We start from the raw sequence: 57,491 nt of genomic DNA on the forward strand, positions 1-57,491 counted from the left end.
AGGTCCTCGCCACCGGCGTGCCCAGTTTCTTCCCGACCTTCGAGGAGCTGTCCCGCGCCTACCCGGCCTTGCTCCCCCAGGACGGTCTGCACGCCTGGGCCTTCCTGCCGCTGATCGCCTCCGGGCACCCGGTGGGTTCGTGCGTGTTCGCCTTCGACAGTCCCCGCTCGTTCCCCGCCCGGCAGCGGGTCGTCTTCACCGCACTCGCCGGTCTGATCGCGCAGGCGATGGAAAGGGCCCGCCTGTACGACACCAGCATGGAGCTCGCGCAGACCCTGCAGGCGGCCCTGCTTCCCGACTCGCTGCCCGACCTGCCCGGACTGGACGCGGCCGCCCGCTATCTGCCCAGCGTCCGCGGCATGGACATAGGCGGCGACTTCTACGACCTGGTCCGGGTGGACGACACCACCGCGGCCGCCGTCATCGGTGACGTCCAGGGCCACAACGCCACGGCCGCCGCACTCGTGGGCCGCATCCGCCCCGCCATCCGTTCCCAGGCCCTCGCCGGGGCCACCCCGGCCCACGCCCTCACGCAGGCCAACCGCCTGCTGGTCGACATGGACCCGGGCCGGTTCGTCAGCTGCCTGTACGCCCACCTCGACCTCGCACGCCACCGGGCCGTCCTGGCCACCGCCGGGCATCCCCCGCCGGTCGTGCGTCATCCGGACGGACACGCCGAGGTCCTCGCTCTGCCGCCCGGACTGCTGCTCGGCATCGACCCCGACGCGGACTTTCCCTCCACCGAGATCCCGCTGCCACCCGGCACCGTCCTCGCCCTGTACACCGACGGACTCGTCGAGACCGCCGGAGTCGACCTGGACGACGCCATGAGCGGGCTCGCCGCTCAACTCGCCCAGGCCGCCCGGCCCCAGCCCATGGACCGACTCGCCACAGCCCTGATCGACCACGCGCGACAGACCGCCACGCGGACGGACGACATCGCCCTGCTGCTCATCGGGCTCGGCACCGCCGCATAGGACACCCGCGGATCCGGCCACCGCCGGCCGGCGGGGTGCTGAAGCCGGCGCGTGCGGAAGGCACGCAGCCCCGCCGCCCGCGTCCTTCTCCTCCGCCGTGGCCACGCGGGGCCGCACGTCCGGCATGCCTTGACAGCGCAAGAACATGAAGCCAGCATGGAAACTATGGAAACTGAATCAGTTTCGCAATTCTCCAATGAGCGTGGACAGCGTGCTGATGTGATCGTGGAGGCGGCCGGCCGGCTCTTCCTCGCAGCGGGTTTCGCCCGGGTGAGCATGGATGATCTCGCCCGCGAGCTCGGGATGAGCAAGAAGACGATCTACCGTCACTTCCCGGACAAACGCAGTCTGCTGACCGCGGTGCTGGACCGGCAGTTCGCGGCGGTGGAGGCCACGCTGGTGGCCGCTGCCGAGGAGGCGGAGGGCCAGCCGTTCGATGTGCGGGTACAGCGCTTCCTGCTCGCGGCGGGCAGTGAGCTCGGACGCATCGGCGCGGCCCAACTCGCCTCGGGCAGAGGTGATGTGATGCTCCGCCAGTACGTCGAGCAGCGTGTGGACGCCGTGGTCTACGCGCGGCTCGACGAACTGTTCCGGGAAGGTCACCGGCAGGGACTGCTGCCGGCACCACCCGAGTTGCTCAGCGAGATCACCCGCGGCGCGGTGGAGCGGCTGCTCACCTCGGAGCTGCCGCGTGAACTCGACTGGACCGCGGCCGATCTGCTGCGGGCGACCGTCGACACCGTGCTCCACGGGGCGATATGCCCGGCGCACCCCGACGGCGAACTACGCGAGGCGGTCATTCCGACAGTCCGCGATGACGAGCAGGAGGTGACCTCATGACCGGGGCGACCGGCAGGGTGGCATTGGTGACAGGGGCCGGCAGTGGGATCGGCGCGGCCACCGCGGGCCTTCTGGCCGCGCGAGGGATGCGCGTGGTGGTCAACTACCTCCGCAACACCACGGCGGCCGAGGAGGTCGTGGCCGGTATCGAGGCCGCGGGCGGCCAGGCCATGGCCGTGCAGGCCGACGTGCGCGAGGTGGCGGCGGTCGAGAGCATGGTCGAGCAGGTCCGGGCGGCATGGGGCGGCGTCGACGTGCTCGTGCACAACGCGCTGATCCCGTATGCGGTCAAGTCGTTCCAGGAGATGACGTGGGACGAACTGGGCGACAAGCTCGACGGGGAGATGCGGGCGGCGTTCGCGGTCACGAAAGCGGTCCTGCCCGCCATGGCCGAACAGAGCTGGGGACGCATCGTCTACATCAGTACCGGCCTCAGCCGACGGCCGCGCGAGAACATGATCGCCCTGGGCACGGCCAAGGCGGCACTGGAGCAGTTCGCCCGCTACCTCGCCCAGGAACTGGGCCCGAAGGGCATCACGGTCAACATCGTCGCGGCAGGCCCGGTGGAGGACACCCGCATGGCCCGTATGACGGATGTGTTCGACGACGCGCACAAGCAGCGGCAGATCGCCGCCACTCCCCTGGGCCGCCTGGCCCACCCGGACGACGTCGCCCACGCGATCGCCTTCTACGCCACCGAGGACAACTCCTTCATGACCGGCACCACGGCCGCGGTCAACGGCGGCATGGCCATGTACTGACGGCCGTCCGTCCTTCGCGCACGAGGCCGTGTCGTCCCCGTCCTTCGCGCACGAGGCCGTACCGTCCGGATCCGTCATCCGGCCGTACCGCTTCCAGCACACCGTCACTCCAGCGCCATGGGCCACAGCGCCCTCCGCCTGCGGCACGCGCGGGCACAGGTGGCTACACGATCAAGGAAAGGCGTTCATGCACACGATCGATCTCGCCTACGTCGGGCGGGGCCTGCACGAGGAACTGGCCGCCTACATCGCCGACCAGCAGGACTTCTACGCCGACGAGGGCGTCCACGTCGCACTGCGCGACGGCTGCACCTGGGACGACGAGCGGCTGCGCCGCGGCGCCACCATCGGACTCGGCCGGGCGCTGCTGTCCCGCCTGACCGACGGCACCCCCTGGGTCGCGCTCAACGTCAACACCACCCGCCCGCTGTTCTGGTTCCTCGCCCGCCCCGGCCTGACCTCCCTGGCCGACCTGGCCGGCCGCAGGCTGGCGGTCCACGCCCCGCACACCGCACCCGGCTGCTTCACCCGGATCGTGCTGCGCCGGGCCGGTCTCGACCCGGACCGCGACATCCACACGGTCGTCCGGTCGCCCGGGGACTACGGCATGGACCTGCGCCTGCTGCACGAGGGAAAGATCGACGCCGCCCTGGTCGGCAGCACCATGGCTCCGGAGGCCGTGGCCGCCGAACACGGCTGGAACGTACTGGCGTGGGTCGGCGACCACTTCCGGATCCCCACCGTGGGCCTGGCCGTCGATCCCACCTACACGGACCCGGACGACCCCGCGGTCCAGGCCGTCCTACGGGCCCACCGGCGCGCCCTGCAAGTGATCCGCAACGACCCCGACACCACGGTGCGGCACATGCAGACGTTCCTCGGCGGACACACCGCGGACGAGGTCCGGGCCCACTACGACACGTTCATCGCCCCGCATTTCACCACCGACGGACAGGCCGACCTCACCGTCGGCGACGCCGCGATCACCGCGGTCGCGGCCGAACTCGGCGTCCCCGCCTCCGTCACCGCGGCCGAGTTCTACCGCACGGCGGCCACCACGCCGTAGGGGCTGTCCGTTCGAGAACGTGCTCGGCCGGAACCGCGTCCGAGGTCACACGGGCATCCCGAACCGGCGGACGCCGGCAGCGGCCACTTCTCCTTCGCCGGGCCCGCGGCCGACGGCTGGACCCTCCGGGGCCGACGATCCGGGCGTGAACGGTGGTGCCGTCGACGACAACGGCCCCTCCGGACGAACCTCTTCGGTTCATCCGGAGGGGCCGGCGGCTGACGGCCCTGACTCCCGAGACTCGGCAGGAATCTGCCGGGGCCCGCGACTCACGGCGCGTCAGGCGGTCACGTCGTGCCCTTCGCCCCACGGATTCCCATGGGCCGCGCCAACTCCGCGCCTGGCGACCGGAGTCCGGTGCCGCCGATCAGGCCTGACCCGACGCCGCCGGGGCCCGACAGGCCGGAAAGGGACCACAGGCTCGGCCCTCCGGCGTCGCGGTATCCGCCGGTGCCGCCGGCCGCGACCGGCCGGTCGTCACGGTCCGTGGGCTGGAACCCGACCGTGTAGGTCCGCGTGAACGAACCGTTGGCGGAGGTCACCTTGATGGTGCGGGTGGTGAACCGGTGCCCGGTCGAGGAGAGGACCGAACTGCCGTCGGTGACCTTCACCCGTGCGCCGGACCGGGCCGGTACGGCGGAGACGGCCGGGATCCTCTTGCCCTTCGGCCAGTCGACGACGTACGTCGACACGTTCGGATCGAACCCGTCGATCGCGACACCTCCGACAGTGATGGCCTTGGCGTCGGCGACACTGGCCTTGGTGGCGTCCGAGAAGTTCTTCACCGTGACCGAACCGTCGGCGTTGACGACCACGTGCGCCGTCATCGCCGCCGCCAGGTTGATCCGCTCCCAGCTCGCTCCGCCGTCCGCGGTGAGGTCGAGCGGGTAGCCGGAGTCCGTCGCGGTCTGCTCCAGGATCTGCGTGCGCTGCTCGGTGGTGAGGTCCGGGAAGGCCGTGATGAGCAGGGCTGCCGCGTCGCACGGCGTCTTGAGAACCTGCCCGGCCTTCGCCACCTGGGAGAACCCGTAGGTCAGGCGCTGCGTGTACAGGTCGACGTGCTGCGACGTGCTCAGCCCCCCGTAGGAGTCGCCCCCGCAGGCCGCGAGCGTGTCGCCGTACCCCTCCTTCTCGCACTGCGCGAGCAGCACGTTCTCCATCTCGGTGTGGGCCTGCATCAGCAGCTTCTCGAAGTCGGGGTCCGCCCACCGGTGCGCGACGGTGGCCTGTCCGGTGATGCGGCCGCCCATGACGTCGATCGGGTAGTGGAACCCGAGGACGATGCGGTTGTTCCCGTACTCCGAGGTGCGCGCGAGGATCGACGGTGCCAGCTCCGGCAGGAGCGTGGCGAGGACGGTCCCGGCCTCGTAGCCGCCGTAGGTGTGACCGCTCGGGTACGAGCCGCTGGTGGTGAGGCTGCCGTAGGAGCCGTCCTGCGACTCGTAGATGTCGCCGCCGTCACCGACGAACCCGAGCCGCACGAACGGGCGCAGGTAGCCGTAGTGGTTCTTCGCCGCGTCGACCTCGTCGAGGCCCTTCGTGACGCGGGAGAACAGGGCGCTGGTCTTCGGCAGTTGGCCGCCGTTCAGGGCGTCCGTGTAGATCCGGCCGAGCCGCGACCCGAGGCCGTCGGCCATCGTGACGGTGGCACTGTTCGTCGCGTCGACCTCTGCCCGGTCCACCTCCTTCTGCGTCGCCGCGTTGTTGATGCTCACGGCGATCTTGTCGTTCTGAGCGGTGAGCGGGGAGCCGTGGACCACCTCGGTGTTGGCTCCGAGGACGTCGGAGTGGAGGTCGTGGACACCGTCGAGCAGATCGTTGAAGTAGTCGGTCCCGTCGCCGGTGCCCGGCCACTTGTCCGACGCGTAGGTCGCGTTCAGCGTGTCGTCCGGGAAGGGGGACGGCACGTACGTCGGGTCGGAGGCGTCCGCCACGGCGGCCGCCGCGGTGGTCGCGGTGGAGTCGTCCGAGGATCCGGCCAGGGTGACCGCGGTAACGGTGGCCGTGTGCGCCTTCGCCTTGCTCGCGGTCGTGAGCAGCGTCGTGCCCGTGGTGGCGGGAACGTGCGCGATGGTTCCGTCGTCGAGGGCCACGGTGTAGCCGATGATCGGGAATCCGCCGTCGCCGGCCGCCCGCCAGGTCACGCGGACCTGCTCGCCGTCGGTGATCACTCCCGTCACGCCCGGCGTCTGCGGCTTGCCGCCCCCGGTCACCACGGGTGCTGTGGCGGCGCTCGGGTGCGAGGCGCCGAACTTGTTCACCGCCTGGACGCGCGCCGTGTACGACCTTCCGGCCCGCAGCCAGGTGAACGTCGTGCTCCGGCTGTTCGGATCGTCGATCTCGACCTGGTGGCCGTCACTGAGGGTGATCTTGTAACCGGTGACCGGTGAACCGCCGGTGTCCTCGGGGGCGGACCAGGCGACGGTCACACTCGTGCCGGACGAGGTGGCCGACACGGTGTCAGGCGCGGCCGGCGCCGTCCTGGGCTTCGTGGTGAGTGCGGACTGCGCATGACGAAGGGCGTCGTAGCGGGCGGTGAGGGACGCGTCCGTCGACGTGTCGTTCGCGAGCGCGGTCTTCGCCGCCGCGAGCGAGTCGGTGAACGCCTTCCACGACGCGTCCGTGTAGCGGGTGTTGTCGAGGGCCGAGGCGGTCGCGACCAGGTCCTCCAGCCGCAGCCTCGGGAGCGGGATCAGCTGGCCCGCGGCGAGGGTGAGACTGCGGGTCTGGGTGTCGACTTCGAGCTGGGTCGCGCCGTCGGCGTCGACGAGGGCGTGTGCGGACGCGAGTTCGCGCCGGTACACACCGAAGTCGATCGTGTCGTAGCGCGCCGCGTCGGCGGAGAGCCCCTCGTACTGCTCGATCGCCTTCCGCAGGGCGGCCTTGTCGGTGACGGCCGGCGTGTCGACGTGGGTGAAGGTGATCCGGCCCAGGTTCGCCACGTACGGGTGCGAGGAGTCCGGGTTCGTCGTCAGCCGCAGGTGGACGGCGTGCGTGCCGGTGATCGCCTTGGGCAGCGTCAGGCTCGTCGTGCCTCCGGACGACCACGCGGCTCCCGTGACCGGAAAGGGCACCGTCGCGTACGGCGTGCCGGGGTTGGCCGCGTCGAAGGAGTCCAGGTAGAGCTGGACGGCGGAACCGGTGCCACAGCGAGCGGAGTTGTTGACGTAGGTGATCGTGACGGTGCTCTTGGAAGAGCTGCCGAAGTCGATGTCCCCGTAGTCGAGCCAGGCTCCGTCGTAGGTGCCGCCGAGGTCGGTGGTGGAGCCCGCGCCGGTCCAGCCGACCGGCTCGCTCTTGAGGCCGCCGCCGCTGTTCGAGCGGAACGCGGTGGCGTCGAAGCCGACGGGGACGTTGGTGTCCTGCGTCAGGGTCAGCGAGTAGACGTTGCCCACGTAGGGCTGGGACGCGGACTGCGTGCTGGAGACGAAGTCGGCGTACACGTCCTGGACGCCGGTGAAGACGCTCGGGTCCAGGTGCACGCTCGTGGTGGCGATGGTTCCCCAGCCCGATCCGCTGTAGTCGAGGGGGATGTCCACCGTCTTCGGGCCGTCCTTCGAACCGAGGTGCAGTTCGATGTGCGAGTCCGAGGCCGCCCGCGACTGGGGCTTGTCATAGCGGACGGTGACGGTGTCGGCGCCGTCGCGGAGGTTCGTGTCCTTCCATTCGGCCCACGCGCCGTTCGTCACGTTCTCGAAGATGCCGTTCGAGAGGTTGAGCGGGGCCGAACCGCCGCCGGTCGTGGTGCTGTTCACCGCGGTCAGCGTGGCGAGCGTGGTCGAGGGGGACGAAGACACCTCGTACGGCGAGAACTGGTACCAGTCGAAGTTCGACACCCACTGCTGGCCGGACGGGGCGTGGAACACGAACGTCGCGCTCTTCGCGCCCAGCAGGGCGTCCGGGTCGGTGACGGCCGCCTGCACCGTGTTGTAGGACTGCCAGCCGCCGGTTCCGGGAAGCGAGACGGTGGCGACGACCGGACCGTCGGCGGCGCCGGCGTGGATGTCGACGCTGCTCGGCTTCGCGTTCGTCGCCTGCGAGTTGGCGTAGCGGACCGAGACGCTCCGCGGGGCGACCCCGCCGAAGTCCAGCTTGGCGTACCGCTCCCACGCTCCCTCGGTGACGCCGCCGAGGTCGCCGTCCGAGTAGTACGCCTCCCTCACGAGGCTGGGACCCTCCATCTGGTCGGGGGCCTCGGCCTGCAGGACGGCGTAGCCGCCCTCGTCGATGGTGAGCGCGTCGACGGCGGTCTGCAGCGCGTCGTGCGCGGCCATGATCGTGCCCGTCGCGGAGGTGGTGTCCGCGAGGACGGTCCGCGCGCGTTCGAGCGCCGACCGGAACAGACTCCAGGAACCTTCGGAGTAGTTGCCGCTGCGCACCAGGGACGCCTGGTCGACGAGTGCGCCGAGGGCCTTGCGCTGCACCGCCGCGGCCGAGATGACGAGCGGGTCGGTCGCGGATATCCCGGTGCCGCTCACGGTCGAGGCCCGAACGCCGTGGGCGAAGGCCGCGTCGCGGAACGTGATGCCGAAGCGTGCGTCGACCTTCGTGGTGCCGGTGAGCGACAGCGTCGCCGTGCGCGAGTCGCTGACGCGGAGGTCCGCCGTGACACCGCCCGGCAGGCCGGTCACGCTCGCCGCCCCGGTCCTGGTGAGGCTGGTTCCCTTGCGGGCGGCGAAGGACGCCGGTCCGGACAGGGTGAGCTTCACACTGCCGTCGACGGTGCCGTCCGCGGTGGTGTTCACGGTGCCCGGGTGGACGGAGACGACGGTGTCGCCCTTGCCCGTTCCCGGGCCGCCGTCACCCGCGCTGCCCTTGTCGGTGTTCAGCGAGTACGCGGGCTTCGTGTGGGCGCCCCACTGGGAGGGCTTGGAACCCATGGTGAAGTCCAGGGTGCCGCCGGAGATGATCTGCGAGTAGTCGAGCCATGTGTTGTCGAAACGCTTGCCGTTGAGGGACGCGCTCTGCACGTAGTAGTTGCTCGGCGAGACGCCGTCGGCCTTCACCGTGAACCGGGAGCCGTTGGCGTAGCTGATCGTCGTGGAGTCGAAGAACGGGCTGCCGATCTGGAACTGGCTGGAACCGGCCGTCACCGGGAACAGGCCCAGGGCGGCGCCGACGAACATGGTCGACATGGTGCCGGCGTCGTTGTCCATGGTCGGCAGGAAGCCGTTCGGGGAGAGCTTGTAGACCTGGGTCTTGACCGGCGGGGTGAACTGGCCGCCTGAGCTGGGGGCTTCGTTGGTGGAGCCCGTCGCGATGTAGCGGTTCCAGGTCGTGCCGGTGTAGATGGCGCGCACCCACTTCTGCGTCAGGCTCGGCTCGCCGACGTAGTTGAAGAGGTACGGGGCCTGCAGGTCGATCTCGTTCGCGTTGGAGTGCAGCATGGTCGAGCCGTCGTCGACGCTGGAGTCCTCGCCGAACATGTGCTTGACCGCGGCCTTGCCGGCCTCGTCTCCGCCCATGGCCTGGATGAGGCCGCCCATGTCGTAGGCGTCGTACCAGTGGTACTGCCAGAGCGTGCCCTGGTAGAGGCCGGCCGCCTCGAACTTCTCGTGGTCCGCGCTCTGCCAGTCGCCGCCGGACGCGCGCGGGGTGAGCAGACCGACCTTGGTGCCGTCGGACGCGGTCCAGGCGTCGGACTTCACGAGGTTGTCGATCGCCATGGTCGACTGGGTACGCAGCTTCTTCGCGTCCGCGTCCTTGCCGAGCGCGTCGGCGATGACGGACAGCGCCCACTGGTCGTAGCCGCGCTGGACGGTCGTACCGGGGTCCCCGGTGACGTAGCCCTGTCGCAGCTGCGCCCCCGTGTAGTACCCGGAGTACGAGAGCAGTGCCGGGTACGCCTCGTCGAGCCGGTCGAAGTTCTTGAAGCCCTTCGACAGCGCGTCGGCGACCAGCACGGCCGAACGCTCCCAGCGCACGGTCGGAACGGAGTGGGTGAGGCTGCCGAGGCTCTTGCCCGAGGCGCGCGCGTCGGCGAAGAGTTCGATGAGCGACTGCACCATGTCCCGGTAGGTGGCCGGGTCGATGTACGCCTCGACGGAGTACTTGCGGAAGTCGTCCCAGGTGGACCAACCGTCGTAGTACGTGAAGCCGTTCGTCTTGTGCACCGCTCCGTCGACACCGCGGTACGTTCCGCTGGTGCTGGTGGCGTTCACCGGCAGCGCGTACATGCGGTACAGGTGCGTGTAGAACTCCTTGGTCAGCGTCGACCCGGGGTCGGACTGCGCGGAGGCGCGCACGTCGACGGCTCCGAGCGCGCGGTTCCAGTCCGCCTTCGACTGCGCGCGCGCCTGGTCGAAGGTGAGGTGGCCCACCTCGTTGCGCTGGTCGGTCGCGGCCTGTTCGGCGCTGATCGGCGACAGCGTGACGCGCAGTTCGATGTCCTGCCCCGCGGACTTGTCGAACCCGAGGACGGCGCCGGTGTCGGCGCCGTCCTGCGTGGTCGCGTCGCTCAGCTTGCCGTCGCTGCCCCAACTCTTCAGGGAGGTCACGGGTACGTTCGTGGTGGCGTCGTAATACAGCTGGTACGAGGCGCCGTTGAACGATCCCGCGATGAGCCCGGTGATCGAGGTGGTCCCGTCAGGGAGCGTCGTCGCCTTCATGGTCGAGCGGGTGCGGCTCGTGAAGTTGTTCGCCAGGTCGAGGACCAGCTCGGGGTCCGACCCTGAGGGGAAGCTGTATCGTTCGAGCGCCGTGCGCGTCGTCGCGGTCATCTCGGCCTTGATGCTGCCGGAGTCCTGCGTCACCGACGACGCGGTGCCGGAGACGGACCCGAGCCCCACCTGGTAGTAGCCGGGCGTCGCGGTCTCGTCGTCGTGGCTGTACGTGTGCGCGTACGTGCTCGGGGCGGGGCGCTTGTCGTACCGCACGGACGTCGGGACGACCAGCAGGTCGCCGCCGCCTCCCGAGCCGCCGACACCGTCGAGGTTCGTCGCGGTGAACCCGGCGATCCGGTTCTCGTTGTAGTCGTACCCGGTGTGGTTGCGGTTCGGCGTGGTCATCGGGTTGACCTTGGCCAGGCTGTGGGGCGCCTGTGCGCCCGGCAGGTCGTTGCCGTCGTCGCCGGCCGTCGACACGAAGGGGTCGACGAGTTTCGTGTAGTCCGTGCCGCCGGAATTCCCTGCGGACGTGATCGCGGCGGGCAGTGCCGCAGCCGCGCCGCCACCCGCCAGCGCGGCGACGCCGAGCGCCCCGCTGAGCAGCGCGGCGACCGCCGCGCGCAGTGGCCGTCGATGCCGGCCGGGTCTCGGAAGGACGGTGCGGGGCAAGGGGGGTTGGGATCTGATGGGCACGTAACCTCTCCAGCGTCGTCATACGCACGCACGGCTCGGGCTCACCAGAGGACAACGTTGTCAGCCCGGGACACCGGGTGCGCAACCCAGGGTGAGACGGAAGTGGACACAAAGGATTGCATCCTCACACCGGATTGCGCCCCACCGCGTTCACGACCGTCCGCCATGACACACGGAGAAGGCGTACAACGGGGGAACAATATTCGTACAGCATGCGCGTGACGGACGCCGCGAAGACGACGCGCGGGGAAAGCAGTCATGGAGCCGCAAGGATGAAGCACCGTCAGCCGACGCTTCTCCTCCGCGTCGTACGTCCGCGCACCTCGGCGCGGACAGGTCTGACGCCGGGAACCGGTCGGCCTGGTAGGGGTGTCGTCAAACGACGGGCGACCGGCGCCCGTAGGCCGCGATGGTGGCATGTTCCTGAGCGGTATGGCCGGTGGACCCCTCTGCACACACGTTTCCGCGGCTGGTGCTTCAACCGCCTCAAGGAATGGCGCGGCTTCGCTACCGGGTACGACAAGACGGCCGAGTCCTGTCAAGCAGCCCTGACCTCGCATCACTCCTGATGTGGGCGTGACACTTTGACGACAACTCCTGGGACCGCACGGGCACGGCCGCGAGTTCGGAAGAGCACCGGACCTGTCCGATCGCCCGAAAGTCGGGCCTCAGGTGCGGGGTTGACCTGCTTCAGTACGCGGGTTCACTGTCCAGGACGGCCTCGACAGTCAGCGCGCCTTCGATGGTCGCGTTCAGCCAACCTGGAGAGTCGAGGCCCTGAGGCCAGCCGGCCCTCATGCATGCATCGATCTCTGCCAGTCGTTCCAGTCACCTCGGGAAGCTCCTCCGTGAACTCCCGGGATGCTCTCTGCCGGACCGAAGCTCCCGTCCGCCGCCTCCAAGTAGAGGACCATGCGCACCGGCAGCACCTAAGAGACTGACCCCAGAGGGATGTCCAGCCGGTCGGCCACGGTCGTGAGGGCTGCTCCCAGGGGGACCGCGACCCGGGTGAGGGCGTGTTGGTCGCCCCGGGTCGGGTCCCGGTTGACGATGAGCACCGGCTTCCCCGCCTGGGCCGCCTCGCGGACGAATCGGAACCCGGACATCACCGTCAGCGACGAGCCCAGTACCAGAAGTGACGTCGACTCGCGGACGAGCCGGCGGCAGTGCTCGACCCGCGATGGCGGAACGGTCTCACCGAAGAACACCACGTCCGGCTTGAGGATGCCGCCGCAGACCGCGCAGGGCACCACCTGGAAGTCTCCGACCTGTTCGTCGGCGAGGTCCGCGTCACCGTCCGGGTTGATCGCGGCGGCCACCGGCGCGAAGCCTGGATTGGCGCTCTCCAGCCGCAGGGCGAGTTCACGACGCGAACTCGAGGCGCGGCAGGAGAGGCAGACCACTTGGTCCAGGCTTCCGTGGAGTTCCACGACGCCCTCGCTGCCGGCGAACTGGTGCAGTCCGTCGACGTTCTGAGTGATCACTCCCGAGAGCAGGCCGTGCCTCCCGAACGCGGCTACGGCTCGGTGTCCGTCGTTGGGGCGGGCACGGCCGAAGGTCCGCCAGCCGAGGTGACTGCGTGCCCAGTACCGCCGCCGCGCCTGGGCACTCGCGGTGAAGTCCTGGTAGGTCATCGGGGTGTGCCGACTCAGGCTGCCGTTCTCGCCCCGGTAGTCGGGGATGCCCGACTCCGTGGAGATGCCGGCCCCGCTGAGCACCAGCACACCCCCCGTGGACAGCATGTCCGTGATCGGCTCCAGATCCGTGGTGCCGGGCGGCAGGTCCTGGGCAGGGGTCCAGCTCAGAGTGGGGCGCATGCGCATGCTGCAAGGGTACGGCCCGATGAAACGGCGCACGGGCCGGCACGATCGCCTCCGCCTGCGGAGCTCCTTGCGGGTGCCGGCCCGTCATTGCGTGCCGCCGGGTCCTCGGTCACTTCGGGAGCCTCTCCCGGCGGGAACGGTGTCAGTCGGACGCGACCCTGTCGGGGTCGTCGGCCGGGGTGCCGACGCGCAGCCACCGGTACCCGTAGGCCGGCAGCTCGACGCGGAGCAGGCCGTCGTCGGGCACCGTGAGCCCGGCATGTCCTTCGTCGAGCAGATCCGTCAGCCTTCCGCCGGGTCCGGCCTCGGGCAGTCGCAGCCGTGCGGTGACCGGCCGGTCCGCGAAGTTGTGGACGGCCAGGACCTTCCCGTCGGTGGTGCAGCCGATGTGTGCCAGCACGGCACGCTCCCCCGCCTCGACCACGCGGTACTCGCCCCAGGCCAGCTCCGGCGCCTCTCGGTAGCGCTCGACGAACAGCCGGATGCGGCTCAGCAGCGAGCCGGGGTCGCGGCTCTGCTCGTACACGTTGACCTTCTGGGGTGCGAACGCACCGTCCGCCAGCGGGTTGGGGAAGGTTCCCGGTTCGGCGGTGGAGAAGCCGGCCCCCGCCTCCGGCGTCCACTGCATGGGGGTGCGTACGGCCTGACGGCCCTCGGCGGCCAGGTTCTCTCCCATGCCGATCTCCTCACCGTAGAAGAGGACGGGGGTGCCGGGCAGGGTGAAGAGCAGGCTGTAGGCGAGTTCGACGCGGCGTCGGTCGCCGTCGACCATGGGGGGCAGCCTGCGGCGCAGCCCTCGGTCGTACAGCTGCATGTCCTTGTCCGGGCCGAAGACCGCGAAGACCTCGGCGCGTTCGTCGTCGCTCAGTTTGTCGAGGGTGAGCTCGTCGTGGTTGCGTACGAACGTCGCCCAGTGGGCGTCGCGTGGGGCGGCCGGTCGGTCCCTCAGCGCGGCGGCCAGCGGCCCCGCGTCCTCGCGCGCCATCGACAGGTACATCTGCTGCATGCCGATGAAGTCGAAGCACATGGTGAGTTCGTCGCCACGGTCCGAGTCGGGGTCTCCGAAGAACCGGGCGAGGCCGTCGTAGGGCAGGTTGACCTCACCGAGCAGCATCGACTCGCCGTTGCGGCGGCCGAGGAAGGCGCGGAGGTCGGCGAGGTACTCGTGCGGGTTCGGCAGTGCTCCGGCGTCGTTCTGCCCGGCCGTCTCCAGCAGGAAGGGCACGGCGTCGACGCGGAAACCGGACAGCCCGAGCCGCGTCCAGAAGCCCATGACGCGGGCTATCTCGTCACGCACTTCGGGGTTGGCGACGTTGAGGTCGGGCTGCTGCTTGTAGAAGCGGTGCAGGTAGTACTGCCCGCTGCCCTCGTCGTACTCCCACAGACTGTCCTCCGCGTCGGGGAAGACCACCCCCTCGGGGCCGTCCTCGGGGGGTTCGTCCTGCCAGACGTACCAGTCACGGTGGGCGGAGTCCCGGCCGGAGCGGGCGTCCTGGAACCACGGGTGGTCCTCGGAGGTGTGGTTGACGACGAGGTCGGCGATCACGCGAATGCCGCGGTCCTTGGCGGTGCGGACGAACTCGGTGAAGTCACCCAGGGTTCCCAGGCGGGGGTCGACGCCGTAGAAGTCCGTGATGTCGTATCCGTCGTCGCGTTCCCGTGTCGGGTAGAAGGGCATCAGCCACACACAGGTCACGCCGAGGCGCACCAGATGGTCGATCCGCTGCGTGAGGCCCGCGAAGTCGCCGATCCCGTCGCCGTTGCCGTCCTGGTACGTCTCGACGTCCAGGCAGTACACCACCGCGTTCTTCCACCACAGGTCGGACGTGCGGGTCAGACGCATCGGTACTCCTTCGCCGTGGCGGGAAGCGGGCGGGTGACGTCGAGCCGTGGCAGTACCTCGGTCCCGAACGCCTCGATGAACGGGCCTTGTTCACGGCCAACGTGGTGCAGCATCACCGCGTCGAAGCCGAGCGCCGCGTACTCCTGGAGCCAGGCGGTGTGCCGGCCGAGGTCGGACGAGACGTTGACCGTCCCGGCCACGTGCTCGGGGGTGACGTGCTCGCTGACGAGGTCGAACAGTTCCGCGGAGTCCAGGTCCCAACTGGCCGGGGGCGAGTGCACGTTGGTGCGCCACTGGTCGTGCGCCAGCGCCAGGGCCTCGCTCTCGTCGGGTGCCCAGCTCAGGTGGACCTGGAGGTGCAGGGGGCCCTGGCCGCCCGCGTCCCGGTACGCGTCGGCGATCTCGCGCAGCCGTTCACGCGGGGCGTTGACCGTGATGAGGCCGTCCGCCCACTCGGCGCACCAGGCGGCCGTGGCCGTGCTGCACGCGGCTCCGATGAGGGGCGGCGCGGCGGCCGGCAGCGTCCACAGCCTGGCCCGGTCCACGGTCACCAGTCCGTCGTGGCTGACCTCCTCCCCTTGCAGCAGCGCACGGATGACGTCGACGCACTCCCGCAGCCGCGCGTTGCGCAGGTCCTTGCGGGGCCAACGTGCCCCGGTGATGTGCTCGTTGGACGCCTCGCCGCTGCCGAGCGCGACCCAGAACCTGCCGGGGTACATGGACGCGAGGCTGGCGATCGCCTGGGCGATGATCGCGGGATGGTAGCGCTGGCCTGGTGCGTTCACCACGCCGAACGGCATCTGGTCGGTGGCCTGGAGCGCGGCGCCGAGCCACGACCAGGCGAATCCGGACTCCCCCTGGCGGACGCTCCACGGGGAGAAGTGGTCCGAGCACATGGCGGCGGCGAATCCCGCGCGTTCCGCCTGCACCACGGCGTCGCGCAGATCGGCGGGCGGGATCTGCTCGTGCGAGGCATGTAATCCGTAGACAGTCATGCCGGGGCGGGTACCCTCCCGGCCGCTCCTGAACGGAGACCTTGCCGGAAGAATCCCGAAACCCGTTGCACTCCGGCGGAGTTGACGCGATGACGGGCGCCCCGGGCTGGGAAGTACAAGGCAGCGGCGGTCGATCTCGGATGATCCGCGCGGCGCTGCGGCCGCATGCCGGCGGCCGCGGTGTGGTGGCTGCTCCAAGACCGAGGCCGGTGGGGGCAGGCCGGCGCTCACGGTCGGGCCGACGTCGCCGGGTGGTCGAGAGAGCCGTCTCCCGGCTGGCAGTCTGCCGACGTCCTCAGCGTCGCTGCGGACGCAGGGCCGCCAACTCGCTCGCCGAGCCCTATGGACGCATGTGAAGTCCTCCGAGCGTGGGAGGACTTGATCACACCGCGACACCGAACGAGAAACGGGCCGACGCGTCAGCAGTCCGCTTCGCCGGGAGCGCTCGCCCCCCGCTGAGCGGTCTGTGCGACTCGGGAGAGCAGGGAGCGCAACTGCTCCGCGTCCTGGTCGTCGAGGTCGGTGAGGAGGCGTGCCTCGGCGGCGAGACCGCGCGACCCCACCGAGATCGCCGACATCGTCTCGTTCCTGGTCAGTCCGGCCAGCAGTTGCGTCAACGGCTCCATCCCGTTCGCCGACGGCGGCGAACGCGGCACGCTGCCCGCCTGAGGAGACTCGCCGGCCACAGCTCAAGGCCGCCGCTGCGCCACTGCCTCGGTGAAGCCGCCGGCCCGGGTGCTCGGTTCCGTCGCGCAGGCGGGTCCACCGGTCCGCTGCCACCGAGGCCACCCGTCTCCAGGTGGCCGTCGTGCAGGCGGACCCGCCCTGGTCCCGCTCGGGTGGCCGCGGACCTCACGCGCAGGGGTTCGTGTCCTGCCGGACAGAGGTCGAAGGTCCCCGTTCGTCGAGACGGCAACCGGCCGGTGACCGACATCGGCCCGCCCCGGACAGCGGTTCCGGGGCAGGCCGTGGCATCGCGGCCGGTGTCCGCCACCCGACAGCGGCGCGGCCCTCTCGGGGGGATCAGGCCTCGGTGCCGTCCTCCGGAGCCAGCAGGACGGCGGTGCGGCTCGCGTGCGCGACGGCATCGCTGATCCGGGGGTTGAACAACGCCTCGACGGATCCACGGTGATGGGGGCTCACCACGATGAGGTCGGCCTCGAACTCCGCCGCCGCCTCGGAGATGGCCGTGGCGATCTGGGTGGTCAGTCCGTGGAAGAGGGTCGCGTCGGCCTTGACGCCCTTGTCGCGGAGGGCGGCCAGGGCCTCGTCGACGACGGCCTTCGCCTGGGCGTCGTCCTCGAGCGGGACGACGGCTGCGAGGGTCGCGGAGGAGGCGACGACGTGCACGACCCGGACCTGGGCGTCCGTCAGCCGGGCCAGGTCCCCGGCCAGGCGTACTGCGGAGAGCCGGGTGGGGCTGGGATCGACGGCGACCAGGATGCGCTGGAACATGGAATCTTCTTCTTTCCCGTTCTGGAAGATACGGAGGATCTTCGCGGTACTCAGTGACGCCGGAGGACCGGTGCCACAGGGATCAACGTCCGGCGCGGCGCCGGCCTTCCCGATTTCGTCCCTTGATCGTCCCGTGTTGTGATCATCCGACGGGCGCCAGAGGCTGCGGTGCTGTCCCGCACGGTGAGGCCTCGGGCCGATCACTGACCGAACGCCTGCACCGGCACGGAGCGTGTCACGACGTGACGGACCGTACCGGTCCGGGATCGGGAATCGGGGGTCGGGGGCCAGGCATCGGGCATCAGGCGTCGGAGGCGTCGGTCGGGCCGATCACGCCGAGGTCCCGTCAACCGGCGACAGAACTCGAGCCAGCCAGTCGTTGCGTGTCCGGCGGGCGCCGGCCGAGACGCGAGCCTGCGGGTAGAGCGCGTCGAATCCGTGGAACCCTCCCGCCCAGATGTGCAGTTCCGCCTGGCCGCCGGCCGCCCAGATCCGGGTGGCGTAGGCGACGTCCTCGTCGCGGAAGACTTCGGCCGAGCCGGCGTCGATATACGTGGTCGGCAGCCCCGAGAGGTCCTCGGCCACCGCGGGTGAGACATGACCGGGCACCTGGTCGTCGCGGAGGCCGCCGAGAACCGAGCGCCAGCCGAACTCGTTCATCTCACGGGTCCAGACACCGGGACCGCCGGAGTACTGCCGACTCGACGTGGTGACGTTGCGATGGTCGAGCATGGGACAGACAAGCAGCTGCGCCGCGACCCGCGGGGTACCCCGGTCGCGTGCCATCAGTGTCACTCCCGCGGCGAGGCCACCTCCCGCACTGACTCCCGCCACGACGATTCGGGCGGGATCGACGCCCAGTTCGTCGGCGTGCTCCTCGACCCAGAGGAGACTCCGGTAACAGTCGTCGACCGCTGTCGTGCCGCCTGCCTCCGGCGCCAACCGGTAGCCCACAGAGATGATCACGGCACCGAACAGGTCGAGCCACTCCAGCGGTATGTCGATCTGGGAGAGGCGATCCCCCATGACCATCCCGCCGCCGTACATCCACAGGACGCACGGCGCCCCGGTGACGCGGGTGGCACCGGACGGACTGAAGACCGACAGGGGAATCCGCGCACCGCCCTCACCGGACACGGTGACCTCGCGATGGTCGGCCTGGTGGCCTTCGAGAAGGGACTCGACCGGCGCCGACGGGAACCGGCGCAGTTGGGCGAGCACTTCGGGGTCGAGCCGCGTCATGAGCGGCATGTCGGCGAGCAGAACGCGCAGTTCGGGGTCCACGTCGGGTCGTACGGTCGTCACGGGGGGCTGCCTTTCGTCGGGTTGTGCCGGAGGTTCGGGAGCAACGGGCAGGGGCGTCGTACCGGGGCGGGTGCGGGCCGGCCCGGGGGTCGAACGGCGGGCTCTCAGAAGGCGGCCTTGCCACGGACCGGTACGTAGTCGGTGTACTCGGGCTCCTTGGCCAGCATCCCGTCGATCCGCTTCACGATGGCCTGCGCGGCGTCGCCGGCGAAGATCCGGTGGTGGTCCTCCTCGCTGGTCCAGCCCTCGGTGACATGAACGACGTCGGGGTCGGACGCCGAACGGCAGACGAGATAGACGACGCAGTACTCGCTCGCGCCTGGGTTGCCGTCACTCAGGCCGGTCAGCAGGAGGTCCGTCAGCTGCGCACCCGTTCCGGGCTTTGCGGTCAGGGTGGCGTTGAATCCGTAGGGGGCGGTCATGACTGCCTTCTTCCGTGGGCGAGGGTCGGCGGACTGTTGTCCCGGGTGGGCGGGATTCCACCTTCGTCGGGATTCCAGTGATTCCATTCAAGCCGTCTGACCTGGGAAAAGGTAGAACGATGCTGCCCGCTGCTTGCACGATCCTCTCTCGTACGGGAAGAACGAGAGCAGCGTGTGCTGCAATGAGGGCATGTACCTCGAAGAGCTCCGAACCCTGCTGGACCGGCATGTGCGGCCCGACTGGACCACGGCCATCGACGGTGTGCTCATCTCGAAGGTCGAGCGGTCCGACCCGCCGGCACCCTCGATGTCCGGCACGGTGCTGGCGGTCATCGCCCAGGGCGCCAAACGCCTCGCACTGGGCGACCGGATGTTCGAGTACCGGGCCGGGCAGTACCTCGTCGCGTCGGTCGACCTTCCCGTGACCGGCCAGTTCGTCGGAGCCTGCCCGGAACGTCCGGCGCTGGGTTTCGGTCTGACGCTGGAACCGTCCGCCGTCGCCGAACTGCTGCTGCAGGCAGGGTCAGCGGACGCTCCCCGCAGCGGGGGGAGCGCCCTGCCGGGCATCGCCGTCAGCGATGCTCCGGACCGGCTGCTCGACGCCGTGGTCCGGCTGCTGCGGCTGCTCGACGAGCCGCGCGACCGGACGGTGCTCGCTCCGATGGTCAAACGCGAGATCCTGTGGCGGCTGATCACCGGTGAGCAGGGCGGCATCGTGCGCCAGCTCGGCCTCGCCGACAGCAGCCTCAGCCACGTCGCACGGGCCGTGCGCTGGATCCGCGAGCACTACGCGCAGCCGTTCCGGGTCGAGGACGTGGCGCAGCTGTCGGGCATGAGTGTCTCCGCCTTCTACCGCAACTTCCAGGCGGTGACCGCGATGAGCCCCATCCGGTTCCAGAAGCAGATCCGGCTCCAGGAGGCCCGGCTGCTGCTCGCCGTCCATCCCCATGACGTCACCGGGGTCGGCCATCGCGTCGGGTACGACAGCCCGTCACAGTTCAGCCGGGAATACCGCCGCCATTTCGGCGCGCCTCCCAGCCAGGACGCCGCCCGCCTGCGTCACACCGCGGGGGCCACCGCGGGTGTTCTTCCCTGACTGCCGCCGCGGCCCCGTCTCGTCACGGTTCCCCGCGGCGGCCACCGCCCGGATGACTACGCTGTCCCCCTGACGATCGGAGGGTCCGCCCTCGGCTACCAGGTCACCGGCAGGGCGCGCGGGCCGTAGACGATGGCGTCCTGGTTGTAGGCGAGCCGGTCCGGCGGTGTCGCCAGGCGCAGTCCGGGGAGGCGTCGCAGCAGGGTGGCGAGGATGATCTGGAGCTCGACCCTGGCCAGGGTCTGTCCCAGGCACTGGTGGATTCCGTAGCCGAAGGCCACATGGCGCCGCGCGTCCCGGGTGACGTCGAGTCCGGAGGGGCAGGCGCCGCCCTCCGTCGCGAACAGCGCCGGGTCACGGTTGGCGGTGGACAGCATGCAGATCACGCCGTCGCCCGCCGGGACGGTGACCCCGCCGACCTCGACGGAGCGCGTCGCCGCACGCCCCAGACCGAGATGGATGATGGTGAGGTGGCGCAGGAGTTCCTCGACGGCTCCGCGGATGAGGTCCGGATCGTCGCGCAGGAGTGCCGTCTGACCGGGGTCGCGCAGCAGCGCGAGCACGCTGATGGCCGCCATGTTCGCGGTGCTCTCGTGACCGGTGACCAGCAGCAGGAATCCGAGTGACGCCGTCTCCTGGGGAGTGAGGTCGTCGCGTGCCACCAGACGGCTGAGAATGTCGTCCGCCGGGTACTGACGCTTGTGCTCAGCCAACTCGGCCAGATAGTCCATGAGTTGAGCATGTGCCCGCTCGGCCCGCTTGCGGGTCGTCCGGTTGTCGAGCAGGGTGCGGCTGAGCGACTGGAACAGATCGTGGTCCTCGTAGGGCACTCCGAGCATCAGACAGATGGCCAGCGACGGGATGGGCAGGGCGAAGTCGGCCACGAGGTCGGCCGAGGTGCGTCCGTCCGTCATTCGGTCCACGGCCCTGTCGACGATGTCCTGGATGCCGGGTCGCAGTTGCTCGATGCGCCTGACCAGGAAGTCCTTGGTGACCATGCGGCGCAGACGGGCGTGTTCGGGATCGTCCATGCGGATGAAGCTGGGCTTCGCCGTCGCCAGTTCCCGCTGCCCCGCGGAGAGGAACGGGAAGCCGGGGGTGCGGGCGTCGGCACTGAAGCTGGGGTCGGCCAGTACGGCGCGTACCTCCTCGTAGCCGGTGACGAGCCAGCACGCGGTGCCGTCCGGCAGCACGGCACGGGTGACGGCGGCGTCATGAGCGGCGGCCGTGTAGGCGGGGGGCGGGTCGAAGGGACAACTGCCGTAGGGGGCGGGGAGGTCGAGCGTGGGGGCGGGCGCGGTCGCGGTCATCAGCCGGGCTGTCTCCTGGTGGGGGGTCACGTGGCGTCCATGAGGGTGATGACACCGCTGGGGCACAGGTCCGCGGCCAGGCGCACCTCGTCGGCGTACTTCGGATCGGGCTCCGGTACGAGCAGGGTGACGCGTCCGTCCGTGTCGCTCTGCTCGAACACCTCCGGCGCGGCACCGGCGCACTGCCCCGCGCTGCAGCAGCGTTCCCTGTCCAGGCGCACGGTGAGGTGCGGGCGTCCGGCCCCGGCATCGTCGGAGGGGGTGCGCAGGACGCCGAGGGTGGTGGACATGGCGGCGGTCTGACCGGCCAGGACCAGCAGTTCGATCAGTTGCTCCGGGCTCAGGAAGCGCGCGAGCCGGCGCCAGAGTTCGTCCGGCACCGTGGAGTTGTCGGTGAGCAGGTCGCAGGTCTCCAGAAGGGTGCGCTCCTCGTCCGTCCAGGGGTGGGCGTCCGGGGCCGCTGCCGTGGCCAGGATCTCCTCCGGTGTCAGTCCGGCCCCGGTCGCCGGCGTGCGGTGGCGCTCGTGGACAAAGGTCGCGCCGAGCCGGTGGGCGGTGCGCAGGACGATCAGTTCGCGTCGTCGGCCACCGAGCGTTCCTTCGTGGGTGAGCACACGGGCGAGGGAGAGCCACGCGTGGGCCAGGGCAGGGTGATGCGCGAGGGTGCCGAAGAGGTTGACCCGGCCGGCACCGTCCTTCTGCGAGTCCGCCAGGAGGGACCGCAGCGACGCGGGCCACTCGGACGGCGGGAGGGGCGGAATGCGGGGAGGGCCGGACACCCGGACGGATGCGGGTGAGGAGGTCATGAGGGTGCCTTCCGGATTCGTAGGGTTCGGACGGGGCAGCGTGTTCCGGGGGTGTCGGGGGCTCACCACCTGCAGAGGACCACTCCCGCGCTGGCCCCGCTCGCGAAGCCGAACATGCCCACCAGGTCCCCGCGTCGCAGGCGGCCGCACTCCAGGGCGGTGGCCAGCTGGAGCGGGATGGTGTTGGTCGCCACGTTGCCGTGGGCCGGGAAGGTGGCCAGGATCCGTCCCGGGTCCACGCCCACCCAGTCGCAGACGACCCGGGTGAACGGCACCGACGGCTGATGCACACAGACGAGGTCCAGGTCGTCGCTCTCGACGCCGAAATCCTTCAGCGCTCCTCGCACCTTGCCGGGCAGTCCCTCGAACGAGTCCACCAACTGCGCCGAGTCGATGCGGAGATGGCCGAGCCTTCGGTGCTGCGCGTAGGGGTTCGGCAGCGTCGCCGCCCGCCAGCCCCAGGAGTTGGCGAAGAAGCGCGAGCCGACGATGCCGGGCAGGCCGCTCGCCTCCACCAGCAGGGCGGAGCCCATGTCGCCGGTGCTGAGGCTGGGCAGCGCGGTCAGGATGTCCGCCGGGTCGTCCACCTCCCAGCGGCTTTCGCGGGTGCTGACCTCGGCGGTGGTCACCAGCACCCTGCGGTACCGGCCGCCCCGGATGAACGCGTCGGCGACCTCCAGGGCGTTGAGGACACCGTTGCAGGCGTTCTTCAGGTCGAGCACGGGACACCCGAGGCCCAGTTTGTCGGCGACGACATGGGCCGTGGCGGGCTCCTCCATGTCGGCGAGGATGCCCGCGTAGAGGAGCAGGTCGACGCCGGCCGGATCGGTGTCCGTGTCCGCCAACAGGCGTCGCGCCGCGTGGACGGCCAGGTCGGAGGGCTGATCGTGGTCGGCGGCCACGATGCGCTCGGCCAGCCCGTACATGCGCTGGAGCACCCCGCGGGACAACGGCGCGGCGGGGCTGCCCGCACGGAAGCGGTCTTCCACCGCGGCCACGCTCTGCCGCCCCTCGGGGATGTGGACAGTTGCGTGAACGATGCTGCTGTGAACGGTCATTGATTCAGTCCTCGGTTCGGTCCTCGGCGGAGGGCGGCACGTCAGTCCTCGGTGAGGAGCAGCACGACGTTGTGCCCGCCGAACCCGAAGGACTGGCTCACGGCGGCACGGACGCGCTGGGTGCGCGGCAGGTCCGTCACACAGTCCAGGTCGAAGGGGAGGTCGTCGGCCGCGAGGTTGGCGATCGGCGGCACGGTGGACCGGTGGATGGTCAGAGCCGTGAGCGCCGCCTCGATCGCACCCGCGGCACCGAGGCTGTGCCCGAGCACTCCTTTGGGCGCGGTCACGCTGGGCCGGTGCGGGAGCACGCGGCCGATCAGCTCGGCCTCGGTCAGGTCGTTGAGGGGCGTGGAGGTGCCGTGCGCGTTGACGTGATCGACGTCGGCCGCGTGCAGGCCGGCTTCGGCGAGCGCAGCCCGCAGTGCCGCCTCGGCGTGAACTCCGCCGGGAGCCGGGGCAGTTGGATGGTGGGCGTCGGAGGAGAGGCCGACCCCCGCGAGCCGCGCGTAGGCGCGCCGACCGCGGGCCCGCGCGTCCGCATCCCGTTCCAGTACGAGTACGGCGGCGCCCTCGGCGATCACGAAGCCGTCCCGGTCCGCCGCGAAGGGCCGCGAAGCCGCCCCGGGGTCGCCGGTACGGGCCGACAGCGCGCCCATCCGCTGGAAGCCCGCCGTGATCACGGGAGTGACCGCCGCCTCCGCGCCACCCGCCACCGCGATGTCGCACAGGCCGGCCAGAAGCAGCCGGCGCGCGGTGGCCAGTGCGCTGGCGCCGGACGCGCACGCCGTCTCCGTGGCCATAGAGGGCCCGTGGGCGCCAAGGTCCAACAGCACTTCTCCGGCCGCCATGTTGGGGATCAGCATGGGTACCAGGGCGGGAGAGACCAGCTCGGGACCGCCTTGGTGGTGACGGAGGGTCTGCTCCTCCAGGTGCGCCGCCCCGGCGAGCCCGGAACCGATCACGACGGCGACGCGGGTACCGTCCCACCGGGCGGGTTCGAGGCCGGCGTCGGCGACCGCCTCGCGCGCGGCGAGCACGGCGAGCCGGCTGAAGTGGCCCATGCGCCACGCCTTGCCGCCGCCGATGCGGGCCTGCTCCGGCGTCATGGCCGGGATGCGGCAGGAGAAGTCGACAGGGCAGCCCTTGAGTTCGGGGTCCGTCGCAGCGGCGGAACGACCGCGCAGGATCCCCTCCCAGGTCGGCTCCCGGCCGACACCGGCCGGGGTGATCAACCCCAGGCCGGTGATCGACACAGAGGTCTGACGAGACGTCACGAGGACCCCTGCTGTGCTCGCTTGGCGTTCAGCGCGGCGACGAGGCCGCCCACGGTGCTGTGCTTGGCCGCCTCGTTCTCCTCCACGGGGACACCCAGTTGTTCCTGGAGTGCCAGGGCGAGTTCGGCGAGCGCGAGCGAGTCGAGGTCGAGGCTCTCCAGCGTGGCCTCGGGGCGGATGCTCTCGGGGCTGACCTCGAACTTCTCGGTCAGTACGGTGGTGACGGCGGTCTGGACGGGGGACATGGACGTTCCTTTCGGCACAACGGACGGCAGCGACAGGGAAAGTGACGAGGGGGCTGCGGACGGAGGACCTCGGGGAGGACCGAGGGTCAGGCGCTCGGAGCGGCGGGGACCGCCACGGGCGGTACGCCACCGTCGAGCTCCGGCACGGTCGGGAGCTCCGGCCAGAGCAGCGCGGCCGAGCCCCAGGTCAGCCCGGCTCCGAAGGCGGTCAGCAGCACGCGCTGTCCGCTGCGCAGTTCACCCCGGGCCGCGGCGTCGGCCAGGGCCAGCGGAATGGAAGCGGCGCCCGTGTTCCCGACCCGCTCGATGTTGGTGACATGCCGATGAGCCGGTACGGGGATGCGGGCTCCGACGGCGGACAGGATGCGGGCGTTGGCCTGATGGGCGCAGAACCGGTCCACGTCCTCGGCCGACCAGCCCGCCTGCTTGAGCACGGTCTGGGCGGACTGTGTCATCCGGGTCACCGCGTGCTGGAACACCTCACGTCCGTGCATGCGGAAGTAGCGGTCGTCCGGCCTGTAGTCGTCGGGGCGGGCACGCTCCAGCGCTCCGCCGCCGGGCACCTGGATCAAGGTGTCCTCCGAGCCGTCGCTGCCGAGGTCGAACGCCACCACGCTGCCCGGCTCGCCCCTGCCGCCCCTCCGCAGTACGGCCGCCGCGGCACCGTCCGCGAACACGATTCCGGCGGAACGGTCCTGCGGGTCGATCAGGGTCGAGTACACCTCGGCAGCCACCAGGAGGACCCGGTCGGCACACCCGGACGCCAGGACACCGGAGGCCGTCGCGAGACCGTAGACGAATCCGCTGCACGCGGCGGACACGTCCCACGCGGCCGCCCCGCCCAGCCCGAGCCGGGTGGCCAGCCGGGGCGCCATGGCCGGCATGGGCCGGTCCGGGGTCGACGTGGCGACGATGACGGCGTCGACCAGCGGAAGGCCCGCGACGGTCAGCGCCTTGCGAGCGGCCTCCAGGGCGAGCTGGCCCGTGGCGACACCGGGCGCGACCCAACGTCGCTCACCGACGCCACTGCGTCTGCGCACCCAGGAGTCGTCGACACACCACGCGACGGGCAGCTCGCCGTTGGCCACCGCACGTGGTGGAACGAACCCGGCGATGCCCTCGAGGACGGCCGTCGTCACCGGGCGGCCTCGCGGTGTCGGGCCGACAGCGGGATCGCCAAAGGGACTTCACTGCAAGCAAATCGGTGAGTCACACACGCCTCGATGGGGAGTGATCTTGAACGAGCGGCATGACTGTAGATCGGATCAAGATCACCTCGCCACGCGACACGATGCGAACAAAAGAGCCATTGATGCCGGACGGCCACAAAAGTCCAGCTCAGCGCCCGAAGCGCAGAATCGTTACGGCCGTTGAGCCAGTCGTGCGCCACCCGAAAGGCGGCAAAAGAGGACGGCCGTTCGAGAGCACACATGAACAGCGTGCAGGCGCTCCCACCACACCCGTCGGACCCGACCGTCAGCGTCCCGCCCCCTCGCGAGCGCCGGACTCCCGTCACCGGCACGCGCGGTCGACCCACCTCGCCCCTGGTCACGACCTCGCGGACGAGGTGCCAGGAGAGCCAGGCATCACTTCCAGTTCCGAACGCATGGACGATCGACCGACGTTCGGAAACGTGACCGCATCGGGGGATCGTGCGACCTGGGCTTCGACCCTTCGTCGCCGTCGACCGGCTGCGGCACGTTCAACTCCTTGTGCATTGAGCCCAATTCACAGACTCCCTTGTTTCATCTCTTGACGACTTTGGTTCAGACCTTTAAGTTCCCGATCACCACGGCTCCATGAATGCACCCATCGTTCATGAACGTGAACACTCCCCCACCATCAGCCTCCCATGAAGGGCTGTGATCCCCCCTGATGACCAGCCAACCTCTGACGCGCTCAACGGTGTTGCGCGCCGCGCTCACCACCTCGCTGCTCGCGCTCTCGGCCGGTGCCCTGACGGCGGCACCCGCCTCCGCCGCCACCGGTACGATCACGGGCCTCGCGGGCAAGTGCCTCGACGTGGCCGGCGCGAGCTCCGCGAACGGCACGGCCGTACAGCTCTACGACTGCAACGGGACCGCCGCCCAGCAGTGGACGGTCGGCTCCGACGGGACGATACGGGCCCTCGGCAAGTGTCTTGACGTCACCGGCAACTCGACCGCGGACGGAGCCAGGCTCCAGCTCTGGGACTGCTCGGGCGGCGCGAACCAGAGGTGGACGGTCTCCGCGGCCCACGACATCGTCAATCCGCAGGCCGACAAGTGTGCCGACGTCACGGGCAACACCTCGGCGAACGGCGCCCCGATACAGATCTGGACCTGCACGGGCGGCGCCAACCAGAAGTGGACCGCGCCGGCCGCGGGCGGCGGCGGCACGAACCCCTCCGCGCCGATGGCCGTCGCCCCGTACCTCTACAACGGCTGGGGCAGCCCGCCGAACCCCACCACCGTCATGAACGCCACCGGCGTCAAGTGGTTCACGCTGGCCTTCGTGCTCAGCAACGGCTACTGCAACCCGCAGTGGGACGGCAGCCGCGCCCTGACCGGCGGCGTCGACCAGCAGACGGTCAACACCGTGCGGGCAGCCGGCGGTGACATCATCCCGTCGTTCGGCGGCTACAGCGGCAACAAGCTGGAGAGCTCCTGCTCGAGTGCCGGAGAGCTCGCGGGCGCGTACCAGAAGGTCATCAACGCTTACGGACTCAAGGCCATCGACATCGACATCGAGGCCGACGCCTACAGCAACACGACGGTCCAACAGCGCACCGTGGACGCGCTCAAGACCATCAAGGCCAACAACCCGGGCATCAAGGTGTACGTCACCATCGGAACCGGGCAGAACGGCCCCGACACGGGACTCATCAACCGGGCCGCGTCGTCCGGCCTGACCGTGGACAGCTGGACGATCATGCCGTTCGACTTCGGTGGCGCCGGCCAGAACATGGGCACGCTCACCCTGCGGGCGGCCGAGGGCCTCAAGACGGCGCTCAAGAACGCCTACGGCTACAGCGACGACCAGGCGTACCGGGACCTGGGCATCTCCTCCATGAACGGGATCACCGACCAGAACGAGACGGTCACCGTCGCCGACTTCCAGACCATCCTCGGCTACGCCCAGCAGCACCACCTGGCGCGACTGACCTTCTGGTCGGTCAACCGCGACCGCCCCTGCACGAGCGGCGTCGCCGACAGCTGCTCCGGAGTGGGCCAGCAGGACTGGGACTACACGCGTGTCCTCGCGAAGTACACCGGCTGACCCTCCCCACCCCCCCCACCAGCGCAGGAGAGCCCCGTGTTCAGATCAACAAGACATTCCGGCGGCCGCCGGATACCGAAAGCGCTCACCGCGGTCGCCCTCGTGGCGACAACGGTCTCGGGCCTGTCGGTCGCCACGCAGGACAAGGCGACCGCCGCGACCGCCGCGGCCGCCGCGCTGCCCACCGGCTGGGCCACGGTCGTCAACGCCGCCAGCGGCAAGTGCGTCGACGCGCGTGCCGCCGCGACGGCGAACGGCACCGCGGTCCAGCAGTACGCGTGCAACAGCAGCCAGGCCCAGCAGTGGCAGTTCGCGGCCACGTCCGGCGGTTACTCGCAGGTCGACAACCGGGCCGACGCCACCAAGGCGTGGGACGTCACCGATGTATCGGCGGCGGACAGCGCGCTGGTGCAGCTGTGGACGTACAGCGGCGGCAACAACCAGCAGTGGCAGGCGGTGGCCGATTCCGGCGGCGCCTACCACTTCGTCAACCGCAACAGCGGCAAGTGCCTGGACGTGCCCAGCGCGTCCACCGCGGACAGCGTGCAGCTCCAGCAGTACACGTGCAACGGCACCGCGGCCCAGTCGTTCTTCGTCAACCCCGTCGACGCGACGCCGCCGCCCGGGACCCCGGACCTCGGCCCGAACGTCACCGTCTTCGATCCGTCGACGCCCGCCGCGACGATCCAGAGCAGCCTCAACTCGGTGTTCTCGCAGCAGGAGACCAACCAGTTCGGCACCGCCCGGAAGGCCTTCCTCTTCAAGCCGGGCACCTACGACGCCAACGCCAATGTCGGCTTCTACACCCAGGTCGCCGGCCTCGGTCTCTCCCCCGACGACGTCAACATCCGCGGCTCGGTGCACGCCGAGGCCGACTGGTTCCAGGGCAACGCCACCCAGAACTTCTGGCGGTCGGCGGAGAACCTGTCGGTGACCCCGACCAACGGTTCGGACCGCTGGGCGGTGTCGCAGGCCGCTCCGTACCGGCGGATGCATCTGCGCGGCAACCTCGCCCTGGACGACGGCGGTTGGTCCAGTGGCGGCTACATGGCCGACACGAAGATCGACGGCCAGGTCAACTCGGGTTCGCAGCAGCAGTGGCTGTCGCGGAACACCGAGTGGGGCAGCTGGACCGGTTCCAACTGGAACATGGTCTTCGTCGGCTCCAGGAACGCCCCCGCCAACAGCTTCCCCAACCCGCCGTACACCACGGTCGCCCAGGCACCGGTCACCCGTGAGAAGCCGTTCCTCTACGTCGACTCCGCGGGCGCGTGGAAGGTGTTCGTGCCCTCCGCACGCACCAACACCAGCGGCACCACGTGGAGTGCGGGTACCCCGGCGGGCGCGTCCCTGCCCCTCTCCGACTTCTTCATCGTGAAGCCGGGCGCGACGGCCGCGCAGATGAACGACGCGCTCGCCCAGGGCAAGGACCTGCTGGTGACGCCCGGGGTCTATCACCTCGACCAGACACTGAAGGTGACCCGGCCCGACACCGTCGTCCTGGGCCTCGGCCTGGCCACGCTCATCCCCGACAACGGCATCACGGCGATGACGGTCGCGGACGTGGACGGGATCCAGCTGGCGGGTCTGCTGATCGACGCCGGGGCCACCAACTCCGCCCAGCTCGTGGAGATGGGACCGAGCGGCTCCTCCGCCGACCACAGCGCCGACCCCAGTTCTCTGCACGACGTCTTCTTCCGCATCGGCGGCGCGGGCGTCGGAAAGGCCACCACCAGCCTGACCATCAACAGTGACGACGTCATCGGCGACCACCTCTGGCTGTGGCGCGCCGACCACGGCAGCGGTGTGGGCTGGACCAGCAACACCGCCGACACCGGCCTCGTCGTCAACGGCGACGACGTGACGATGTACGGCCTCTTCGTCGAGCACTACCAGAAGTACCAGACCATCTGGAACGGCAACGGTGGCCGCACCTACTTCTACCAGAACGAGATGCCGTACGACCCGCCCAACCAGGGCGCCTGGATGAACGGCTCCACCCAGGGCTACGCCGCCTACAAGGTGGCGAACTCGGTGACGAGTCACCAGGTCTACGGATTCGGCAGCTACTGCTACTTCAACGTCAACTCGTCCGTCGCCGCCGAGCACGCCATCGAGGCGCCGAACAACGCGAACGTGAAGTTCAAGGACATGGTGACGGTCTCCCTGGGGGGCACGGGCACGATCCGGCATGTCATCAACGACCGGGGCGGGCCGTCCGACTCCGCCACGAACGTCGCCAACCTCGTCAGCTACCCGTGACCCGCTCAGAGGGGACTGATCAGCCGATGCACACCACCAGATCCGGACCGACACGCGTGGTCCTGCGGGTCCTTCTGCTGCTGGCGACACTGCTCGCCGTGGTGGCTCCGCCCGCCGCCCAGGCGAGCACGACGGCGACCCCGTTCAAGGTACTGGCGCTCTACAGCGGCACCTGGGACGCGGCCCACATCGACTTCGAGAAGGAGGCGAACGACTGGTTCCCCAAGCAGGCCGCGGCCAACGGCTTCACCTACACGTCCAGCAACAACTGGGACCTGCTCAGCAACGGCGGCGTCAACGCCTATCAAGTCGTGCTGTTCCTCGACGACCTGCCGCAGACGTCGGCCCAACGGACCGGCTTCGAGCAGTACATGCGCAACGGCGGCGCCTGGATGGGCTTCCATGTCTCGGCCTTCACGACCAGTGCGTCGGACTGGCCGTGGTACCACAACCAGTTCCTCGGCAGCGGGAACTTCCAGTCGAACACCTGGGGCCCGACCACAGCGGTCCTGAAGGTCGAGGACCGTACGCACCCGGCCACCAAGAACCTGCCGGCCACGTTCACCTCGGCGGTCAGCGAGTGGTACAGCTGGTCCAACGACCTGCGGCAGAACCCGGACATCAAGATCCTGGCGTCCGTCGACCCCAGCAGCTTCCCACTGGGCACGGATCCCAACCAGAGCTGGTACAGCGGCTATTACCCGATCCTGTGGACCAACACCAAGTACAAGATGTTGTACGCGAACTTCGGTCACAACGCGATGGACTACTCGACCAACACCCGTCTGTCGTCGACGTTCGCGAGTGAGACGCAGAACCGGTTCGTGCTGGACGGCCTGAAGTGGCTGGGCGGGGCCGACAACACGACCCCGCCGGCGGACTCGATCTCCGAGACCGCCTGGTACTCGCTGACCAACGCCGGAAACGGCACGTGTGTGGACGCACGCGCGGCCGCCACGGCGAACGGGACCGCGATCCAGCAGTACGCCTGCAACGGCACCCAGGCACAGCAGTTCCAGTTCCGTTCGACCGACGGCGGCTACCGGCAGGCCGGCATCCGCGGCAACCCGCAGCAGGTCATCGACGTGACCGATGTCTCGACCGCCGACAACGCACCACTGCAGCTGTGGAGTTACGGGGGCGGGCAGAACCAGCAATGGCTGCCCGTCAAGGAGAGCACCGGGCGCTACCACTTCAGCGCCCGGCACAGCGGGAAGTGCCTGACGGCGGCGAGCGCCGCGACGAACAGCGTGCAGCTCACCCAGCGCACCTGCGACGGCTCGTCCGCGCAGAGCTTCACGCTCACCGCACAGCCCTGACCGACCGGCACAAGGGTGCCCCTGTCCCACCGCCCTCCGGCGGCGGGACAGGGGCACCGCTGTGTGCGTCGGTGCGGCGTGCACGCGGAATGGACGGCGAGAGCCGGGGCACACGCCCAGAGGAGCCTCGTCGCCCCCATCCCCGTGGCGGCGAGGTTCCGCATCAGGACGCGGTGACCGGGGAAGCGTGGTACGCATCGGCGGAGCCGGACCTCGAGGGCCACTGGACCGCTTGCGCGGCGCCGGTTTGCGTCACCCGCCCAGCGGCCACACGGTGAAGAAAGGTGCGTCGCCCCTACGGGAACGCACTCGTCGGCGATTCGGGAAGAAGGCGGTCGTGATGTTCAAGGGAAACGCCAGGACGCAACAGATCACGGGCAGGATGCGGGAGACCCTGGGAAAGGCCCTGGGAGACAAATCCATGCAGCGGAAGGGCCGCAACGAACAGTTGCGGGGCAAGGCGCATGAGATGACCGGAAAGGCAGCGGACCGCATGCGCAAGCGGACCAAGCACTGAAAGCCGAGCCGGCGGGCGACGAAGCCACCGCCGCGTCCGGCGGGGGTCAGGGCGTCGTCCGGGACTGCGCACGGCGCCCCGCCCCGCCCCGCCCCGCCGAGGACATGACGCCCCGCCCTGACCGGAACGGTCGGTCCCGGGCGGATCCCGGGGCGGATCCCGGGGCGGATCGAAACCCCGCGACGGAGAGCACAGAGGATGATGACCATCGAGCACCCCGCGGACCGCGGCGGCGACGAACGCGGAAGATTCGAACGGTTCGCCGAGTCCGCGTCGAAATTCACCAGCTCACCGGTCTTCTTCGTGTTCTGCCTCGCGCTGGTCTCCCTCACCGTCGCGCTCCACGTCGCCGGTGTCGAAGTGACATGGCTCCTCTTCGCCGGCGAATCCATGACGGCGGTGACCCTCATGCTCCTCGCCCTGCTGAAGAACTCGGAACTCCGGGCGGACCGAGCGATCCAGCGCAAGCTGGACGCCATCGCTGCCGCCCTGCTCGAGGCGCAGGAAGGCACCCCCGGCAAGGCCCACGAGAACCTCAGGGACGTCATTCGGCTGGAGGACGAGATCTGAGAGGCGCACCCGCGCCTCTCGGATCTCTCACGGTTTTCTCCGTTCTCACCAAGGGCGTCGAGCCGCTTGGTGACACGCCGCGCGGGAGCGCGACGTCACCAGTAGTGTCGACGGCCGCCGACCGCGTGTCCGATGCCTCCCAGAATCCACAGAACGACTCCGATGATCACCAGGATGACCCCGATGGTCCATAGAATGCTGATGCCTGCCACGAGGCCGATGACGAGCAGAATAACTCCGAGGATGATCATCTTTTCCTCCGGTCGGGGAGCTTGACCCCCTACGCGCCGAGTCCCCGGAAATATTCGGCCGCAAACACGGAGGCGATCCGGTCGGCGGGAGCCGCCGGACCGGCGCGGTCCGTCAGGGCCGGCGGTCCTCGGCCGGGAGTTCCAGGCGCAGTTCGTAGCCGCCGTCCGCGGTGGGGCCGGCGGTGACGGTGCCACCCAGGAGTGCCGCGCGCTGGCGCAGGCCCACCAGTCCGTGGTGAGCGCTGGGAAGCGGGAGCGGGGGGTGGGTCGGCGCGGTGTTGGTGACCGTGGCCCGTACGGCGCCGTCGTGGTGGCGGATGTGAACCGTCGCGGTGGTTCCGGGGGCGTGCTTGCGTGCGTTGGTCAGCGCTTCCTGGACGGTGCGGTAGATGGCACGCTGCACGGTGGGCGGCAGGTCGTCGGGCACGTCGGTCTGCAGCTCGGTCTCGATACCGCTGTTGTCGACCAGCCGTTCGAGGTCTGCCAGGGACGGCTGCGGTGTCAGCTCCGTGGGGCGCCCTCCGGAGGCGCGCAGAACGCTGACCATGTGCCGCAGCTCGTCCAGTGTCTGGACGCTCAGCCGCCGGATCGTGGCGGCGGCCTCCTTGACGTCGGCGTCCTGGGTACCGACCTGGAGCGCTCCCGCCCGCACCGCGATCAGGCTGACCTGGTGGGAGACCACGTCGTGCATCTCCCGGGCGAGCTGTGCGCGCTCCTTGGCCAGCACACTCTGCGCGGTCAGCAGCCGCTTGTGGTCGCGCGCCTCGGAGATCTCGGCGAGTTGCCGCGACAGGTCACGCCGGGCTTGGACGAGTTGGCCGAGGAAGACGGGGGCGGCCGCCGTCGCCGCGGTGTAACCCAGAGTGATCACGGTCGCCGTCTTCGTGAAGTCGTAGCTCAGTGACGGCCAACTGGTCATGTCACAGATCGTGAACATCGTGACACAGAAGGCGAGCGCGGTGCGATGCCGGGTGAACGAGGCGAGGGTGTACAGCGCGGCCAGCGCGGCGAAGACGGCGTCGGAGACCAGGACCGCGGGCAGCGTGAGCAGAAAGGTGAGCAACGGCCGGCGACGCCTCAGAAAGAGGGAGAAGGCGGCGACCAGGGCGCAGGACAGCCGGAGTGGCTCGTCGATGTGGACCTTGACCCAGACGTCGAGGAGCGAGGCGGCTACGAGGGCGGCGTCCAACAGCGGTGCGCGCAGCCGGCCGAGGTTCATCCCCGCCCCTCGCCCCGCGGCTCCTTGAGGAGGCCGGCCCGCTCGGCGAGCAGGGCGGCCTGGACACGGCCGTCCACCTCGAGCTTGCCGAGGATCGCGCTCACGTGGTCCTTGACCGTGCCGGTACTGAGGTGCATGCGCGTGCCGATGTCGGCGTTGGACAGCCCCTCGGCGATGAGGACGAGCACGTCCCGTTCGCGGTCGGTCAGCCGGGCGAGGCTGTGGGCCGCGGTTTCCCGGGGGCCCGCGTTCAGGTAGCCGTCCACGACCGTCCGGGTGACCTTGGACGACAGGACGGTGCCGCCGTCGGCCAGTGTCCGCACCAGGAAGGGGAGCTCCTCCGGGTCGGTGTCCTTGAGGAGGAAACCGGCCGCGCCCGAGCGGAGTGCCGTCGCGACGTATTCGTCCATGTCGAACGTCGTGAGCATGGCCACCACCGGGGGGTGGGGCAGCCGACGGAGGCCGGCGAGGACGGTGAGGCCGTCGACGTCGGGCATCCGGATGTCGAGAAGTACCACGTCAGGGCGTATGTCCTGGGCCGTCTGCAGGGCCTGGCCGCCGGGAACCGCGGCCGCGACCTCGATGTCCTGCGCCGCGTCGAGGATGTGCTGAAAACCCGTTCGGATCATGGCCTCGTCGTCGACCACCAATACCCGGATCACAGGTGCTCCACTCGCCGCCGGACCACTGTCCGATTCGTACCACGCCGAGCACGTGCCGCGGCTGTCCGACACCGGATCCGGCCAGGCGGCGGGGAGTGCGCCAGCCAGTCGGCGGGGCGGTTCCGGACACCTGCCGGATGTCCGCTGCGGGCGGCGTCTTCGACTCTGGAGCGTATGACGCGCGACGTGGCGGAGGTCGTACCGCCCGGGGCGGCGCCCGCAGTGCGGGCATCCGCCTCTCCCTGTCGTGCGCCGTCGCCGTACCCCTTCGGCCCACCGTCGCCGTTCCCACTCCGCTCACCTTCGCCGCCCTCCCTCGGGCCGCCGCCGTCTCCCTTCGGGCCGCCGTCGCCGTCACCCTTCGGCCCGTCCTGGACAGGACGGCTGATCGGCCTGGACCTGGCCCGCGGCCTGGCGGTGGTCTTCGGACGGAGGCCGCTGGAATGCCCGCTGCACACCGCCACGACGGCCGCCCGCCGGATCGGCCGAGCGCCGGTGGACGGCCGGAACCCCGCTGACGCGGCACGACCTCCCGACGGCACCCGCGGTGTTCGACGAACTCACACCATCCGGCGCCCGCGCCGGGCCAGTTAGGAGGTACGCCGATGTCGGTCCGCCTGACATTCATGTGCGCGACAGCAGGGGACACCACCAGGAGCGCGGTCTTCGGTGACGGCCCCCTGAGCGAGCACGGTCTGTGTGAGGCGCGTGCCGTCGGCGCGACGCTCCCTCCGTACTCCCCGGTCGTCCGGGCTCCGTCTGTCCGCTGTGCGCTGACCGCCGACGCGCTCGGACTCGACGCCACGGCCGAGCCCGCGCTGCGCGACTTCGACTACGGCAACTGGCGTGGCCGCACCGTCCGTGAGGTCGTCCAGGACGACCCGTACGGCTACGCGAGCCGCCTCACGGACCCGGACGCGACGCCGCACGGGGGCGAGTCCGTACGACAGCTCTGCCGCCGTGTCGCGCACTGGTTGAGCAGCGTGCCGCCGTTCATGGACCATGCCCTGGTCATCACCGAGCCGGCCGTCGTCCGGGCCTCGCTCGTCCACGCGCTGTCCGCACCGGCGACCGCTTTCTGGCACTTCGAGGTGCCACCGCTGTCCACGGTCTCCCTGACCCTGCGAGAGGGCCGCTGGAACGTCCGGCCCGGTCGGCTCGGCCCTGAACGAGCCGGCACCAGTCGCACCGTGCCCATGCCGTGCGACGCCCCACACGATCCCAGGGCCCCTCTGTGGGGCGACGCGGTGAGCGACGAGTGGTACGACCTCGTCGCTCGGGTGACGCCCTCCGACCGCGCCGGTCGGACCATGAGGCCGAGCAGGCCGCATGTCGCGGAGAACAGGACCGGCGGTGCCGCCACGGCGGGTGGGGGGCCGGTGGGCCGGGCTCTGGCCGCTCGGGGGCGGGAGCCGCTGGGCACGGGTGCCCACCGGGTGTGTGGGCGATGCCGGGTTCGCCTGCACCCGCGTACCGAACCGGAGCGATGAGGCTCTGGCTCGCTCTCTCAGCCCGGAAAACCGCCCTGGTCCCGTCGGCCCTGTCGTGGCTGCGGGCGACCGCGGACGCCTGACCGGCGACGCGACGGAGCGGGCGGAGCATCCGCGCTGTTGAAACCCGGTCCGGTGGGGGCGCTGAAGCCTCCGGGCACCGCTGGTGCCGTCGCCGGCGCCGTGTGCGCCGGCGCGGGGGCCGGCACGGCCGCCTCGCGTGTGCGCGGCAGCGCGCGGCCGACGACGCGGGAGTGTGTCATCAGCGGGGCGCACGCGGTGCAGACCTCGAGCAGGGTCCAGACCTGGCCGACCGCGGGGTCGTGACGCAGAACCAGGACCACGCCGCCCGCGCAGTGCGTGTGAGCTCCCTCGTGGGCCGCGCACTGTGTCTGGCGGCAGGCGCAGGCGGCGTCGGGATGCACGGTGGCGGCGCGGGCGTGTGCCGCCGCGTGCGCTTCGGCGAAACGGCGAAGCGCCGTCAGGTCGCGGGAGCGGGGCGGCATTCCGCACGACGACGAGCACGACACGGAGGCGGTACGGTCGCTGTGGCCGGAGACCCGGATGATCCACGTCCGTCCCGGGCGGCGTGCAGCGGGTGTTTCGGGGTGCGCGAGGTCCAAGACCGGCAGTCCTTCGGTAGTGGAGGCGGGGTGCACGTCGGTGCTGGGCACCACGTATACCTGTACCCCGTTCTCCGGCGGGTCATTTACCAGTTGCGCCCAGGTCCTTGGGACACGACTCCCTGCACAGCGCATCGACTTCTGGCAAAAGCGACTGTGATCATGCCATGGGTGCACCCGGACGACGAAGGCGCGGCACCTCGTGCCGGACGTCCGCAGCGGTCACCGGGCGCCCCGCGCGGTGCGCGGGACGCCCGGGCAACCTCCTTGGCCCTCGGAGGAGATGGGGTGGGGCGCGGTGCGGTGAACGCGACCGGCGAAGAACGGTGACCGCCCTCCCTGGCACCCGTGCCTCAGAGTTCGCGGTCGATACCGGTGTCGATGCCGGTCACGACCGCCGCCCCCAGCATCGCGTCGTCCTCGGCGAGTCCGCTGTCGCGCAGCGCCCCGGACACCAGCCGCACGGCCTCGTGCTCGGCGCTGGACCGGTCCGCCGCCTCGACCTCGACCCGGGCGGCGAACCTCCCGTCCTCCTCCACCGTGAGCAGGCTCAACTCCTCGTTCTCGCCCAGATCGGTGTTCTTCGGGTCCTGGGGCCGAAGCCTGCGCTCGATGTCGGAGCGGGCGCCGTCGGACATGCCGTGGACGAAGGTGCCGGGGACAGTGATGACGTATGTGGTCACGGGAACTCCTTGCGAGAACGACCGGGGCGACCCTCGCCCGCCGAATCACCGGCATCATGGGGTTTGCCGAGTTGCATGCGGTGCGTCTTCCCCGCCCTGGGCCGAGAACACCGGTCACCGCACGACCGGCCCCCGTGAGCTCACCCGTCCGGCTTACCGGCACCGTGGGTCCGAGTTGACGAGGTACGCCCCCGCACCTCGAGCACCCGCGGTCCGTCGTGGCCCACGGGTGGCGTGCGGCGAAAGACTTCGGCCGGATTCGTGGCCGGATCCCGCTCTCCGCATGACCGGCCCGTCTCAGCTGGGTAGCCATACCGCCGGCACATCGGTGCACGCGGGGTGGGAGGAGCCGACCCGGGTGGCATGGAGGGGACCAGGGGCCGAGAAGACTCCGTCACGCCGTACGCGGCGGCGGCTCGCGATCCGTGCACTGCGCGACCAGGGGCGCTACGGGCCCGGCCTCGGTGAGGTGCTGCCCGCGCTCGTGGTGGTCGTGCTGGTCGTGTGCGGAGTGGTGGCGGGCTTCGCCGTGGCCTTCCGCGCCCTCGGTGCCGGGGTGCTCGTCGCGGCGCTGGCGCTCCTCACCGTCGCCACCCCGGTCGCGGTCCGGCATCACCGTCCGCTGGCCCGTCGGCGTCTGGGGCACTACACGCCCGAGGAACTCGCGGAACTGGACACGGAGGGGCTCGCCCTGGCCGTGTCCCGGATGCTGCGCCGGGACGGCTGGTTCGTGCTCCCGCCCTCCAGGGGGCAGGACCGGCCTCGCGTGCGCGCGCGCAACGGCGAGGGACACCGCATCGAGGTGGCGTTCCGTCCCGTGGCCGAGCCCCTGCCCGACGAGGACGCCCCCGCGCGGTCCGGGCGCCGGGCGGGCACACCCCTGCGACTCGTGGTGCACCGCGGGACCTTCAGCCACCGTGACGTCCAATGGGCGCGCCGGCAGGGCGACATCCACCTCATCGACGGCCCGCGCCTCAGGAGCTGGGCGCACGGCACACCTCTGCACCGGCTGACCGATGCCTCCTGAGCGGCCGATGCCTCCCGAGACCGGGCGACGGGTCGTGCCGACCGGTACCGCGCGTGCCGCGACCCGCCCTTTCCGAACCGCCGAAACCGCCGAGCGCCGTCCCGTCCGGGACACCGCAGCGAGCGGCACGACCGACCGTTCCGTGGACCGGAAAGCCATCGAACACATGTGCCCCACACGAAGCCCCCGTCCCGCCCGTCACAGCCATGTCAGCAGCAACACAGGAGGTCAGAGACCCGGACGGCATCCGACCAGGTACTTGAGGAAAAACCCTTTGCACTGCCCGGCCTGCCGAATAGCGTGCGAGAACCCGAGCAACTCCCCCCACCTCTTCGCGCGGTCCATGTCCGTCGGTATACCGAACCCGCCAGGAGACCCGGAATGTCCTACGACAGCTCCGCTTCGAACTCCGCCCGACCCCACCACGGACAGCACTCCTCCCCCGCCCGCGCCCCCGCACTCCCGGCTCCCTCCGGGGAACCGTTACGCGGCGGGAACCCGCCTCGCCCCTGGACCGGACACCACCGCGACCTACGGATCCTCCGCCGCGCCTACCGCCGGCAGCGCTGGCTCACCACACTGGCGGCGCTCGGCTACTTCTCCCTCTTCCTCGCTCTCTCCGTCGGCCGCCCCGACATCATGGCGAGGCCCGTGACAGGCGGTCTGTCGACGGGCCTGGTCCTCGCCCTCACCCAACTCCCCGTCACCTGGCTGGCCGTGGCGCTGTACGAGCGCACCGCCCGCCGCCACGTCGACCCGCTGGCGCGCCGGGTGAACCGGCAGGCGCCCTGGGCCGGCGGCGAACAGGAGCGGGAGCGATGACGGACTTCAGCGACTCCGCACGGTCCTGGTCCCTCGTCGCCTTCTGCATCGCCGTCTCCGTGACCCTCCTGCTGTGCGTACTGACCGGACCCGACAGTGACGACCTCGAGGAGTTCTACACCGGGTACCGTTCGCTGTCGCCCGTCCGCAACGGCCTCGCCATCGCCGGCGACTACATCTCGGCCGCGACCGTGTTCACCATCGGCGGGGTCATCGCACTGTGCGGATACGACGGCGTCGTCCTGGCCCTCAGCACACTGCTCTCGCTCCTGTTGTTGATGTTCCTGCTGGCCGAACCCCTGCGGAACACGGGCAAGTTCACGATGGGCGACGCCCTCGCCCGGCGCATGCCCGGGCGCGCGGTGCGCATCACGGCGTGCGCGGTCACCATCGTGGCGCTGGTACCGATGATGCTCGTGCAACTCGCCAGCACCGGACAGCTCCTGGCCTTCATCCTCGGCTTCTCCGACAGCACCATGAAGACCGGCTGCATCGTCGGGGTGGGCGCTCTGATGATCACCTACGCGGCCATCGGCGGGATGCGGGGCACCGCGTTGATCCAGACCCTGAAGATGGTCGTGCTGCTCGGTTCCGGAGTGACCGTCGCGGTACTGATCCTCAGGACCTTTCACTGGAACCCGGGGACACTGTTCGGCGCGGCCGCCGACCACAGTGGTGCGCGGGACCGGTTCCTGCACGGCGGGCTGGAGTTCGCCGGCGGCCCGCATCCGCATCTCGACATGCTCAGCACCCAGTTGGCCATCGTGCTGGGCGGCGCCTGCCTCCCTCACGTGACGATGCGCATGTACACCGCGAAGAGCGCACGTCAGGTGCGGCGTTCGATGTCGTGGGCGGTGTCGTCGGTGGCTCTGTTCGTCGCGGTGGCCACGGTCATCGGTATCGGCGCGACGGCGCTGATCGGCCGGGCGGGCATCGCGAAAGCCGACCCCTGGGGACACACCGCGTACCTGCTCAGCTCCCGGGCGGCCTTCGGTACGGACATGTCGCGGGCGGAGACCCTCATTTTCACCACGGTCACCACGGCGATCTTCCTGACGCTGCTCGCCTCGGTGGCCGGGATGACACTGGCCTGCGCCAACTCCCTCGCCCACGACGTGTTCGCCACCCGGGGCTCCGGCATGGCGCCGCACCACGAGACGATGCTGGCCCGCGTCTCCGCCGTGGTCGTCGGGACGCCGATCGTGGTACTCGCCGCCCTGGTCCAGCACCGCAGCCTCCAGCCACTCGCGACCCTCTCCTTCTGTCTGGGCGCCTCGGCGATCGCACCGGCCCTGATCTACAGCCTCTTCTGGCGCAACTTCACGCGCGCCGGCCTGTTGTGCACGCTCATCGGCGGCACCCTCTCGGTCCTTGTGCTGATGCCGGGCACCAGACTCGTGTCCGGCTCACCGACGTCCGCGTTTCCCCACGCGGACTTCAACTGGTTCCCGTTCACCACCACGGGGCTCGTTTCCGTCCCGCTGGGATTCGCCTTCGGATGGCTCGGCAGCGTGCTCTCCGGACGCCGCAGAGCAGCGCGCGAACGCAGTCGTTACGAAGCCATCGAAAGTCTGATCCTGGCGGGGCCGAGACCGAAACGGTGACGGGTGGGGGCGCGCGGAGACCCGCCTCCCCGCGGGCGCCCCCGGGCCGGCGGCGCCTCCGCTGTCAGTAGCCGAGGCTCGTCATGTAGGCGCACTCGGTGTAGATGTAACCGGGCCTCAGTTTGGCGGTGTCGGACGCGGGGGACTTCCCGGTGCCGGTCTGGGACTTGTGGACGAAGTACGTGGTGCCGACCGGCAGTCGGATGGTCCGCTGCGGGTAGTTCTTCCCGCTGTCGTGGCAGGGCGTGAACCCTGCCAGCAGCGTGCTGGTGAGGGAGTAGGTGGTGCAACTCCCGCAGGCCTTGAGGGAGAAGCTGCCGGTCACGGGGCCCGTGTACATCACCGTGATGTCGTCGGGGCTGTCGTTCTTGACGGTGACGGCGATGCCGCCGCCGGACGCCGTCGTCGGCAGCCGCCCGCCCGCCGCGGGCACGGTCTGGGCGATCTCCGCCGCGATGGCGATCTTCTGTGCGCGGGCCCGGTTCTTGGCGTGCTGGTTGTTCTTGACGAACTCGTTCATGGTGGTGACGGCCTCGTCGAACCGTTTGTCCTTGTACTGGCTCACACCGCAGGCGTACGTCCCCGAGTCCGCGTTGGTCTCCGCTCGGTCGGCGTCCTTGCCGAGGGCCGCGGCCACACCCGCCCGCTCACCCGGAAGTGCGGTGACCTGGGTGCCGAGGCTCCTGAGGTGTTCGACGGCCGTACAGGGGTCGCTTCCGCCCACCTGCTTCACGGCCCTGTCGACCTCAGCGCTCACCGCGGGCTCCACCTTCCCGGCCGGCGCGGACCGCGGGAAGGTCGACAGGAGGTCGCCGAAGTGCGTTGTCCAGTCCGCGTCCCCGTGGCCGAGTGCCTGTGACGCGCACTCGTAGAGCGAGGTGGCCAGCCGGTCGTCGGGCCAGGTGGACAGCGCTCCGAGTTCCTTCCTGCCCATGGTTCCCGGGACCGTACGGAGGTACTTCAAGGGCGCTATGGCGTCGCAGTAGTTCCTCTGGGCGTAGGGCGAACCGACCGTGGCGTAAAAGGTCTTGAGCCGGTCGGGCACACGGTCGGCGGCCTTCGAACCGGGATGGTCGCCGCGCAGAGCCCGGTAGGCGGCCAGTGCCCTGCGGTAGTCGGACTCCGCCGTGGTGAACGACTGCTTCCCGGAGGCCTGGACGAGCTGGTCCGCCCGCTCCAGCCGGTCCATGAGCATCGCCTCGGTCGCCCTGTCCCGTGCGTTGCCGTACAGGGCGACGCCTCCTGCCGGTACGGCCAGGAGGACGACCCCGAGCACGATCGCGAGCCACGCGCGCGGCGGCCACACGAGACGGGTGCGCAGACCCAGGACCGCTCCGTGGACACCCGCGAGTCCGAGCAGGACCAGGTAGAGGATGACGGCGCCGCCGGGGACGCCGCCCGGGTCCGCGGGCAGGGCCACCACGAGCAGGATCGCGGTCGCGACCCAGCACACGGCCATCGCGCCCCAGCGGCGCATCAGCGCGTACCCCAGGCCCAGCCCGCACAGGTTCAGCAGCGCCACCGCGACCGCCCGCAAGGCGTCCGCCGGAGCGGGCGGCGGTGCGGTGGGCATCGGCGGCACGACGAACGTGCCAGGCATGTCGTTGTGATCCCAGGACATGACGGCTCCCCCAGTCAATCACGCCCGAAGTCCTATGACTTGTCAGTGTACGTTCAGTCACACTGGAGCAACAGGGGGTGAGGCCCGGCGCTTGATGGTTCGTCAAGTACGCCTCGCTCGTCGAGATCCGCGGCCGACCGCGGGGTCAGTGCGTGCGGCGTCCCACCCGTCGGCTCAGGAAGACCGCGGCCGTACCGGAGATCAGCGACGCGCCGGCGATCCCGCCGAGGCCGGTCATCTCCCGGTCGTGCCCGGCGGAACCGGAACTCGCCAGTGTGGGGCGGCCCGGCTGGGCGGCGCCGGCCGCCTGGACGATCAGGTCGGCCACCGCGTCGGGGTGCGCGATCAGGGACACGTGACAGGAGTTGATCTCCACCGTGTGGGAGTGGGCGCGCTCGGCCTCGAAACGTTCCTGTTCCGGATTGATCGTCATGTCCTGCCGGCCGACGAGGGCCCAGGACGGAATGGTCTTCCAGGCAGCCACCTTGGCCGTCTCCGAGAACGCGGTGGTGGCCGCGGGTCGCTGGGTGACGCCGAGCAGGTTCGCCTGGCTCTCCGGCAGGCAGGCGGCGAAGACCGAGTGCACCTTGTCGCGCTTGAGGTACAGGTCGGTCCCGCTGACACCGTCGCCGGCCTGGTAGGGCACGGACTCGGTGGCGGTCCCCAGAGCGCTGGGGAACCGGGCGCCCAGCGACATGCCGCTCTCCCCCACGTCCGGCATCAGCGCCGAGATGTACACCAGGGACTTCACCTGGGAGTTGCCCTCCGCGGCAGTGCTGATCACGGCACCGCCGTAGGAGTGGCCGGCCAGCACGATCGGGCCCCTGATGCTCTTCAGTACGGAGGCGATGTAGGTGGAGTCGCTGTACAGCCCGCGCAGTGGGTTGGCCGGAGCCATGACGGTGTAACCACGGCGTTCGAGCCGCTCGATCACCCCGTTCCAGCTGGAGCCGTCCGCGAAGGCACCGTGTACCAGCACGATGGTGGGCTTCGCGCCGCCGTCCGCGACGGCCGGGGCCACCCCGGCCGTGCACAGGGCGGCGACGGCGCACCCGGCCGCCGCGGTGCGGGAGCGCCGTATTCGGCGTCGCGATCCAGAAACCGCAGATGTCCGCATGCCGTTCTCGCTTTCTCTTGATGCCTACGGCACCAGATCGTTCACGCCTCCGTTCCGCCGAGCCCGGCCACGCGGTCCAACCGGGTGAGATGTGCGTGGCATCGGGGTGACAACCGGCTCACGGCCGTGGTCGGGGACGATAGCGGCGAACTGGAAACCGGCGGACACGCCCATCCGTGTCCGTACACGGGATCCCGGGCGTGGATCCGCGGGAGCGCTTCCGGCTTCCCGCGGATCCCTCCTGTGCGGACCGGCGCGAGGTCAGTGCCTGCCGAGGCCGTTGAGGAACAGGTCCACGACCAGGTCCGCCGCCTGCGGAGCCTCGACGTCGGGGAATCGGTGAGCGGCGCTGTCCACCAGGTCGTCGAGGACGCCCCTCGCCCACGCCCCCGGGATGTCGGTGCGCAGAAAGCCCTCGTCGGCCGCGCGCTGGAGGAAGGCGTCCAGTCGCCGGCTCTGTTCCTCACGTGGGTCGCGGGCCTTCGGGTCCGCCTGCATCATCCGGCGCGTGTCGACGGGCCACTCCCGGCTGACCGGAATGATCCCTTCGACGTAGCGGTGCAGAGCTACGGCCACCGGGGCCTCCATCAGCCGGGCCTCGTCGAGAACACGTGCGGCGGAGTCGAGCTTCGCCTGGAACACGGCGTCGAGCAGGGCCTCACGGGTGGCGAAGCGGCGGTGGACGGTGGTGCGGTCCACGCCCGCCGCGGCGGCGATGGCCGAGATCGAGGTGCTCGGGTCGTCGGCGAGAAGTCGGGCCCCGGTGCGCAGGACCGCGGCCAGGTTGCGTGCGGCGTCAGCTCTCATGATGCGGCAGCATATCAACCAGTCGCAATTAGGCCGTGTTCATCAACATCTGAGGGGGAACAGTCCACTCTGGTGCCATAGGACTGATGCACTTAGGCCGCACCGCCGTGTGCAACTGCCCCTTGTCACTGTTGACACGGCCTGGCCTCGCGCCGCTCCGCTTGGACTTCTTCGGTCTCCGGTCCGGAAGAGCCGGCGGGGTCACTCGGTTCGGACGCCACGACGACCACCTGGTCCTCGGCGCTCCACGCGCGCCGCTCCCCCTTGTGGGGGTTGAGCCGGACCCCGAGGTCCGGGAGCGTGGCGCGCCGGTCGTGACGGCGGTATCCGATGGCGCACTCACCGCGGTCGCGCGCCGCGGCCACCACGGTGGCGAAGCTCGCCTCGCTGCCCGGGCGGACGTAGTACACGGCGGGCCGCAGGCAGATGGTGCTGCCTTCGGCGGAGAACAACTCGTCGAACACGGCCGCGAGGTGCCGGTTCTGTGCGATCTGCGCCATGAGCAGTCCGGTCAGCTCGCCGCTGACGATGACGTCGGAACCGGGGTTGAGGGGTGCCAGCGGCCGGTTGCGGTCATCGATGAGTTCGGTGACGACCCGCATCTCCCGTCCGGTCCGGTCCTCCAGCAGCCGCACGGCCAGCAGGGTGACCAGAGTCCGGTCGTCGGGCCGGTCGGGCCCGTCCCCCGGATCGGGTCCGAGGACGACCATCCCGTCGTACGGGGCGAGGTCGAGCCCGAGCAGGGTCTCGGGCCGCGACAGGTCGGCGGACTGGAACCGCACCGTCAGCCGGGCGGCAGCCGCGGTCTCCGGTTCCCGCGCCGGTCCCGGCACGGCCCGGTCCGTGACCACGTGCAGCACCGAACCCGGGCGGGCCGTGCGCCGCAACTGGTCCACGACGAGTGGCGCCCGCCGGTTCCAGCCGAGCAGCAACAAGTGGGTGGCGTCGTCCGGAGGTGGCGGGTCGGTGACGATCGCCGCCCGGTCGACGAGGTGCCGGCAGTCCTCCAGCCGCGTCGTGTCGTCGTCGTGAGCGAGGACGATCAGGCGGCTTCCCGGTGCGACGACGGTGTCGGCGGCCGGATTCAGCAGCGTACGTCCCTCGGGGGTGAGCAGTCCGACCACGCAGGAACTGGCGTGACCCAGCAGAACCGTGCCGAAGGGCGTCCCGTGGAACGCGGACCCGTCGGCGAGGTGGAACTCGTCGCCGGCGAAGTCCAGCAGGTCACGCAGGACCACGGAGAGGCCGGGGCGGCCGACGCACTGCGCGATCAGCCTCGCCGTGACCGTGTCGGTCTCCAGGACCGTGCCCCGTGCGCCGGCGGCCAGTCGGGCCGGTGCGCGGTAGCGGTCGTCCCGCACGGCGGCCAGCACCGGCGGCCCGCCCGTCCCCTCGCCCAGGACCGCTCGCAGGGCCAGCAGGACGCGCAGGACCTCGGCGTCGGCCGTCGGCTCCCCGGACGGCAGGACCAGCACGGTGCTCGCCGTGCGCGGGCTGACCAGCGCGAGTACGCCGGGGTCGCTCGCCGGGCCGCTGCGGCAGATGATCCGGGCGCGGCCCGGCGGACCGGTCTGGAGCGCCAGCGCCCGCTCCATCTCGGTCTTGTCCCGGTCGGCGAGCAGGACGATGGCCCGCGGCCGGTGTGCGGCCTGGGCGGCGATCAGTTCGCCGACCACCGTGGCCACCTGGTCCGACCAGCCGAGTACGACGGCGTGGCCCTCCTCGATCACCGTCGACCTGCCGCGGCTCAACTCCGCCAGCCGGTCGGCCAGGCCCGTGGTGATGACCCCGACAAGAGTCGACACGCACAGCAGCGCGACCAGCCCGAGCAGGGCCGCGAGCAGCATGCGCAACGGGGTGCCCGTCACCGCGCCGAGGCGTAGCGTCTCCGCGCTGGTCCGCCACACCGCCGTCAGCCCAGCGTGGTGCCGTCCTGGCCCAGGCCGTGTCCCACGCGGCCAGGTTGTGTCGCCGCAGTACGAGGTCGGTGATGCCGTACGCGACGCCCCCGAGGAAGGCGACGGCCAGGGCCGCGGTGATCGCCCAGCCCATGCAGCGGCTGCGGATCCGGTCGGTGGTCAGCGGCGGCCCGGTGAGCCGTCCCCGGGTGTCGGACCAGATCCGGATGGTGCTGCCCTCGGTCAGACCGGGCCGCACCCCGGTCTTCGCGGTGCTTGTGTGCCCGGTGGGGTCGGTGAAGCGGACGCTGACCGGGTAGCGGCTCTCCTTCTCCTCCGTCGACCCCGGCTCGGGGTGGCGTGGGGCGTCCTGGACGAGGACCGCGAGGGCCGGCTGTCTCGCCTCCTGCTGGCGCTCGGCGGATCGGTATGGCCGTGGACGCCAACGTGCTCGTCTTCGAACGTGCCCGCGAGGAGTACACCTCCCGGCACCGTCCCAGCCCGTGCTCGGCCCTCACCGCCGGATTACGCAACGCCTTCAGCGCGATCGCCGACTCCAACATCACCACGCTGATCGCGGCCGTACTGCTGTTCCTCCTCGCCTCCGGGCCCGTGCGCGGATTCGGTGTCACCCGCGGCATCGGCGTCGTCGCCTCCATGGTCAGCGCGTTGGTGGTCACGCGGGTGCTCGCCGACCACGCCGCGTCCCGCCCGTGGGAGCGCCGTCGTCCTCGTGTCACCGGAATCGCCACAGCCGGCCGGGTCCGCGACCGGCTCCTGCGCCGCAGGCCCGATCTGATGCGCCGGCCGCGCCGCTGGCTGGCCGCCTCCGCCGCCGTCCTGGTCCTCGCCTCGTCGGGCATCGCGGTGCGTGGCCTTCAGTTCGGCATCGACTTCACCGGTGGCCGTCTGGTGGAGTACGCCACCGGCGTCCCCGTGGACCCGGAACGTGCCCGCGCCGATCTCGAGGACGCGGGAGTCGCCCGAGCGGTCGTCCAGTTCTCCGGCGACACCGGACTCACGGTACGCACCGAGGAGTTGACCGACACCGAGGCGGCCACGGTGACACGGACCATCGGCACGCTCGGCGGGGGTGGCGGACAAGGTCCGCGACGAGTTGATCGGCCCCAGCCTGGGCGAGGAGCTGCGCCGCAACGCGCTCATCGCGCTCGCCGTGGCGCTCGGCGCCCGGCTGCTCTATCTCGCGGCCCGCGTCCGCCGGCTGTTCGGCACCGCCGCGGTCGCGGCGCTCGCCCACGACGTCCTCGTCCTCGTCGGCGTCTTCACCTGGCTCGGCAAGCCCGTCGACGGCGTCTTCCTCGCCGCCCTGCTCACCGTCGTCGGCTACTCGGTCAACGACTCGGTCGTCGTCTTCGACCGGATCGGGGAGCCGCTCCGGCGCAACGCCGGGAGCCCGCTGCCGAACCTGGCCAATCACGCGATCCTGCAGACGCTGCCCCGTACCGTCAACACGGGCATGGGCGCGGCGCTCATCCTCACCGCCCTGGCCGTCCTCGGCGGGGAGTCGCTCACCGACTTCGCGCTCGCCCTGCTCATCGGTCTCGCGGTCGGCACGTACTCCTCCGTCTTCACCGCCGTCCCCGTGGCGATCGAACTCCACCGCCGTGACCGGCCCCGGCATCCCGCACGCCGGGCGCGCGAGGTCGCCCACGACGGAATTCTCTGACCAACCCACCACAGACTGCGGCGAGTTCACGCAACGTGCCGCTGAGGTCAGGTCCGTCGGCGCCACCCACCGGCGCGCTCGGTTCCCTCCGCAGTAGGACACACGGCTTCGTCGTGACACGACGCGCCGGCCCGGCCTTCCGCGCCGTGACGGTGACCTCGCCGGAGGGCACCGCCCGGCCGGAGGGGTGATCGGCCGCCGGGGCGGGTTTGGCCCAGGAGCGGGGCGGGAAACCGTCAACGTTCCCCCAGGCGGCTGGGCCGGACCTCCGGCCCCGCCGTCCGTGGGTGCCGGCTCAGGGAAGGAGCGCCAGATGCCGGGAGCCTTTCGGCGCGCGGGAGGCAGCCAAGTGCCTCGGAGGCGCCGGAAAGCGAGGTGCACATGACGGACTCCTCCGACGCGCCACGCAACGGACGACGCCGGCGCCGGACCCCGCGAGCCGTCTGGCACGACTCGGCCCTCGGACGCCTCTGGCAGCACGGCAGCGAACTGGAGCTGCTGCACCGGGCCATGGGGTTCGCGGCACTGAGTCTGGTCACCCTGACGCCGCTGCTGATCGTCGTCGCGGCGGCGGCCCCCTTCGAACACCGGGGATTCGCCCTGTGGGTGATCGACGGCATGAGCCTGTCGGGGCATCCGGCGGACGCCGTGGAGAAGCTGTTCTCGGCGCCGCGCAGGGTGCTGAGCACGACCAGCGTCTTCAGTGTGCTCGCCGTCGTGCTGTTCGGTGTCAGTTTCGCCGCGAGCGTGCAGAACGGCTACGAGCGGATCTGGGAGATCCCCGCGGGCCCGTGGCACCACGCGTGGCGGCGCGTGGTGTGGCTCGCCGCCCTGACGGCGTACCTGTTCAGCGAGGCGGAAAGTGGCGCGGTGCTGGTCGGCGGGCTCACGGAGACCATCGTGCGCGTCGCTCTCACCGTGTTCTTCGGTGTTCTCTTCTTCTGGTGGGGGCAGCACTTCCTGCTCGGCGAGCGAGTGCCGTGGTCGGCGCTGTTGCCGGGCGCGGTGGCCACGATGGCGGGGCTGGTCGGTCTGCGCGGGTTCTCGTACGTCGTGTTCTCGCCGCTGATCGTGAACAACGCGATCAGCTACGGGACCGTCGGCACCGTTCTCGTCGTGCAGTCGTGGCTCATCGGCGTCGGTTTCGTCGTCTTCGGCGGAGCCCTGGTGGGCCGCCACATCCACGACGCCATGGAGCGGCACGCCCGATGAAGGCCGCGCGCCGGCGGTGGTCTCACGCCCGGTCGCGGCCGTGGCCCCGGTTCCGCGGCCGCGCCGTCATCGTGGCCGCGGCGACCGCGGTCGCCGCCAGGACGGCCCCGGCCGTGCCGAGCGCCGCCTGCGCGGCACCGCTCGGGGTGCCGTCCGCGGCCAGGTACACGCCTCCGACCACCGCGACGCCGAGCGTGCCGCCCAGCTGCTGGACGGCGTTGAGGAGCCCGGCCGCCGAACCGGTCTCCTGCGCGCCCACACCGCTGAGCGCGGTGGTGAAGAACGGCGGGGCGAACAGACCGGTGCCCAGGCCCGCGACGACGAGCGCGCAGGGCAGTGCCACCGGGTACGTGCCGAGCGGGACGGACCGGTGGGCGAGAACCGCGCCGGCGAGCCCGACGGCGAGGGTGGCGACCCCCGCGTGCATGACCCCGGTCCCGTACCGCGGGACCAGGTACGCGCCCGCGGCCCACGACGCGACGGCCGGCCCGGCGGACCACGGCAGCAGGGTCAGCCCCGCGGTGAGCGGGCCGCGGTGCAGACCCAGTTCCAGGTGGAGCACCACGGTGCTCATGACGCCGTTCGTGACGGCGAAGAAGCGCGTGGAGGTGGCCGGCGCGGCGGGAAACGCGCGACCGCGCAGCAGAGCCGGTTCGATCAGCGGGGCCCGGCAGCGGCGCGCGGTGCGGCGCCGGTGGGTGACGAACAGCACCAGGACGGCCGCGCCCACGGACGCCGCCGTCCATCCGGCCGGTCCCGGTGTGCCGGTCGTCAGCGGGCACACCACCAGCGCGACGCCGGCCATCGCCAGCAGTGTCCCCACCGGGTCCAGCCGCGGTCGGACCGGCGCGCGGTCCTCACGCAGTCGCCGCGCGACGAACAGGACCACGACGGCGTTGACCAACAGGCAGGCGCGCCACGACATGCCGAGCAGGTCGGCGTGGGTCAGTACCCCTCCGAGTACCGGTCCCAGGACCGCCGACACACCCATGCCCGGGCCTATCGTGCCCAGCGCCCTGGGCAGTTCGTCGGCGACAGGGTGCTGCGCGTGTGCGAGACCCGGGCGAACACCCTGATACCGAACGCCGCCGGAGAGCGTCACACATCCTGGCTCGAGCTCTTCTTCGACCTTGTCGCGGTGGCCGGAGTCGCCCAGCTCGCGCACCTGCTGCACGGTGAACCGGATGGCGGGACGTCGGCCTGTACGTGGTGCTGTACCTGGCGTTCTGGACGTGCTGGCTCTCGCCGACCCTCTCCGGAAACGTCGCGGCGGAACGTACGCGTACCCGCGCTCTGTTGCTCGGCATGTTCGGCCTCACGGTGATGGCGGCGGCCGTGCACGGTGTCCAGGAGGGCGGGTCGGTCACGGCGTTCGCCATCGCCTACGCCGCCATCCGTGTCCTGGGCGGCAACGCCTTCGGCGACCGGCGCGGGGTCCTGCTCGACTGGCTGACGGTCTCGTTCACCGCGGGCGCGGTCCCGTGGACCGTCTCCATCTGGGTCGACGGCCCCGCCCGCCAGCCAGGCGCCGGGAATCGACGGCTGACCACGCCGTGTCCGTCGGGGCCGTACGGCGGACACGGCGCGCAGTCGGCGCGCCCCGGACGGCTCCGGGCCGCGGGCCGGTTCACCCCCCGGTGCCCGCGACCCGGCGCCGACGGGTCCTCGCCCTCCCCCACCCGGCTCGGACCCGCCCCGCCGCACCGCACCGGACGGTCGGCTAACAGATCGGCACGGCTCCGGTGTGGAACGCCCCGCCGCCGTCCACGCCGGAACTTGCCTCTCGTACCTGCCTCCTGCTCACAGCCGACACTGTGCTTCGGTCCCGAGCAGGCGAGAAGGCGCGTGCCGTGTCTCGTGCCGTGCCGCTCAGCGGACCGCAGCCATCCCGGCGCCCCCGGGAACGGCGTCCCCGGTCAGTGCCCGACCACGGCGGCGGAGAGCGCGGTCCTGTCCCGGCGCGCGGCGACCCGGTCCAGGAGGTACTGGACGGCCAGGCAGCCCACGACCCAGGCGACCAGGGCGAGCAGCGATCCGGTGAGGTGCGCGTTGTCGAAGTAGGCGGCGTCACGCAGAGCCTGTATCGCGGCCGCCGGCGCCAGGAGCTCGGCCAGCGGGGAGAGCCAGCCGGGCAGGAAGGTGGCGGGCAGGATGCCGCCGGAGGTGGCGTTGCCCAGGATCAGCAGCAGCACGGAGGCGACCGGCATGCCGATGGGGCCGAACAGCCGCAGCAGCACTCCGGTCGCGGCGGCGGTCGCCCAGGCGAGCAGCCCCACCACGACGGCGACGGTGAGGAAGGACGCGGGGAGCGCGCCGAATCCGGTGTGCGCGATGAATGCCACCGTCACGCCGGAGGCGGCGGCGAAGACCAGCATCGACGCCGCCCGGGCCGTCAGCGCCAGGCGCGGGGCGATCTGATAGGAGGACACCGCGAAGAGGAACCCGGCGAGCACCACGCCGAACGCGGCGTAGAACGCCGACAGTCCGCGGGCGTCGCCGGCCGCCAGCGGCCGCACATCCCGTACGGGGACGGGGTGGCCGACCGCTTGGGTCGCGGCCGTGGCGAGGCTGGAGACGACGGAGGGGCCCTGCGCGCCGGCGGCCAGCAGACGCATGCCGTGGGCGTCGCTGACCAGAGCGGCCGGAACCTCGTCGTGGACGATGGCCCGGCGGGCCGCGTCCGCGTCCGGGTAGCGGTGGAAGGAGTAGGCGTCCGGTGCCGCGCTGTTGAGAGCGAGTTCCGTGCGGGCGGCCACCGTGTCGGACGCGGCGATGCCGAGCGGCTGGTGACGCGCGGTGGGGGCGTGGAAGGCCGCCAGATAGACGGCGACGAATATCGTCCCGATCGCCAGCGCGGTGACGACCGGCACGAGCATCGCCTTGCGGACTCCGGCGGCGGCCGCGAGCACCGGGGCCGGGATGCCCGGCTCGGTGTCGGCCAGCGCGTGGCGGCCGTGCGCGGGACGATGGCCCGCCGGATACGCGTCCGGGTCGTACGGGGTGCCGTCGGGTGAGGCGATGACGGGGAGTTCCGAGCTGGGTTGCATGAAGGAAGGGCTCTCTGGGAGTCCGCGACGTACGCGGGAGGTCATCTCGGTCCAGGACGCGACCGGCGGTCAGGAGGATTGCGGGGGGGGTGGCGATGCCGACGTGACGGGAGTGGGCCGCGGTGCGCCGCCGCTCCGGCGGCGATGCGTCTGGGCTCGGTCGGGGGCGGGCGACGCGGTGGGGCCCGGTCGGGAGGGTCCCCGTCCGGCCGCACGCGTACGCCACGGCCGGCCGGCGGTTCGGTCGGCGCCGGTGTCAGCTCCGGAGCGACGGCGCCGGCCCGCACGGCGACCGCCCGGTGCCCCGCCGCGCGCACTCGACCACCAGCCGGTCAGCCACCTCTGTGGCGCCCCGGTGGCCGGTCGCCACCGCTCTGCCCTTGCAACGTGCCAACTGCACGGTCGTCACCGCTTCTCTTCTCTCGCGACAGGTGAGGAGTGCCGCGAGAGACACCGTCGGCGCCCGCGACGAACGCCGGCCCGCAGAGCGGGGGCACCCCACGCCAAAAGACGCACTCATGGCGTGCCGCTCGGGCCGACCTCGTCGACGGTACACTAAACGCAGAAAATCCTGCACTTGTTGTGCTGTGGGGACCGCCACTGCCGTAACCTCGACGCATCCGCCAGAACAGACCGCACAGACCAGAAGGCGACGGGCCCACGGTGACTCCCAGCGCATCGCGAGAAGACGGCCGACCGCGGTTGCGGGCGGACGCCGCACGCAACCGCGACCAGATCCTGGCCGCCGCGCGAGCCGCCTTCCGGGAGCTGGGCACCGCTGCCCCGCTGGACGAGATCGCCCGCCGCGCCGGGGTCAACATCGCCACGCTCTACCGGCGTTTCCCCGACCGTGACGCTCTCATCCGGCAAGTCGTCGTCGACGGTTTCACCCTGGTGCATCGCACCGTGCGCCGCGCGCTCGAGGCCGCGCCCCGCGACCCGCTGGCCGCCATCGGGGAATTCCTGCTCACCCTGGTGGACGAGCGGGAGATGCTCGTCCTGCCCCTGATCGGCGGTCCGGTCACCGACGATCCCGAGGCCGCGGCCCTGCAGCGTGAGATCGTGACCGTCCTGGAGGAGCTCCTGGCCACGGCCCGCGCGCAGGGCGTGGTCCGTCCGGACGCGACGGCGGTGGACCTGATCGCCACCGGAGCGCTCTCCTGCCGTCCGCTCCCGCACCTCCCCGCCGAGCAGGCCAGCGCGCTCGCCGCCCGTCACGTGCGCATCTTCCTCGACGGCCTGCGCCCGGACGGTGCCCGGCCGCTCCCCCCGCCGCCCACGAACGAGGACCTCACCGTCCACCTGCACCCCGTCAAGGGCACCGACCGCGGGAGCGGTCCCTCCGCGAGGTGACCGGGCCGGCCCCGCTTCCCGTACGGGGGGGGACCGGCCCACTTCCCGTACGGCGACGGACCGCGAACCCTCAGTCCCTCCCCCGCAGTTCTTCGTAGGGGATGCGCGAAAGGTGGAGGACCTCGCCGAGCGTCCCCCACTCGTCACCGCCCAGCTTGGTCAACGGGCGCAGCCGTGCGGAGCTCGGCCGTCGGCCGGCCATGAACTGCTCGTGGACCGCCATGTGGAGCACGCGTCCGAAGACCACCGTGGAATTTCCCAGACGCACCGTCATGTGCGACCGGCATTCCAGGACGACCGGTGAGGCGGCCACCCTGGCCGGTCGCACATGCAGGCTGGGTTCCCGTTCGATGCCCGCGTAGCCGAACTCGCTCACGCTGCGCGGGAAGTCCGTGGCGGTGGCGTTGACCTGATGGAGCAGGGACTCGGAGGCGAAGTTGACGACGAACTCGCCCGTGTCCTCGACGTTGCGCAGCGAGTCCTTGCGGCCGATCGAGGTGAACTGCACGATCGCCGGCTCGGTGCTGGCGATGGTGAAGAAGGAGTGGGGTGCGAGGTTCTCCGTGGCCCCGTCCGGGGTGACGGTGGAGATCCACGCGATCGGACGGGGCACCACGACGGAGGTCATGAGCCCGTAGAAGGACGTGCTGTCCATGGCCTCTGGATCGAAGTCGACGCGCATGGCCTCACCTTCCACGGACGGCGCGCCGGTCGAGGCGTTCGACACGCGCAGTCCCGGAGCGTCAGGCCGGCGTCCGGCGGCACCCGTCCGGGCTCGTCCGTCCCCCCGTTCCCGTGGCGCCGGACGTGTGCGGGGTCCGGCGCCACGCCGGCGGATGCCCTGCGAGGTCAGAGCGACGTCATGACGTGCTTGAGGCGGGTGTAGTCCTCGAAGCCGTAGGCGGACAGGTCCTTGCCGTAGCCGGACTTCTTGAACCCGCCGTGCGGCATCTCGGCCACGAGTGCCATGTGGGTGTTGATCCACACACAGCCGAAGTCGAGGTTCTTCGACATCCGCATCGCCCGCGCGTGGTCCTTGGTCCACACCGAGGAGGCCAGCGCGTAGTCGACGCCGTTGGCGTACCGCACGGCCTGCGCCTCGTCCTCGAACGACTGGACGGTCATGACGGGGCCGAAGACCTCGTTCTGGATGATCTCGTCGTCCTGCCGGAGGCCGGAGACCACCGTCGGGGCGTAGAAGTAGCCCTTCTCTCCGACGCGGTGCCCGCCCGCCTCGACCGTGGCGTGCTCGGGGAGGCGCTCGATGAAGCCGCTGACCTGGGCGAGCTGGCCCGCGTTGTTGAGCGGTCCGTACAGTACGTCCTCGTCGTCCGGCTGCCCGGTCCTGGTGTCGGCCGCGGCCTTGGCGAGGGCCGCGACGAACTCGTCGTGGACCGACTCGTGGACCAGGACGCGGGTCGCGGCCGTGCAGTCCTGACCGGCGTTGAAGAAGCCGCCGACCACCAGGTCCTCGACCGCCTTCGCCAGGTCGGCGTCCTCGAAGACCACGGCGGGGGCCTTGCCGCCGAGCTCCAGGTGGACCCGCTTGACGTCCTTGGCCGCGCTCTGCGCGACCTGGATGCCGGCGCGGACCGAGCCGGTGATGGAGGCCATCGCCGGAGTCGGGTGCTCCACCATCAGACGGCCGGTGTCACGGTCGCCGCATACCACGTTGAAGATCCCGCGCGGCAGGTCCAGCTCCTCCAGGACACCGCCGATGATCCCGGCGAGCAGCACCGTGGAGGCCGGGGTGGTGTCCGAGGGCTTGAGGACGACCGCGTTGCCCGCGGCGAGGGCCGGCGCGAACTTCCACACCGCCATCAGCAGGGGGTAGTTCCACGGCGCGACCTGCGCGCAGACACCGACCGGCTCGCGACGGATCACGGAGGTCATGCCCTCCATGTACTCGCCCGCCGACCGGCCTTCGAGCATCCGCGCCGCGCCCGCGAAGAAGCGGACCTGGTCGATGGCGGGGGCGAGTTCCTCGCTGCGGGTCAGGTGGAGCGGCTTGCCGGTGTCGCGGCTCTCGGCGGCGACCAGCTCGTCCGTCCGCGCCTCCATCGCGTCGGCGATCTTCAGCAGCACGCGCTGCCGCACGGACGGTGTCGTGTCGCGCCAGACCGGGAACGCCGCGCCCGCCGCCGCCATCGCCGCGTCGACGTCCGCGGCACCCGACAGCGGGGAGGTCGCGTAGACGTCTCCCGTGGTGGGGTCCACCACTTCCAGTGTGCGGCCGTCCGAGGCGTCGGTGAACTCACCGTCGATGTAGTTGCGGAACGTGGTGCTCATGGAACGTCTCTCCCGGTCAGGCGGTGGTACGGGCGGACAGGTGCTCGTGGACGGCGGTCCAGCCGCCGGTGTCGGCGCGGGTGAAGACGATGGTCTCCCGCTCGTGGACCCTCTCCTCCCCCGCGTGCGTGGCGACCCGCGTCTCCACGTCGTGGCTGAAGACGGCCGTGTCTCCGATGTGCTGGATCAGCTGGGCGCTCGAGGCGCAGCCGAGGACGCGGAACCCGTCCCGCTCCACCCAGCGCTGCCAGAGCGCGCGGTACTCGGCCGTCGAGCCGAGCCGCTCGGGGGTGGTGTGGAAGACGAAGGTCGCGTCCGGGGCGAAGGCGCCGAAGTAGTCGTCGAGCCGGCCCTCGGCGAAGGCGGCGACAAGCGCGTCCGCGGCGGCCCGGACTTCCTGGACGGTGGTGGTGCTCATGCTCAGCTCCTGGTCACGGGCGTACGGCGGGGAGCCGCACCGCCCGGGTCGGCGCCCCGAAGGCGAGCCGGAGCAGGTCGATCGAGCGGGCCGTACGGTCCTCGCCCGGTATCCGCTCGACGCCGTAGGTCCCGATCCCGGTGGCCGAGGACGTCACGGCCACTCCACCTTCCGTTCATGGGCGGTGGCGGTCCCAGCAGTCTGTGGCCCCCGGATGATCACCGACAATTGTGTCCATCACGGAGATGTACCGTTGATTTTGTGGCTGCCGACAAACTCACCGTCGAGGATCTGCTCTCCTACCCGGCTCTCCAGCTCTCGGTGAAGGCCGGCCGCGGTGGCCTGGGCCGGTCCGTGTCCTGGGCGCACGCCAGCGAGCTCGCCGATCCGACACCCTGGCTCCTGGGCGCCGAGGTGATCATGACGGCGGGGCTGGCGGTCCCCCGTACCGCGGCCGGACAGCGCGCCTATCTGGAGCGGCTGGACGACGCCGGGGTGTCCGCCCTCGCCCTCTCCGCGCGGCTGCACATGCCCCCGCTCCACGACGCCTTCTTCCAGGCGGCGGAGGAGCGCGGCTTCCCGGTTCTCGAGGTACCGCTCGCCGTTCCGTTCATCGCGGTCTCCCAGGAGGTGGCCGCCTCGGTCCAGGAGGACGCCCGGCACCGGCTGGGGGCCCAGCTCCAGGTCTTCGGCTCGCTGCGCTGGCTGGTCGCCGAGGATCTGGACACACCGGCGCTGCTCCGCCGTCTCGAAGGTCTGTCGGGATACGACGTCTACCTCTGTACGCCGCAGGGCCGCCCGCTGCTGCCCGGCGTTCCCACGCCGGATCCCGGTGTGCTGCCCGCGTCCGTCGACGCCCCGCCGACGATCCCCGGCGGGTTCGTGCTGCCGGTGCCCGCGCCCGGCGGACCGGCGGGATTTCTCGTCGCGTACGCGCGTCGGGGCGCCCAGCCCGCGGGGCTCGCCGTCGTCCAGCACATCGCCACCGTGGCCGCGCTGCGGCTGGCGATGGTGCGCAACGAACGCGAGACTCTGCGCCGTGAGGGCGCGGAGACGCTGGCCGAGCTGCTGCAGGAGGTGCTCGACCCCGACGCGGCCCGGCGCCGGCTCGCCCGGCACGCGATCGAGGGCGATGCCGTGCTGCTCGTGGTACGCCACACC

Annotated in this window: 46 protein-coding genes and 3 pseudogenes (2 of these 49 running past the window's edge); 19 read left to right on the forward strand and 30 right to left on the reverse strand. The window is 70.9% G+C overall.

The window, feature by feature from the left end; translation table 11 throughout:
- The 4 genes from OHB41_RS02845 to OHB41_RS02860 form a co-directional block, all read left to right on the forward strand.
- Nucleotides 1–977 carry the 3' end of a SpoIIE family protein phosphatase gene (locus OHB41_RS02845; protein ID WP_266696346.1) on the forward strand. 1,228 nt of this gene lie to the left of the window's left edge, so the window shows 977 of its 2,205 coding nt (coding positions 1,229–2,205); the start codon falls outside the window, past its left edge; the stop codon is at nt 975–977.
- Between the two features lie 219 nt (nt 978–1,196).
- Nucleotides 1,197–1,817, forward strand: a complete 621-nt coding sequence (locus OHB41_RS02850; RefSeq protein WP_266696347.1) for a TetR/AcrR family transcriptional regulator — start codon at nt 1,197–1,199, stop codon at nt 1,815–1,817.
- Nucleotides 1,814–2,578, forward strand: coding sequence for an SDR family NAD(P)-dependent oxidoreductase (locus OHB41_RS02855; RefSeq protein ID WP_266696348.1), 765 nt, complete (start codon nt 1,814–1,816; stop codon nt 2,576–2,578). The genes OHB41_RS02850 and OHB41_RS02855 overlap by 4 nt, the downstream gene beginning before the upstream one ends.
- A 187-nt stretch (nt 2,579–2,765) precedes the next feature.
- Nucleotides 2,766–3,644: an ABC transporter substrate-binding protein gene (locus tag OHB41_RS02860; RefSeq protein ID WP_266696349.1), complete on the forward strand. Its 879-nt coding sequence runs from the start codon at nt 2,766–2,768 to the stop codon at nt 3,642–3,644.
- Nucleotides 3,645–3,931: 287 nt separating this feature from the next.
- Here OHB41_RS02860 and OHB41_RS02865 read toward each other — a convergent pair whose 3' ends face one another.
- The 8 genes from OHB41_RS02865 to OHB41_RS02900 all read right to left on the reverse strand — a co-directional run bounded on the left by OHB41_RS02865 (nt 3,932) and on the right by OHB41_RS02900 (nt 18,785).
- Nucleotides 3,932–10,942, reverse strand: a complete 7,011-nt coding sequence (locus OHB41_RS02865) for a glycoside hydrolase domain-containing protein (RefSeq protein ID WP_526024882.1) — start codon at nt 10,940–10,942, stop codon at nt 3,932–3,934.
- 929 nt (nt 10,943–11,871) lie between these two features.
- Nucleotides 11,872–12,765 (reverse strand): NAD-dependent protein deacetylase, encoded by an 894-nt coding sequence (locus OHB41_RS02870; RefSeq protein ID WP_266696351.1) that lies wholly within the window; start codon nt 12,763–12,765, stop codon nt 11,872–11,874.
- Between the two features lie 142 nt (nt 12,766–12,907).
- Nucleotides 12,908–14,608: an alpha-amylase family protein gene (locus tag OHB41_RS02875; RefSeq protein WP_266696352.1), complete on the reverse strand. Its 1,701-nt coding sequence runs from the start codon at nt 14,606–14,608 to the stop codon at nt 12,908–12,910.
- Nucleotides 14,599–15,603 carry a TIGR03885 family FMN-dependent LLM class oxidoreductase gene (locus OHB41_RS02880; protein WP_266696353.1) on the reverse strand — a complete coding sequence of 335 codons (1,005 nt, stop codon included), beginning with the start codon at nt 15,601–15,603 and terminating at the stop codon, nt 14,599–14,601. The genes OHB41_RS02875 and OHB41_RS02880 overlap by 10 nt, the downstream gene beginning before the upstream one ends.
- A 419-nt stretch (nt 15,604–16,022) precedes the next feature.
- Nucleotides 16,023–16,220, reverse strand: a complete 198-nt coding sequence (locus OHB41_RS02885; RefSeq protein WP_266696354.1) for a hypothetical protein — start codon at nt 16,218–16,220, stop codon at nt 16,023–16,025.
- A 406-nt stretch (nt 16,221–16,626) separates the two neighbouring features.
- Nucleotides 16,627–17,058 (reverse strand): universal stress protein, encoded by a 432-nt coding sequence (locus OHB41_RS02890; RefSeq protein ID WP_266696355.1) that lies wholly within the window; start codon nt 17,056–17,058, stop codon nt 16,627–16,629.
- Between the two features lie 330 nt (nt 17,059–17,388).
- On the reverse strand, nt 17,389–18,363 hold the full coding sequence (locus OHB41_RS02895) for an alpha/beta hydrolase (protein WP_266696356.1): 975 nt from the start codon (nt 18,361–18,363) through the stop codon (nt 17,389–17,391).
- Between the two features lie 104 nt (nt 18,364–18,467).
- Nucleotides 18,468–18,785: a putative quinol monooxygenase gene (locus OHB41_RS02900; protein WP_266696357.1), complete on the reverse strand. Its 318-nt coding sequence runs from the start codon at nt 18,783–18,785 to the stop codon at nt 18,468–18,470.
- A 190-nt stretch (nt 18,786–18,975) separates the two neighbouring features.
- Between OHB41_RS02900 and OHB41_RS02905 the strand changes: the two genes are divergently transcribed.
- Nucleotides 18,976–19,881, forward strand: a complete 906-nt coding sequence (locus OHB41_RS02905; RefSeq protein ID WP_266696358.1) for an AraC family transcriptional regulator — start codon at nt 18,976–18,978, stop codon at nt 19,879–19,881.
- A gap of 95 nt (nt 19,882–19,976) precedes the next feature.
- Here the strand turns inward: OHB41_RS02905 and OHB41_RS02910 are convergent, their stop codons facing one another.
- The 6 genes from OHB41_RS02910 to OHB41_RS02935 form a co-directional block, all read right to left on the reverse strand.
- On the reverse strand, nt 19,977–21,191 hold the full coding sequence (locus OHB41_RS02910; protein WP_266705618.1) for a cytochrome P450: 1,215 nt from the start codon (nt 21,189–21,191) through the stop codon (nt 19,977–19,979).
- A 26-nt stretch (nt 21,192–21,217) separates the two neighbouring features.
- On the reverse strand, nt 21,218–21,997 hold the full coding sequence (locus tag OHB41_RS02915) for a ferredoxin (RefSeq protein WP_266696359.1): 780 nt from the start codon (nt 21,995–21,997) through the stop codon (nt 21,218–21,220).
- Nucleotides 21,998–22,059: 62 nt separating this feature from the next.
- Nucleotides 22,060–23,055, reverse strand: coding sequence for a 3-oxoacyl-ACP synthase III family protein (locus tag OHB41_RS02920; RefSeq protein ID WP_266696360.1), 996 nt, complete (start codon nt 23,053–23,055; stop codon nt 22,060–22,062).
- A 41-nt stretch (nt 23,056–23,096) separates the two neighbouring features.
- Nucleotides 23,097–24,329, reverse strand: coding sequence for a beta-ketoacyl-[acyl-carrier-protein] synthase family protein (locus OHB41_RS02925; protein ID WP_266696361.1), 1,233 nt, complete (start codon nt 24,327–24,329; stop codon nt 23,097–23,099).
- A complete protein-coding gene (locus OHB41_RS02930) occupies nt 24,326–24,574 on the reverse strand; it encodes an acyl carrier protein (RefSeq protein WP_266696362.1) in 249 nt (82 codons plus the stop codon). The genes OHB41_RS02925 and OHB41_RS02930 overlap by 4 nt, the downstream gene beginning before the upstream one ends.
- A gap of 86 nt (nt 24,575–24,660) precedes the next feature.
- Nucleotides 24,661–25,713 carry a beta-ketoacyl-ACP synthase III gene (locus tag OHB41_RS02935; RefSeq protein ID WP_266696363.1) on the reverse strand — a complete coding sequence of 351 codons (1,053 nt, stop codon included), beginning with the start codon at nt 25,711–25,713 and terminating at the stop codon, nt 24,661–24,663.
- 736 nt (nt 25,714–26,449) lie between these two features.
- Between OHB41_RS02935 and OHB41_RS02940 the strand changes: the two genes are divergently transcribed.
- The 5 genes from OHB41_RS02940 to OHB41_RS02960 all read left to right on the forward strand — a co-directional run bounded on the left by OHB41_RS02940 (nt 26,450) and on the right by OHB41_RS02960 (nt 32,500).
- Nucleotides 26,450–27,832, forward strand: a complete 1,383-nt coding sequence (locus tag OHB41_RS02940) for a lectin (protein ID WP_266696364.1) — start codon at nt 26,450–26,452, stop codon at nt 27,830–27,832.
- A gap of 36 nt (nt 27,833–27,868) precedes the next feature.
- The gene (locus OHB41_RS02945; RefSeq protein WP_526024883.1) at nt 27,869–30,094 is read left to right on the forward strand and encodes a pectate lyase-like domain-containing protein; all 2,226 of its coding nucleotides are present in this window, start codon (nt 27,869–27,871) and stop codon (nt 30,092–30,094) included.
- 26 nt (nt 30,095–30,120) lie between these two features.
- A complete protein-coding gene (locus OHB41_RS02950; protein WP_266696365.1) occupies nt 30,121–31,413 on the forward strand; it encodes a ThuA domain-containing protein in 1,293 nt (430 codons plus the stop codon).
- 340 nt (nt 31,414–31,753) lie between these two features.
- A complete protein-coding gene (locus OHB41_RS02955) occupies nt 31,754–31,930 on the forward strand; it encodes a CsbD family protein (protein WP_266705622.1) in 177 nt (58 codons plus the stop codon).
- 198 nt (nt 31,931–32,128) lie between these two features.
- Nucleotides 32,129–32,500, forward strand: coding sequence for a low affinity iron permease family protein (locus OHB41_RS02960; protein ID WP_323138349.1), 372 nt, complete (start codon nt 32,129–32,131; stop codon nt 32,498–32,500).
- A gap of 95 nt (nt 32,501–32,595) precedes the next feature.
- On the opposite strand, the gene OHB41_RS02965 is transcribed toward OHB41_RS02960, so the two are convergent.
- The 3 genes from OHB41_RS02965 to OHB41_RS02975 form a co-directional block, all read right to left on the reverse strand.
- Nucleotides 32,596–32,751 (reverse strand): DUF6131 family protein, encoded by a 156-nt coding sequence (locus OHB41_RS02965; RefSeq protein ID WP_266696366.1) that lies wholly within the window; start codon nt 32,749–32,751, stop codon nt 32,596–32,598.
- Nucleotides 32,752–32,863: 112 nt separating this feature from the next.
- A complete protein-coding gene (locus tag OHB41_RS02970; RefSeq protein WP_266696367.1) occupies nt 32,864–33,970 on the reverse strand; it encodes a sensor histidine kinase in 1,107 nt (368 codons plus the stop codon).
- Nucleotides 33,967–34,632, reverse strand: coding sequence for a response regulator (locus tag OHB41_RS02975; RefSeq protein WP_266696368.1), 666 nt, complete (start codon nt 34,630–34,632; stop codon nt 33,967–33,969). Before OHB41_RS02975 ends, OHB41_RS02970 begins: the two co-directional genes overlap by 4 nt.
- A gap of 605 nt (nt 34,633–35,237) precedes the next feature.
- Here OHB41_RS02975 and OHB41_RS02980 point away from each other — a divergent pair.
- A complete protein-coding gene (locus OHB41_RS02980) occupies nt 35,238–36,122 on the forward strand; it encodes a histidine phosphatase family protein (protein WP_266696369.1) in 885 nt (294 codons plus the stop codon).
- A 17-nt stretch (nt 36,123–36,139) separates the two neighbouring features.
- On the opposite strand, the gene OHB41_RS02985 is transcribed toward OHB41_RS02980, so the two are convergent.
- Nucleotides 36,140–36,796: a hypothetical protein gene (locus tag OHB41_RS02985; protein WP_266696370.1), complete on the reverse strand. Its 657-nt coding sequence runs from the start codon at nt 36,794–36,796 to the stop codon at nt 36,140–36,142.
- 302 nt (nt 36,797–37,098) lie between these two features.
- Nucleotides 37,099–37,428 carry a hypothetical protein gene (locus OHB41_RS02990; protein WP_168525960.1) on the reverse strand — a complete coding sequence of 110 codons (330 nt, stop codon included), beginning with the start codon at nt 37,426–37,428 and terminating at the stop codon, nt 37,099–37,101.
- Between the two features lie 358 nt (nt 37,429–37,786).
- Between OHB41_RS02990 and OHB41_RS02995 the strand changes: the two genes are divergently transcribed.
- The 3 genes from OHB41_RS02995 (at nt 37,787) to OHB41_RS03005 (ending at nt 40,881) form a co-directional block, all read left to right on the forward strand.
- Complete coding sequence (locus OHB41_RS02995; RefSeq protein ID WP_266696371.1) at nt 37,787–38,455, forward strand: hypothetical protein; 669 nt, start codon at nt 37,787–37,789, stop codon at nt 38,453–38,455.
- Between the two features lie 381 nt (nt 38,456–38,836).
- On the forward strand, nt 38,837–39,277 hold the full coding sequence (locus tag OHB41_RS03000) for a DUF485 domain-containing protein (RefSeq protein WP_266696372.1): 441 nt from the start codon (nt 38,837–38,839) through the stop codon (nt 39,275–39,277).
- Complete coding sequence (locus OHB41_RS03005; protein WP_266696373.1) at nt 39,274–40,881, forward strand: sodium/solute symporter; 1,608 nt, start codon at nt 39,274–39,276, stop codon at nt 40,879–40,881. The genes OHB41_RS03000 and OHB41_RS03005 overlap by 4 nt, the downstream gene beginning before the upstream one ends.
- A gap of 64 nt (nt 40,882–40,945) precedes the next feature.
- Here the strand turns inward: OHB41_RS03005 and OHB41_RS03010 are convergent, their stop codons facing one another.
- The 5 genes and pseudogenes from OHB41_RS03010 to OHB41_RS52535 form a co-directional block, all read right to left on the reverse strand.
- Nucleotides 40,946–42,502, reverse strand: a complete 1,557-nt coding sequence (locus OHB41_RS03010; protein ID WP_266696374.1) for a hypothetical protein — start codon at nt 42,500–42,502, stop codon at nt 40,946–40,948.
- A 145-nt stretch (nt 42,503–42,647) separates the two neighbouring features.
- Nucleotides 42,648–43,619 (reverse strand): alpha/beta fold hydrolase, encoded by a 972-nt coding sequence (locus OHB41_RS03015; protein WP_266696375.1) that lies wholly within the window; start codon nt 43,617–43,619, stop codon nt 42,648–42,650.
- 261 nt (nt 43,620–43,880) lie between these two features.
- On the reverse strand, nt 43,881–44,426 hold the full coding sequence (locus tag OHB41_RS03020) for a TetR family transcriptional regulator (protein WP_266696376.1): 546 nt from the start codon (nt 44,424–44,426) through the stop codon (nt 43,881–43,883).
- 125 nt (nt 44,427–44,551) lie between these two features.
- Nucleotides 44,552–46,333, reverse strand: coding sequence for a CASTOR/POLLUX-related putative ion channel (locus OHB41_RS03025; protein ID WP_266696377.1), 1,782 nt, complete (start codon nt 46,331–46,333; stop codon nt 44,552–44,554).
- Nucleotides 46,334–46,409: 76 nt separating this feature from the next.
- Nucleotides 46,410–46,691: pseudogene (locus tag OHB41_RS52535) on the reverse strand (Rv1733c family protein); the annotation flags it as partial.
- A 56-nt stretch (nt 46,692–46,747) separates the two neighbouring features.
- On the opposite strand from OHB41_RS52535, the pseudogene secF reads away from it, so the two are divergent.
- Together secF and OHB41_RS03040 are read left to right on the forward strand one after the other, a co-directional pair.
- Nucleotides 46,748–48,011: pseudogene (gene secF / locus OHB41_RS03035) on the forward strand (protein translocase subunit SecF); the annotation flags it as partial.
- Between the two features lie 381 nt (nt 48,012–48,392).
- Nucleotides 48,393–49,223 (forward strand): YhjD/YihY/BrkB family envelope integrity protein, encoded by an 831-nt coding sequence (locus tag OHB41_RS03040; protein WP_266696379.1) that lies wholly within the window; start codon nt 48,393–48,395, stop codon nt 49,221–49,223.
- A 22-nt stretch (nt 49,224–49,245) separates the two neighbouring features.
- Here OHB41_RS03040 and OHB41_RS03045 read toward each other — a convergent pair whose 3' ends face one another.
- Complete coding sequence (locus tag OHB41_RS03045; RefSeq protein WP_266696380.1) at nt 49,246–50,388, reverse strand: MFS transporter; 1,143 nt, start codon at nt 50,386–50,388, stop codon at nt 49,246–49,248.
- A gap of 32 nt (nt 50,389–50,420) precedes the next feature.
- Here OHB41_RS03045 and OHB41_RS52250 point away from each other — a divergent pair.
- A pseudogene (locus OHB41_RS52250) lies at nt 50,421–50,729 on the forward strand (low temperature requirement protein A); the annotation flags it as partial.
- A 410-nt stretch (nt 50,730–51,139) separates the two neighbouring features.
- On the opposite strand, the gene OHB41_RS03050 reads toward OHB41_RS52250, so the two are convergent.
- On the reverse strand, nt 51,140–52,270 hold the full coding sequence (locus tag OHB41_RS03050; protein ID WP_266696381.1) for an ABC transporter permease: 1,131 nt from the start codon (nt 52,268–52,270) through the stop codon (nt 51,140–51,142).
- Nucleotides 52,271–52,933: 663 nt separating this feature from the next.
- On the opposite strand from OHB41_RS03050, the gene OHB41_RS03055 reads away from it, so the two are divergent.
- Nucleotides 52,934–53,623, forward strand: coding sequence for a TetR/AcrR family transcriptional regulator (locus OHB41_RS03055; protein WP_266696382.1), 690 nt, complete (start codon nt 52,934–52,936; stop codon nt 53,621–53,623).
- Between the two features lie 70 nt (nt 53,624–53,693).
- On the opposite strand, the gene OHB41_RS03060 is transcribed toward OHB41_RS03055, so the two are convergent.
- From OHB41_RS03060 to OHB41_RS03075, 4 genes are all read right to left on the reverse strand, one after another.
- The gene (locus tag OHB41_RS03060) at nt 53,694–54,305 is read right to left on the reverse strand and encodes a flavin reductase family protein (protein WP_266696383.1); all 612 of its coding nucleotides are present in this window, start codon (nt 54,303–54,305) and stop codon (nt 53,694–53,696) included.
- A gap of 167 nt (nt 54,306–54,472) precedes the next feature.
- Nucleotides 54,473–55,912 carry a gamma-aminobutyraldehyde dehydrogenase gene (locus OHB41_RS03065; protein WP_266696384.1) on the reverse strand — a complete coding sequence of 480 codons (1,440 nt, stop codon included), beginning with the start codon at nt 55,910–55,912 and terminating at the stop codon, nt 54,473–54,475.
- 16 nt (nt 55,913–55,928) lie between these two features.
- Nucleotides 55,929–56,330, reverse strand: a complete 402-nt coding sequence (locus OHB41_RS03070; protein ID WP_266696385.1) for a nuclear transport factor 2 family protein — start codon at nt 56,328–56,330, stop codon at nt 55,929–55,931.
- A 13-nt stretch (nt 56,331–56,343) separates the two neighbouring features.
- The gene (locus tag OHB41_RS03075) at nt 56,344–56,487 is read right to left on the reverse strand and encodes a hypothetical protein (protein WP_266696386.1); all 144 of its coding nucleotides are present in this window, start codon (nt 56,485–56,487) and stop codon (nt 56,344–56,346) included.
- A gap of 104 nt (nt 56,488–56,591) precedes the next feature.
- On the opposite strand from OHB41_RS03075, the gene OHB41_RS03080 reads away from it, so the two are divergent.
- A protein-coding gene (locus OHB41_RS03080; protein WP_266696387.1) for a PucR family transcriptional regulator crosses the window boundary here: on the forward strand, nt 56,592–57,491 show its 5' portion. It continues 552 nt past the right edge of the window; the window shows 900 of its 1,452 coding nt (coding positions 1–900); its start codon is at nt 56,592–56,594; its stop codon lies off the right edge, out of view.

Source organism: Streptomyces sp. NBC_01571, assembly GCF_026339875.1.
GTDB lineage: Bacteria > Actinomycetota > Actinomycetes > Streptomycetales > Streptomycetaceae > Streptomyces.

What these genes read in the sequence shown, in the direction of transcription:
- OHB41_RS02855 (WP_266696348.1), top strand. Translation starts at nt 1,814, where the DNA reads ATGACCGGGGCGACCGGCAGGGTGGCATTGGTGACAGGGGCCGGCAGT.
- OHB41_RS02860 (WP_266696349.1), top strand. Translation starts at nt 2,766, where the DNA reads ATGCACACGATCGATCTCGCCTACGTCGGGCGGGGCCTGCACGAGGAA.
- OHB41_RS02870 (WP_266696351.1), bottom strand. Translation starts at nt 12,765, where the DNA reads ATGCGCATGCGCCCCACTCTGAGCTGGACCCCTGCCCAGGACCTGCCG.
- OHB41_RS02875 (WP_266696352.1), bottom strand. Translation starts at nt 14,608, where the DNA reads ATGCGTCTGACCCGCACGTCCGACCTGTGGTGGAAGAACGCGGTGGTG.
- OHB41_RS02880 (WP_266696353.1), bottom strand. Translation starts at nt 15,603, where the DNA reads ATGACTGTCTACGGATTACATGCCTCGCACGAGCAGATCCCGCCCGCC.
- OHB41_RS02890 (WP_266696355.1), bottom strand. Translation starts at nt 17,058, where the DNA reads ATGTTCCAGCGCATCCTGGTCGCCGTCGATCCCAGCCCCACCCGGCTC.
- OHB41_RS02900 (WP_266696357.1), bottom strand. Translation starts at nt 18,785, where the DNA reads ATGACCGCCCCCTACGGATTCAACGCCACCCTGACCGCAAAGCCCGGA.
- OHB41_RS02905 (WP_266696358.1), top strand. Translation starts at nt 18,976, where the DNA reads ATGTACCTCGAAGAGCTCCGAACCCTGCTGGACCGGCATGTGCGGCCC.
- OHB41_RS02910 (WP_266705618.1), bottom strand. Translation starts at nt 21,191, where the DNA reads ATGACCGCGACCGCGCCCGCCCCCACGCTCGACCTCCCCGCCCCCTAC.
- OHB41_RS02915 (WP_266696359.1), bottom strand. Translation starts at nt 21,997, where the DNA reads ATGACCTCCTCACCCGCATCCGTCCGGGTGTCCGGCCCTCCCCGCATT.
- OHB41_RS02920 (WP_266696360.1), bottom strand. Translation starts at nt 23,055, where the DNA reads ATGACCGTTCACAGCAGCATCGTTCACGCAACTGTCCACATCCCCGAG.
- OHB41_RS02930 (WP_266696362.1), bottom strand. Translation starts at nt 24,574, where the DNA reads ATGTCCCCCGTCCAGACCGCCGTCACCACCGTACTGACCGAGAAGTTC.
- OHB41_RS02940 (WP_266696364.1), top strand. Translation starts at nt 26,450, where the DNA reads ATGACCAGCCAACCTCTGACGCGCTCAACGGTGTTGCGCGCCGCGCTC.
- OHB41_RS02950 (WP_266696365.1), top strand. Translation starts at nt 30,121, where the DNA reads ATGCACACCACCAGATCCGGACCGACACGCGTGGTCCTGCGGGTCCTT.
- OHB41_RS02955 (WP_266705622.1), top strand. Translation starts at nt 31,754, where the DNA reads ATGTTCAAGGGAAACGCCAGGACGCAACAGATCACGGGCAGGATGCGG.
- OHB41_RS02960 (WP_323138349.1), top strand. Translation starts at nt 32,129, where the DNA reads ATGATGACCATCGAGCACCCCGCGGACCGCGGCGGCGACGAACGCGGA.
- OHB41_RS02965 (WP_266696366.1), bottom strand. Translation starts at nt 32,751, where the DNA reads ATGATCATCCTCGGAGTTATTCTGCTCGTCATCGGCCTCGTGGCAGGC.
- OHB41_RS02970 (WP_266696367.1), bottom strand. Translation starts at nt 33,970, where the DNA reads ATGAACCTCGGCCGGCTGCGCGCACCGCTGTTGGACGCCGCCCTCGTA.
- OHB41_RS02980 (WP_266696369.1), top strand. Translation starts at nt 35,238, where the DNA reads ATGTCGGTCCGCCTGACATTCATGTGCGCGACAGCAGGGGACACCACC.
- OHB41_RS03000 (WP_266696372.1), top strand. Translation starts at nt 38,837, where the DNA reads ATGTCCTACGACAGCTCCGCTTCGAACTCCGCCCGACCCCACCACGGA.
- OHB41_RS03005 (WP_266696373.1), top strand. Translation starts at nt 39,274, where the DNA reads ATGACGGACTTCAGCGACTCCGCACGGTCCTGGTCCCTCGTCGCCTTC.
- OHB41_RS03010 (WP_266696374.1), bottom strand. Translation starts at nt 42,502, where the DNA reads ATGTCCTGGGATCACAACGACATGCCTGGCACGTTCGTCGTGCCGCCG.
- OHB41_RS03015 (WP_266696375.1), bottom strand. Translation starts at nt 43,619, where the DNA reads ATGCGGACATCTGCGGTTTCTGGATCGCGACGCCGAATACGGCGCTCC.
- OHB41_RS03020 (WP_266696376.1), bottom strand. Translation starts at nt 44,426, where the DNA reads ATGAGAGCTGACGCCGCACGCAACCTGGCCGCGGTCCTGCGCACCGGG.
- OHB41_RS03040 (WP_266696379.1), top strand. Translation starts at nt 48,393, where the DNA reads ATGACGGACTCCTCCGACGCGCCACGCAACGGACGACGCCGGCGCCGG.
- OHB41_RS03050 (WP_266696381.1), bottom strand. Translation starts at nt 52,270, where the DNA reads ATGCAACCCAGCTCGGAACTCCCCGTCATCGCCTCACCCGACGGCACC.
- OHB41_RS03060 (WP_266696383.1), bottom strand. Translation starts at nt 54,305, where the DNA reads ATGCGCGTCGACTTCGATCCAGAGGCCATGGACAGCACGTCCTTCTAC.
- OHB41_RS03065 (WP_266696384.1), bottom strand. Translation starts at nt 55,912, where the DNA reads ATGAGCACCACGTTCCGCAACTACATCGACGGTGAGTTCACCGACGCC.
- OHB41_RS03070 (WP_266696385.1), bottom strand. Translation starts at nt 56,330, where the DNA reads ATGAGCACCACCACCGTCCAGGAAGTCCGGGCCGCCGCGGACGCGCTT.